Source organism: Gordonia aurantiaca (assembly GCF_039939235.1).
In the GTDB taxonomy this organism is placed as follows: Bacteria; Actinomycetota; Actinomycetes; order Mycobacteriales; family Mycobacteriaceae; genus Gordonia.
In genome coordinates this window covers 1-57,293 of record NZ_JBDUUF010000016.1, presented here as the reverse complement: position 1 = coordinate 57,293, position 57,293 = coordinate 1, and the positions used below count along the sequence as shown (strand labels likewise).

Here is a 57,293-nt window from a genome sequence, read left to right as displayed (position 1 = left end):
GGCAGCGCCAGGTCGATCAGACCACCGTCCACCGGCAGTTTGTCCCCGGCGAAGTCGGTCTCCTCGTCGGCATGGGTGAGTCCGCGCTCGGCGAGCAGTTCCCGCACGGTCGACGCGTTGGTGATCACGACCTCGCGCTTGCCCTCGATGTCGAGCGTCAGCTTCTTGAGGCGGTTCACCTTGATGGTCTGGCCGTCGCCGAAGCCGGAGTCCAGACCGGGATAGACCTTGTCGCCGTCGGCCGGGGCCAGACCCTCGGATTCCAGGAGGCTCTCCACCGACATCGCCATCGTCGAGACCTGCCGGGTGTTGCCGTCGACGTCGATCGTGACGGTCTTGTGCATCGCGACGCCCATCGCACCACCGGCGGCCACGGTCGCGCAGACGGCTCCGACCGCCAGGCGGGCTCGCAGGGAGTCGGTCCCGTTGATCTTGGCGAAGACCGACTTGGGCGAGGTGGAAGGTACGGAAGGCAAGGGCACAACAATCTGGTCGGGTACAGGGCGCCACTGCGACCAGACGTTTCATCCTCTGCGACACGCACACGCACCGCGTCGTGTACCGCCGTCAGCCGGACGAAGCACTCTGGCCGAGCGGGATCACAGTACGATAACGAACCGGCCAGATTATGGCAAAGGGATCGAGTAGACGCGCCGCGCATTGGCCCCTAACAGCGCGGCCATCTCCGCGTCCGAGATGCCGCGGACCGCGGCGAGTGCACGCGCCGTGTACGGCAGGCAGTACGACTGATTCGGCTGGCCACGGTACGGATGCGGCGTCAGGAAGGGCGCGTCGGTCTCGACGAGGATCTTCTCGTCGGGGACCAGTTCGGCCGCGACGCGCAGTTCCTCGGCATTGGCGAAGCTCACAGTTCCCGAGAAGCTCAGGATGAACCCACGGTCGACACATTCGCGGGCAACGTTCCGGTCACCGGAAAAGCAATGCATGATCACGGTGTCGGGGGCGCCCTCGGCGGCCAGGATGTCGAGGAGATCCCGATCTGCCTCGCGGTTGTGGATCATCAGCGGCTTGCCGACCCGCTTGGCCAGGTCGATGTGCCACTTGAAGGTCTCGTGCTGCACCTCGGGCGACGCGCAGTCGTCGGACTTGTTGGGCCAGTAGTAGTCCAGACCCGTCTCCCCGACCGCGACGACGCGCGGATGCCGCGCCATCTCCTCGAGTTCCGCCGCGGTCTCGTCGTTCAGATCCTGCGCGTGCATCGGATGCAGCGCGACGGCCGCATAGACACGGTCGTCCCATTCGGCGGCCTTGACCGCCCAGCGCGCGTCGACCATGTCGTCGGCGACGGTCACCACCTGGTCGACCCCGACGGCCTGCGCGTGGTCACAGATGGCACGCACCGCGTCGGCGTCGCGGCCACCGCACGCCGCGAGATGGGTGTGGGCGTCGACGAGCCCCGGCAGCGGGGCCGGGTCCGGCGGAGGCTCGCGCCGGCGACGCTTCCTGGCCGCCTTGTTGCTGAGGGTCTCCGAGTCGCTCGAGGTCTCGACGGGGACGTCGGTCATGCGAACACCTTCGCACAAGGGGCCGGCGCGGCGTGCGACGGCTACAGGGCGACTGTGCCCTCGATCACCGTCGCGGTGTCACCGCCGATCCAGATGTCCTCACCGTCGTCGTGGACGTGGATGCGCCCGGCGCGACCGATCGCGGCGCCCTGCGCGGCAACGTAGTCGGCCGGCGCCCGGCCGATGGCCCGCAGCCACGTCGCGATGCCGGCGTTGAGGCTGCCGGTGACCGGGTCCTCGGGCACGCCGATACCGGGGACGAAGGCCCGGACCTCGGCGAATGCGCCCCCGGAGTCCACACTGCCGGCGTCGTAGAGCCCCAGCAGGCCGACCTTGAGGTCGCCGAGCGCCGGAACGTCGGGCCGGACCTCGAGGACACGCTCACCCGAACCGACCTGGACGACCATCCATTCCGGACCGTTGTCGACCCACTCCGCGGCGACCACCTCGGCCGGGTCGAGACCCAGCGCCGCGACGACGCGGGCGACGGTGTCGGCGTCGACCGGCCCGGACCGGCGCAGCGGTGGCGCGGCGAACGACAGCCGCGCACCGGATCGCCGGATCCGGACGAGTCCGACGCCGCACTCCTGGACGATGTCCTCCCCCTGCGGCCTGCCGCCGGAGGTCAGCCACGCGTGCGCGGAGCCGAGGGTCGGATGCCCGGCGAACGGCAACTCACCTCCCGGGGTGAAGATGCGCAGCCGGTAGTCGGCCGCCGGATCCGTGGGCGGGAGGACGAAGGTCGTCTCGGAGAGGTTCGTCCATCGGGCGAACGCCGCCATCTGTTCCTCGGTCACCGGCTCCGGGCCACCGGCGTCGAGCACCACCGCCACCGGATTGCCGGCAGTGCCGATCGCGGAGAACACATCGACCTGTGCGAATCGTCGGGTCACGGAATCCATCGTCCCATCCGCCGCTGCCGGCGGGCGGCACCGTCGGATCCGTGACGAATCCCCGCTTCCCACCAGCAGAGACAGAATTGGGCATCCGTCTCGTTTGACTTCATATATGAAACAGGATAGTTTCCCCCTGCGATGCGGATCACATCCTGATCCGTAGTCAGGGACCGTCACTTTTCGTCGACAGGGGGACCAATGGCGTTCGAGCTGCCCGCTTCCCGGGGGCCGTTACGCGACCTCGCCAACGAAGCCGGCTACGTGCTCGGTTTCGCGCTCCAGTCGATCGGCGCGCTGGTCGTGGCCATCCTTCGGCGACGACTGTCGATCGCCGAGACCCTGACGCAGATCGTCTTCATCGGGCGGGTGTCCACCGGGCCGTCGCTGCTGCTGATGATCCCGGTCGGCGTGTTCATCGCCGTGTCCGTCGGTGAGCTCGCCGGCCGCATCGGCGCCGGCGGCTACTCGGGAGCCGTCGTCGCGTTCATCATCGTCGGGCAGGCGTCATCGCTCGTCGCGGCGCTGATGATGGCCGGCGTCGCCGGTTCGGCGATCTGCACCGACCTCGGCAGCCGCAAGATCCGCGAGGAGATCGACGCGATGGAGGTCATGGGCCTCAACGTGATCGAGCGTCTGGTCGCGCCGCGCCTGCTCGCCGCGATCATCGTCTCGCTGGTGCTGTGCGCACTGATCACCGTGACCGGCGTGGGGGCCTGCTACCTCTACCACATCTACGTGCAGCATCTGCCGGCCGGCGCGTTCATGCAGACCTTCAGCCAGTACGGCCGGTTCTCCGACTTCGCCATGGCGCTGGTGAAGGCCACCATGTTCGCGCTGTTGTCCACGATCGTGGCCTGTTTCAAGGGATTACACGCGCGAGGCGGTCCCAGCGGCGTCGCCGACGCGGTCAACGAGGCCGTCGTCATCGCGTTCGCGCTCGTGTTCATCTTCAACACGATCCTGTCCCAGCTCTACACCGTGATGGTGCCGGCCGTGGGGGCGTACTGAACATGGTTGTCTCATTCGACACTTCACTCCGACTCGAACGACGAGTCGGGCAGCAGTGGAAGGACCTCACCGGCGGCATCGTCCGCATCGGCGAGTTCGTCACCTTCATCATGCGGGCGATCGCCGCGATCCCCTTCACACTGGTCCACTACCGCAAGCACGTGCTCAAGCAGATCGCCGAGGTCACCTTCGGCAACAAGTCACTGCTGTCCGGCGGCGGCACGCTCGGCATCGTGCTCGCGATGTCGCTGGCCGCGGCCATGATGCTCGGCGTCGAGACCTACCGCGGCCTGCAGCTCGTGGGGATGACCTCGCTGTCGGGCATGCTGTCGGCGATCGCCAACACCCGTGAACTCGCACCCGTGGTCGTCGGGATCGCGTTGGCCGCCAAGGTCGGAACGGGATTCACCGCCCAGGTGGGCGCCATGCGGATCTCCGACGAGATCGCCGCCCTCGACTCGATGGCGATCCGCTCGATCCCGTTCCTCGCCACCACGCGCATGATCGCGGCGATGGTCTGCATCCTGCCGATCTACATGGTCGGCCTCCTCGCCTCCTACATCTCCACCCGACTCGTCGTGGTGTGGTTCAACGGCGAGTCGTCGGGCACCTACGACTACTTCTTCCACCTCGCGCTCACCCCCGCCGACCTGCTGTACTCGGCGATCAAGGCGATCGTGTTCGCTGCGATCGTGGCGCTCGTCCACTGCTCCTACGGCTACTTCGCCTCCGGCGGGCCGGAGGGCGTCGGGCAGGCGGCCGGCCGCGCGCTGCGCACCTCGATCCTCGCGATCGGCATCTTCGACGTCATCTTCACGTTCGGGCTCTGGGGCCTGGTGCCCAAGATCCCGGGATTGGGGATCTGAGATGACGAGCATGCTCCCGGGGAATCCCGTCTCCCGCGTCAGGTACATCGTCCGCGCGCTCATCGCGATGGCCCTCGTCACCGGGTTCGCGATCTGGATGGTGTCGCGCAGCACCGGTGCGCTCGACCGCGATCCGCACGTGTTCGCCGAGGTCCCGGCGGAGGCCGGCCTCATCACCACCGGCGCACCTGTCCGCTACCACGGCGTCACGGTCGGCGAGATCAGCTCCATCGACGCCGGCACCTCGTCGTCGCGAGTGACCCTCGCAATCGACGGCTCGTCGATCGACGCGATCCCAAGAACGGTGACGATGCGGGTGCTCCCGCGAACGTTCTTCGGAGACATCTACGTCCAGCTGCTCGAGCCGCCGTCCGCATCGGGAACCGAGCCGCTGTCCGACGGCGACGAGATCCGCATCGACACCAGCGCGGAGTCGATGAACCTCTACAGCATCTACACCAAGCTGGCCGACGTGCTGGCCGAGGTGCAGCCGGAGAAGCTCAACATCGCGCTGACCGCGGTGGCCACCGCCATCGGCGACCGCGGCGGCGACATCGGTGTGATGATCGACGACTGGTGGCAGGCATCGCGCACGCTCGAGTCGACGATCAACGAATTCATCGACGCCACACCGAAGTTCCGCGCCGTGGTGGAAAGCCTCAAGCGGGCGACCCCGGCCATCACCGAGTCGCTCGCCCACGCGACGAGTCTCTCCCGGGGCATTGTCGAGAAGCAGTCGCAGCTGGCCGCGTTCTTCACCGACGCCAGCGGATTCGTGGGTGCGGTCGACCCGTTCGTCGCCGCCCAGCGCAACAACATCATCAAGGTCGTCGACTCGACGGGCGTGATCCTGTCGACGGTCGCGGAGAACCCGCAGGGCGTGACGAAGACCGTCACCGAGGCCACGAAGTTCGGTGCCGCAGGTGCGAAGCTGTTCTCCACCGGGCGCTTCGACATCACCGCGGTGCCCACGTTCTCCCAGCCGATGCCCTACACCGGCGCGGACTGCCCGACCTACCAGAACATGCGCGGCTCACAGTGCTTCGGCAAGGGAACCGGAGTGGGCACCGGACCGGTGCGCGCTCCGGGTGAACCGAACCGCAAGCTGGTCGCGCCGCGCCACGCGGCGTTCGCCCCGGCATCGTTCAGCGGTCCCCCGGTCATCGACGGTGCTGCGGAGGCCCCTGTTCTCCGCCGTCTGGAGACCGAACTGCGCGTGGAGCCGGCCGCCGCCCACGAACCCGCGTCTGCCGACAAGCCCAACCCCGCCACCACGCTGATGCTCGGCCCGATGGTGCGCGGACACGAGGTGAAGGTGTCATGACCCCGCTCTCGCTGAAGACCATCCTCAAGGCCGGCTCGTACGTCGTCATCGGCATCATCGCGGCCGTCCTGGTGACCAACACCCTGCGTGTTCCGGTCGAGGGAGCCGCCACGACCTATCACATCCAGTTCACCGATGCCGAGGGTCTCGTCGAAGGCAACCCGGTGAGCATGTCCGGGGTGCGGATCGGCCGCGTGGAGTCGGTGAGCTTCCGGCCGCAGCCCGACGGCACCTCGCTCGCCGACGTCGAGGTGAAGATCTCGAATGACCACCCGTTGCCACTGCACGTCCACGCCGCGATCCGATACGGCGACATGCTCGGCGCCCGCTACATCGCGCTGAGCGACAGCGGCGAGGACGGGCCCACCCGCGACGGCACGCGTATCCCGGTCGAGGGCACGTCGCCGCCGGTGAACCTCACCGCCCTGATGAACGGCTTCGAGCCGCTGTTCTCCGCACTCGACGCGAATCAGGTGAACGAACTCGCCCGCGGCTTCGTCGACACCTTCGAGGGCCGCACCGGCTCGGTGCAGACCCTGCTCAAGCAGATTGCCTCGATGGGTCAGAACCTGGCGGACAACAGCACCGTGTTCGCCAAGCTCATCGCCAACATGAACGTGCTGATGGACACCGTCGACAAGCACAACCCGCAGATCGCCGAGCTGTTCCGCGGACTGAGTGATCTCACCTCCGCAGTCGTCGGCGACAACGGTCAGCTCGCCGCGCTGCTCGACTCCGGCGACCGCGCGGTGGCCGCACTCGCCGACATGATGACCGCGGCCGGCGACGACTTCCGCAAGACTCTGGTGGGACTCGAAAACGTAACCGGCGCATGGATTCCCAACACGCCCGAGTTCACCGCGTTCCTGCGGGAGATGCCGGTGATGGCGGAAAAGATCAACAAGAGCGGACGATACGGGGGATTCATGATGCTCTACCTGTGCAACTTCACACTCAGTGCATTCGGCTACGACGCGAACATCTTCGGTCCGCTCCACTCCCCGGTCTGCATGTGAGGCAAGCGATGTCAGTCATCTGCAGCGCACAGCCCATATCGACCCGACTTCCCGCAGCGACGAGGTAGGAATCCGATCCCGTGTTTCTGGTCAGGCTCATCGACGTCTTCGTCGGAATCTTGGAGTTCGTCTTCAAGTCCGACAAGCGTGCCCAGGGTGCGTCGCCCGCCGTCCTCGGCACCGCGGGCATCATCACGCTGGTCGCGCTGATGCTCATCGCGATCGGCATCCCGCAGCTCACCTACTTCACCAACACCAGCCCGTACAAGGCCGAACTCGCCAACGCCTCCGGGCTCACCACCGCCGACCCGGTACTGGTGGCCGGTGTGCCCGCCGGTCGCATCGAGTCCATCGATCTCGCCGGTGACCGGGTGCGTGTGGGATTCCGGCTCGACAACGACCAGCCGCTCGGCAACCAGACGCGGGCATCGGTGCGGCTGCGCACCGTCCTGGGCAAGCGCTACCTGGAAATCATCCCGGCCGGTTCGGGCAAGGTCGGGCCGGACAACACGATTCCGCTCGACCGCACCACGGTTCCCTACAGCCTCGACGACATCTCCGACGCCGCGGTCACGGCCTCGCGAGACATCGACGAGGCAGCGGTGCGCGCCATGTTCACGACGATGAAGGAGATCCTCCCGCGCAGCTCGACGCTCGACGAGTCGATGCAGGGTGCGACCGGAGCGATGGCTGCGATCACCGGCACCGGCAAGCAACTCGACGAACTGCTCGCGATCTCCAAACGGGTCGCGGAGGTGACCGTGCAACAGAACGATTCCATCGCGAGCGCGATGTCGAGCACGCAGGCGATCGTCCAGACCCTCGTGGTCCGGCGTGTGCTGCTCACCCGCCTCACCGACAACCTGCGGAGTGTGCTCGACCAGATGGCCGCGACGTTCCCGAAGATCCCCATGGGTGAACTCGTCACCAACGTCGAGAAGGTGACGAAGACGCTCAAGGACAACGTCTCCGACATCGACCGGATCCTGATCCAGCTGCCGCCGGCCATCCGCACCATCACCGATGCCACCGGCAATGGAAACTGGACCGACGTCGTGTCACCGAGTGCGGTCATCCCCGACGGGATGCTGTGTGTTCTCGGTGTGATGCAGGGGTGCCGCTGATGACTTTCCGCCAAGTACGTGAGGTCCGCCCGCGCAAGCGCTACGGCGGCAAGATCTTCACCGCGCTGTTGCTCGTGGCCGCGATCGTCGCCGGAGCATGGTACGTATGGGGACGCGATCCCGAGATCCGCACGGTGCACGCCGATTTCGCTTTCGTCAACGGCCTCTACACGGGCTCGAAGGTCACGATCCTCGGGGTGCCGGTCGGCCGGATCACCGAGGTCGAACCCGCCGGGGACCACGTGAAGGTCACCATGACGATGCCGGGACACATCACGCTGCCCGCCGACGTCGAGGCATACGTGCTCAACCCGTCGGTGATCAGCGATCGCCACCTGGAGCTGGGGCCGGCCTACACCGAGGGGCCCCAGCTGCCCGACGGCGCGACGATCCCCAAGGACCGCACCCACTCCCCCATCAGCTTCGACCAGTTGCTCGACAGCATCAGCGTGCTCACCAAGATCATGGGCCCCTCGGCCACACCCGACGGCGAGGGCAACCCCGACGACATGGGCGCGCTGCTCGCGGCGACCGCGAAGACCTGGGAGGGCAACGGCGAGGAACTGGGCTCGGCCCTGTCCGGCCTCGCCTCTGCATCGGGCATCTTCGGCGCCCGCACCGAGGACATCCAGGACCTCATCGACAGCCTCAACACGCTGATGCAGACCTTCCACGCCAAGCAGGTCTCCCTCGACGGTCTCGTGCGGTCGATGGGCAAGCTGAGCGAGCAGTGGGCGCAGGCCAACCAGGACATCAGCGGACCGATCGACGACCTCAAGACGGTCTTCGACGAGATCAACGCCTTCGTGCTCGCGCACGGCAACGACGTCGGGGTCGTCGCGGAGAACCTGAAGGCACTCGGCGACACCCTCGTCGAGAACAAGGCGGGGCTCGCCGAGTTCATGGACCTCGCGCCGCTGATGATGCAGAACCTGTCGAGCACCATCGGTCCGGACCGGCGCGGCCGCATCCGGCTGAACGTGTCCACCACGCTCACCCAGTTCAAGACGCTCAAGCCGCTGTGCGACCGCTTCCCGATGCCGCTGTGCACCGGGGCGGGACTCACCAACCCGATCGCGTTCCCGATCAGCACGTCCGACCCGCTGGGCATCGTCTCGGCCATCACCGGTGGAGCCCTGCCCCCGAAGGGAGGGAACTGATGACTGTGCGTGACAGCAGGCGCGCCAACGGGATTCGCTTCGCCGGGGTCGCGGCGGTGGCCGCGATGGGCCTGACGGCGTGTTCCTACGGACTGCAGGACCTGCCGGTCGGCGCCGGAGGCGGCAACTCCTTCGAGGTCACCGCCGAACTGACGACCGCCGACGGCCTCGTCGCGGGAGCCGATGTGCGCCACGGCCAGCGGGTCATCGGCCGGGTCACCGAGATGCGACTCGTCGAGCGCCACGCCGAGATCACCATGACCCTCGTCGACGACGCCGACCTGCCGGCCAACACTCTCCTCGACGTCGAACTGCCGTCGGCACTGGGCACACCGTTCGTCCGGCTCAGCGAACCGGAGAACCCGGAAGGGCACCTCACCAACGGTGCCCACCTCGGGCTCAAGGAGACCAACGTCGGTCCGCAGATCGAGAGCACCCTCGCCGCGCTCGGCAATGTCCTCGGCGGGAGCGGCGTCAGCCAACTGCAATCGGTGATGACCAGTCTCAACACGGCTTTCGAGAACAAATCGGACAAGGTCGGCGACCTCATCGACACGCTGAACCGACTTCTGTCGCGGTCATCGCGGTTCACCGAGGACTTCAACCTCGCGATGCGGGCCGCCGCGGACGTCAGCGAGATGCTCGTCGCCCAGCAGCAGACCGTCGACGCCTTCCTCGACCAGGTGCCGCAGGCCGTGTCGGTCCTCGCGGCGCAGCGCGAGCAGATCGCGAAGCTCATGAGCCAGACGACGCGCCTGTCCACCAACGTCGCAGCCATCACCGACGGCCGCCAGGAGACGCTCAACGGCATGGTCGGCGACGCCTCCGAACTGGTGAAGGCGCTCGCGGCGTTCAACGACCAGGTCGGACAGACCTTGCAGAACATGAACGCCTTCATGAAGAACTTCAACCGCGCAATCCGGGGAGACTACCTCGTGTTCGACGGCGCGCTCGACGTGCCGGGGGGGATCGACAAGATCCTCACCGGCGGTGTGTTCCTGTCGGGTCAGCCACTGCCCAGCCCGGACGACCTGCGCAAGATCCTGTCCGGCGGACTGGCCCCCGACAAGCCGAGCCCCGACAACGCAGGGCAGAAACAGAAGAAGCAGGAACAGAAGAAGTCCGGCCCTACGACGACGAAGCCCCCGGCCACTCCGTCCACACCCACCCCGGCACCCCGATCAGGAGCCCCGCGATGAGCACCACGCGGACGACGTCGAAACTCGCCGCCGCCCGGACCCGCGTCCTGCGACCGCTGGCCCGCACCGGCATGCTGCAGTTCATCCTCTTCCTGGCGCTGTCGGCGATCGTGATCCCGTACGGCGTCAACTTCATCGCGGGCCCGGAGGGTTTCGGCGACAAGATCGTGCTGAAGGCACGCATGGACGACGCGTTCGGTCTCAGCGCCGGCACCGGCGTCACCCTGCGTGGCGTCGACATCGGCACCGTGCGGTCGGTGGACCTCTCCCCCGACGGCGCGGACATCGAACTGGTCGTGCGCGGGAACACCAAGATCCCCGCCGACTCGTTCATGCAGGTGACGATGGCGTCGATGGCCGGCATCCAGAGCGTCGACATCATCCCGTCGAACAACAACCCGCCGTATCTGAGGTCCGGGGACACGGTCGCAGCTCCCGCGGACAAGCAGCCCAAGCAGATGGACGCGATCATCTCCGACGCGGCGTCGCTGCTGCGCAGCATCGGCGCCGGCAGCCTGACCACCATCGGCAACGAGTTCTACGCCGCGTTCGACCACGACGAGAAGGCACTGGCGAAGCTCGTCTCGAATGGCACCGCGCTGGCCTCGCTGGTCAACCGGAACGCGCCGATCCTCAAGGGGCTCTTCGACGAATGGCTCCAGGTGTTGTCGGCGATGAGCGATACCACCGCGGCCTTCGAGTCAGGTATGCGCAGTGTCGCGACGTTCACCGACCAGCTCGACTCCAAGCAGCCGGTCTTCTACTACCTTCTCGACAAGTCGCCGGAATCCCTGGCCCGGACGCAGGCGCTGTTCGACAAGTACCGCGGCACCTTCGGTGGCGTGATGGCCAATCTCGCAGTGGTCGAACCGATCATCTCCGACCGCCACCAAGCACTGGCCACCGGCCTGCAGTCGATCCCGCAGGGTCTCGTCGACCTCAGGTCGATCGTGAAGAACGGCCGCGCCGACTTCGCGCTCATCGGCACCCAGGGTCCGGTGTGCATGTTCTACGACCAGCCGCGCTACCCGGTCGGGGATCTGGACACCCCGGCGCCGAACCTGGCGCGGTACTGCCCGCCCGGCAACGGTTACGAACAGCGCGGCGCGGTCAACGCCCCGCGACCGAACGACCTCGGCACGAGCACGTGGAAGGACCCCGGCCGTCCGTCCGGTCCGCCCGTCGTCGACGACCCGCTGCTGATCCCGAACGGCCTCGAGCTGTTGCAGTGGTGGCAAGAACTTCTGGAAAGGGCACGAAATGGCAACTGACACAACAACCCGGGACGAGATCGACACAGTCGCAACCGACCTCGAGGACGCGGGCGAATCCACCGCCGCGGCGGCGAAGTCCACCGCCCGCAGCGCGCCGCTGGGCCGGAAACCCTCCCGCGGCCGAGCGCGTCGCGACCGTGAACACCCGGCATCGACGTCGACCGGGCCCCGCCGCACCGCGCTCCTCGCCGGTGTCCTCGCGGTCCTGCTCGCCGTCGCGACCGGCCTGGCCGCATTCTTCGGATACCAGTACGCGACCGACGATGCCGCCGGATCGTCGGCGTCGGACAGCCAGGTCCTCGACATCGCGAAGGACTACGCGGTCAAGCTGTCGAGCTTCGACTACCGGGACCTCGACGCCAACCGCGAGGCCATCACCGCGATGTCCACCAAGGACTTCGCCGAGAAGTACAGCGAGATGGTCCGCGCGCTCACCCAGATCGTCACCGACGGCAAGGGCGAGGCCACCGCCGAGGTCACCCACGCCGCGGTCGAGGGCAACGACGGCACCACCGCGACCGTCCTGCTCTTCGTCGACCAGAAGGCGCGCAACGTCGTCGCGCCGGACGGCAAGACGCAGCCCTACCGGATGGTGGTGACGCTCAAGCACTCCGACGGGCGCTGGCTCGTCGACAACGTCGAAACGAAGTAGCCCACCACCGAAAGCAGCCAGAAAGGAGTGACCGCCATGCCCGCGAGTTACCTACCGGCGATCGAGGAGGTCGAACCGGAACTCACCACGGCGCGCACGCGCATCGAGATCACCACGCGCAAACGCCGGGCGACGAGTCTGCGGAAACCGGCGCGCATCCAGGAGGCGATCGACTTCTGGTCGTTCGCCGGCGCCGCGGCCAACGTCGTCATGCAACTGGGCTGGCCGGAGGTCGCCTACGGCGTGATGGAGTCCAAGGTCGAGTCCGGCGCGCTGATGAAGCACCCGTGGAAACGCGCCCGCACCACCGCGCAGTACCTCGCCGTCGCGATCCTCGGCACCGAGGAGGAGAAGGCGATCTTCCGGGAGGCGGTGAACTCCGCCCACCGGCACGTCAAGTCCGACGCCAACTCGCCGGTGAAGTACAACGCCTTCAACCGCGAGCTGCAGCTGTGGGTCGCCGCATGCCTGTTCGTCGGGATCGAGGACATGCACCTGCTGCTGCACGGGCTGATGACCGAGGAGGAGGCCGAAGAGTTCTACCAGTCGGCGAAGACCTTGGGCACCACGTTGCAGGTCACCGAGGACATGTGGCCGGCCACCCGCAAGGACTTCGACCGCTACTGGAACCTCGCGTGCCAGCGGATCGTCATCGACGACACGACGTGCGACTTCCTCAACGACCTCGTCGACCTGAAGATGATCAACCCGCTGATCCGGCTGCCGTTCGTGAACCTGCTGCGCTTCCTCACCATCGGCTCGCTGCCGCCGATCTTCCGCGATCAGCTCGGCCTCGAGTGGACCGCCGACGACCGGCGCCGGTTCGAGCACCTGTTCACGTTCGTCTCGATCGTCAACAAGTTCCTGCCGAAATGGATCCGGTTCGGCGGCAGCCGATTCCTGATGCGGGACCTGCGTCACCGCATCAAGCACGACCGGGTGATCGTCTGACCGGGAGGCGACGTTCCCACCCCGACCTCGCACAGGTCCTGCACGAGCCGGTGATCTACCTGATGTGGCCGCGGGCCGCGCTGATGCAGCTCGCCCACCCCGGCGTCGCGCCGACCGAGGTCGAAAGCGGTGTGTACGGCATCCGCGGTGCCGGCCGCTGGGCGGGAACGGTGAACTACCTGCGGGTCGCGGCGTGCGGCGACGACGAGCAGCGTCGTGTCCTGGCCCGCGAGGTGAACCGGGTGCACGCGCGGGTCCGCGTCCCGGCCGACGCCCCGGCCGGGGGCCGGCGTCCCGCGTTCGACCCGCGCAACCAGCTGTGGGTCGCGACCACCTGGTTCGTCAGCATCGTCGACACCTACAGCCTGTTCGTCCGCCCGCTCGACGACGACGCGGTCGCCGGGCTGTACGAGCAGTTCCAGCGCATCGGCACGCTGCTTCAGATGTCGCCCGGCGACTGGCCGGCCGATCTGGACCAGCTGCGCGCCTATGTCGCCTACGTGGAAGGCGACTATCCGGCGGCCCTGCCGCGCTCGGCGTCGTCCGACCCGGAGCACGTCACCGCCGGCGACGTGGCGGCGCAGGTGTTCTCCACCTACTCGATGCCCCGGCGATATGTCCGGCTCCTCCCCCGCATCCGGTTGCTCACGTGGGGGATGGCCGGCGAGCGGTTAAGGTCGATCTACGGAATCGAATGGTCCGCCGACCACGAGCACCGGTTCCGACGCACGGTGCGCACGGTCGCCAGGTGGCAGAGTTGTTGCCCGGGCCCGCTTCGACGCCGACACGGACGACGCCAGGCGCGCCGCCGTGCAGACCGGACAATTGCAGACCGAACACCTGCCGAACGAACACCTGCCAACCGATCCACACAGACCGCGGTGACCAACCCCCACACCAACGGACGGAACCAACGATGACCCCCGGACCACTGCACAGGACCCAGCTGGCAGTCGAGGTGGCCGACTACCTGCGCACCCGCATCATGACCGGCGTCCTGCGGCCGGGCGAGTTCGTACGACTCGACGAGACCGCGTCGGCGCTCGGCTGCAGCGTCACCCCCGTGCGCGAGGCCCTCGCGACGCTGCGCGGTGAAGGACTCGTCAAACAGGCACTGCATCGCGGCTTCATCGTCGAGACCCTCACCCGCGGCGACATCGTCGACATCTTCTGGATGCAGGGCGAGCTGTCCGCGCGCCTCGCCACCCATGCCGCCGAGAACCCGGACCTCGAGACCAATCTCGCCGAACTGGCCGCGATCGTCGACGACCTCGAGCTCGCCGTCGAGGCCGGGCGCCCCGACCAGGTGCTGTCCACCGAGTTCGCGTTCCATCGCAAGGTCCACCTCATGGCGCGGAGCCGCAAGCTCGCGTGGTTCCAGTACTCGGCGAGCAAGTACAACCCGCTGCAGCTGTACTCGAACGACCCCGAGTGGGGCCGCGAGGCGATCGCGAGTCACCGGCGGCTCATCGGACTGCTGCGCGCCGGGGACACCGAGGCGATCCACGCCGAGATCGTCGCCGCTTTCGACGACGCCCGCGACCGCCTGATCGCGCAGCTCGAGTCGATCGGGTTCTGGGAGGACGACGAGGAGTCCCCCGCCGCGACCTCAGCATGACGCGCCCGGCGTGACGCGCCCGGCGTGACGCGCCCGGCCCTTCACCGCGCCTTGGCCGGTTCGGGCGGGTAGCGTTGCGAATCGTGTTGGGATTGCCGGATGTGATCACCGTGGCGCTCTTCGACCTGGACGGTGTCCTCACCGAGACCGCCGTGCTCCACCGCAAGGCGTGGAAGAAGACCTTCGACGCGTTCCTGGCCGAGCGGGCCGGGGGCACCGACGCGCCGGGGTTCGTCGAGTTCACCGAGCAGGACTATCTCGATCACGTCGACGGCCGGCCCCGTGAGGACGGTGTTCGCGCGTTCCTCGCCTCGCGCGGTATCACGGATGTCGATGCGCAGACCGTCACCGCGATCGGCGCCAGGAAGAACGACATGTTCCTCGAGAGTCTGGCCGAGGACGGTGGTCAGGCGTACCCGGGTTCGGTGCGATACCTCGAGGCCGCCCGCGACGCCGGGTTGCGCATCGCGGTCGTCACCTCGTCGAAGAATGGAGGACCAGTGCTCGATGCAGCCGACCTGTCGAAGTTCGTCGAGGTCCGCGTCGACGGTATCGACATCGCCGGGCGGGGCCTCGCCGGCAAGCCCGCGCCCGACTCGTATCTGCTCGGCGCCGAGCTGATGGGTGTCCCGCCGGCGCAGGCCGCGGTGTTCGAGGACGCACTCTCGGGTGTGCAGGCCGGTGTCGCAGGCGAGTTCGGCTACGTCGTCGGCATCGACCGGGTCGGCGGCAACCAGGCCGCGGCGATGCGCGCGGCAGGCGCCGACATCGTCGTCAACGATCTCGCGGAGCTGCTGCCGGCATGAGCACCGAACGTAGCCACGGATTCGAGATCCACCCCTGGCAGCTCAAGTGGAGCGGCGGGGTCGACCTCGACATGCTCGGTCGCACCGAGACCCTCTTCGCCCTGTCCAACGGCCACATCGGCCTGCGCGGCACGTTCGAGGAAGGGGAACCGGTCGATCACCCGGGCACCTACCTCAACGGCTTCTACGAGCTACGCGGACTGCCCTACGCCGAGAGCGGCTACGGCTACCCGGAGTCGGGTCAGACCGTCGTGAACGTCACCGACGGCAAGATCATCCGGCTGCTCGTCGAGGACGAGCCGATGGACCTCCGGTACGGCCGTACCGAGGAGCACGAGCGGACCCTGGACTTCCGGACCGGGACGCTGCGCCGGCACACGGTGTGGACCTCGCCGACCGGGCGCACGGTGCGCATCAAGTCCGAACGCCTCGTCTCGTTCACCAAGCGCACCATCGCCGCGATCCGCTACGAGGTGGAACCGATCGGCGAGGACATGAAACTCGTGCTGCAGTCCGACCTGCTCGCGAACGAGCCCGTCCCGCCGCCCGGGAACGACCCGCGTCTGGCGGCCGCGCTCGACGCGCCGCTCGTCTCGGACCTGGCGACCTGCCGCAACTACTGGGGCATGCTGGTGCACCACACCAAGCAGTCCGGTCTGCACATGGCGGCCGGCATGGACCACGAGATCTACTTCCCGGACAAGGCCGACACGTTCATCCGCGCCGACGGCGATCTCGCGCGCCTGACCATCGCGGCCAACGTGCCCGCCGGCAAGAGCCTGACGCTGACCAAGTACATCGGCTACGGATGGTCGGCGCGACGGTCGGTGCCGGCGCTGCGCGCGCAGGTCGACGCCGCGCTCGCGATGGCGATGGAGACCGGCTGGGATTCGCTGAAGGCCGACCAGGTGCGCTACCTGGAGGACTTCTGGCGCGACGCCGACATCGAACTCGACGGCGATCCCGAACTTCAGCAGGCGGTCCGGTTCGCGCTGTTCCACGTGCTGCAGGCCGGTGCCCGCGGACAGTCCCGCGCCATCCCGGCCAAGGGTCTCACCGGCCCCGGCTACGACGGCCACACCTTCTGGGACACCGAGAGTTTCATCCTGCCGATGCTCACCTACACGGTGCCCGCGGCCGCGGGCGAGGAGCTGCGGTGGCGGCACGCCACGATGGACAAGGCGAAGGCCCGCGCCGCCGAGCTCGGTCAGCGCGGCGCGATGTTCCCGTGGCGGTCGATCAACGGCGACGAGTGTTCCGGCTATTGGCCCGCGGGTACCGCCGGTGTGCACGTGTCGGCGGACATCGCCAACGCCACGGCCCGGTATCTGCGCGCCACCAACGACGAGCAGTTCGAGACCGAGTGCGGCGTCGAGCTCCTCGTCGAGACGGCGAGGTTGTTCGCCGGGCTCGGCCATCACGACGTCAACGGGAAGTTCCGGATCGACGGTGTGACCGGCCCCGACGAGTACACCGCGGTGGTCAACAACAACCTGTTCACCAACCTCGCCGCGCAACGGAACCTGCGTGACGCGGTCGAGGCGGTGCAGCGTCGGCCCGATCTCGCCGAGAAGTTCGGGGTGACGACCGCGGAGGCCGCGCACTGGGAGGCGTGCGCCGACGACATGACGATCCCGTACGACGAACGTCTCGGCGTGCACCAGCAGTGCGAGTCGTTCACGCTGCTGGGCGCCTGGGACTTCGAGTCGTCGGTGGGCAAGTATCCGCTGCTGCTGAACTATCCGTACTACGACCTGTATCGCAAGCAGGTCGTGAAGCAGGCGGACCTGGTGTTCGCCACCTACCTCTTCGGCGACTCGTTCACGCCGGAGCAGAAGCTGCGAAACTTCGACTACTACTACCCGATCACGGTCCGCGACTCGTCGCTGTCGGCGTGCTGCGAGGCGGTCACCGCCGCCGAGGTCGGCTACCTGGACCTGGCCTACGACCTGCTGGCCGAGTCCGTGTTCACCGACCTGCACGACCTGCACAACAACGTCAGCAGCGGACTGCACATCGCCGCGCTGGCGGGGGCGTGGATGGACTGTGTGGCCGGCTTCGGCGGCATGCGCGACTTCGGCGGGAACATCACGTTCGCGCCGCGACTGCCGAACCGGTTGACCTACCTGTCCTTCCGCATGATCGTGCGCGGGTCGAAGATCGTCGTCGCGGTGGACAAGGAGCAGGCCACCTACCGGCTGCTGTCCGGTCCGCCGATCGAACTCGCGCACCACGGGGAGAAGTTCACGCTCGGCGAGACGCCGGTGACGATGAAGATCCCCGACATCGAGTACCGGGAGCCGCCGAAGGCGCCGCCCGGCTGCGAGCCCTACCGGCGCGAGATCTGAGGTATTGACCTTCGCACCGTGTCAAGGTCTTGGGTGGGTGACGAGGAGGTGCACCCATGGATCACCGAACACCCACCACCCGATCGCTCGAGGTCGCGCTCGGCGCACCCGACCCGTCGACGCGGCTGCGTGCGGCGATGGCCGCCGGGACGCAGCCGGACCCGGGGCTCGTCGACGCCCTCGTCGCGCGGTTCGGCGTCGAACCGGACTTCTTCGTGCGGGACATGCTGACCTGGGCACTGACCCGGCTGCCGGCCGAGGTCACCGTCCCGCAGCTCGTCGCCGCGCTGGAAGCCGATGTGCCGCAGACGCGGAGCCAGGCCCTGCACACCTTGTCGAAGATCGGGGATCGCGCGGCCTGGCCGTCGATCACCGCGGCACTGCTCCACGACGACGATGCCGAGGTCGCGCGTGCGGCATGGCGGGCCGCGGTGGTCCTCGTCCCGCCGGGTGAGGAGACCGCTCTCGCAACGGAGTTGGCCACCGAGCTCGGTCGTGGCGACTTCGAGGCGCGTCGCAGCCTCGGCCGGGCACTGGCCGCGCTCGACGACCCCGCCCGCGAGGCGCTGATGCGGGCGCGGTCGCATCCCGAGCCCGAGGTGCGCGCGCACGCGGAGGCGACGCTTCGGCTGCTCGACGATCCGGACAGCGACTTCGCGCATGAGCTGGACCTCGCGACGACCACCCGGAACCGGGGCGGCCCATGCTGATCGGCGAGGTGGCGCGGCGTTCGGGTGTGAGCAACCGGATGCTGCGCCACTACGACTCCCTGGGCCTCGTCCGGCCGACCGGCCGCACCACGGGCGGGTACCGCGAATACTCCGACGCCGACCTCGAACGTCTCGTACAGGTGGAAAGCCTTCGGTCGCTGGGTCTTTCGCTGCGCGACGTCGCGCGCGCTCGACGACCCGGCCTTCTCCCCAGAGGAGCTGACCGACCGGCTGATCCGTGAGACGCAGGCCCGGATGGCCGCCGACACGATGTTGCTCGCGCGGCTCCGGCAGATCCGGTCGGCACGGCCGGAAGACTGGCCGACGGTGCTCGACGTGGTCGGACTGCTGCGCGGCGTGCGTTCGGAACACGCCGCGCACCGCCAGCGGGCCGCGTTGCGCGCCAACGAACTCGGGGTGCCGGGAGAGCCACTGGCCGAGGCCCTGCTGGTCGAATCCGACGCGAATGTCGCGGGCGCGCTGCGGTGGGCACTCGCCCAGCTCCCGGATTCGCTCGGCCCCCTGCTCTCCGGAGCGGCAGAGGACGATCCGCTGATCCGGCGCCGGGCGGTCGCCGCACTCGCCCACGTCGACGACGCCCGCGCGGTCCGCACGCTCGAGGAGGCGCTGACCGACACCGATCCCGTCGTGCGACGGACCGCGGCGTCGGCACTGGGCCGTCTGGGCCGCGAACCCGCCGTACCCGCACTCGTCGAACTGATCGCGGCCGGGGACGGCGACGTCGAGGCCGCAGAGATCCTCGCCACGTTCGGCGACGGCCGGCGGATCGTCGGCGTGCTCGTCGACAGGCTCGGCGACGACCCCGACCCCGCGGTCCGGCTGCGGCTGGTGCAAGCACTGGCCGAATTCGCCGCAGACGCGGCGTCGCCGGCACTGGAACGGCTGACCGCCGATCGGGACGAGACGGTCAGCCGAACGGCGCACTACATCCGGGAACGGAGCCGAAAGGGGTGAGGTGCCGGCCTACCTCGGTGCGCACCAGCTCGGCGAGCAGTTCAGCTGCGAACGGACGACCCATTCCTTCTTCGACGGCGGAAGCACCCGCCGAGGCTTGGCCGCGCCCGGGGAGCGGTCGACGCGGCTGTTCACCGTCATCCAGCCGCCCTCGTACCTCTTGCTCACCATCTGCGAACCACCTCGGCACGGGGTCACCTTGGTCACCCGGACCTGCGTGAACGTCACCTGGTAGGACTGCTCGTAACCGGCCGCACCGCCCCGCGCCTTGCGCCACGGCGACGCATTCGCTCGGTGTCGGGGGCCGGAAACCGGCACCACCTGTCCGGGCGCGAGCGCCCGGGCACACGATTCGCGGTCGGTCCAACCATCGACGGGAACCGCATGCGCATCACTGACGTCCGTCAACGACAGCGTTCCCGCCGCGAGCACCGCTCCGACGACGACCGACAGACGACGAAAACCCGACCTCACAACAACCTCCCCGACCGATCCGACCGGCTCGCCCAGCCGGATCACTCACAACGGACAGGGCACGCTAACACGGCATTTGCGACACTGCTGTCCGTGCCGGACGTGCACCGATGTGATCTGCACCGGTTGTGATCGGCCCGACCCGCAATCGACACGCGATTGGCTGAGGCGCACCGCCGGTCGGTACTCTGTGGATCACTATGGCACCCGATCTGACCAGCCCTGATCTGTCCGGTACGGCCGCTTCCGGCACCTCCCACGGTGCGGGCCGCCCGTACTACGTCACCACCGCGATCGCCTATCCCAACGGCGCACCGCACATCGGGCACGCCTACGAGTACATCTCGGCCGACGCCCTGGCCCGGTTCAAGCGCCTCGACGGCTTCGACGTCCGGTTCCTCACCGGCACCGACGTGCACGGGCAGAAGATGCAGCAGACCGCGGTGGCCGAGGGCATCCCGACCGCGGAGCTCGCCGACCGCAACTCCGACCGCTTCCAGGCCCTGCAGGAACGTCTCGGCTCGAGCTTCGACCGCTTCATCCGCACCTCCGACGAAGACCACAAGCGGGCCTCGCAGGAACTGTGGCGCCGGATGACCGAGCGCGGCGACATCTACCTCGACAAGTACTCCGGCTGGTACGACGTCCGCGACGAGGCCTTCTATGCCGAGTCCGACACCGTCGTGAACGAGGCCGGCGAGCGCATCGCCAAAGACACCGGCCACGTGCTCACCTGGACCGAGGAGGAGACCTACTTCTTCCGGCTCTCGGCCTACCAGGACAAACTCCTCGAGCTGTACGAGTCGCGGCCGGACTTCATCGGCCCGGACGTCCGGCGCAACGAGGTCATCAGCTTCGTCAAGGGCGGCCTCACCGACCTGTCGGTCTCACGCACCACCTTCGACTGGGGTGTCCCGGTCCCCGACCACCCCGAACACGTCATGTACGTGTGGGTCGACGCGCTCACCAATTACCTCACCGGCGCCGGGTTCCCCGACGACCCACAGACCCTCGAGCGGTACTGGCCGGCCGACCTGCACATCATCGGCAAGGACATCATCCGGTTCCACTGCGTGTACTGGCCCGCCTTCCTGATGAGCGCCGGCATCGAACTGCCCAAGCGGGTGTTCGCGCACGGCTTCCTGTTCAACAAGGGCGAGAAGATGTCGAAGTCGGTCGGCAACGTCGTCGACCCGGAGAACCTCATCGACGAGTTCGGCCTCGACCCGGTGCGCTACTTCTTCCTGCGCGAGGTCTCCTACGGCCAGGACGGCTCGTACTCGGCCGAGGCGATCGTCTCGCGGATCAACTCCGACCTGTCCAACGAGTTCGGCAACCTCGCCCAGCGCACCCTGTCGATGATCGGCAAGTACTTCGACGGCGCGGTCCCGCAACCGGGTGAGCTCACCGACGTCGACAAGACGCTGCTCGAGCGGGCCGACGGGCTGCTGCCGCAGGTCCGGGCACACTTCGACAACCAGGCGATCCATCTCGGGCTCGAGGCGCTGTGGTCGACCCTCGCCGAGACCAACCGGTACATCTCGTCGCAGGAGCCGTGGAAGCTCGCCAAGACCGACCTCGAGCGCACCGGCACCGTCCTCTACATCTGCGCCGAGGTCGTGCGCATCGTCGCGTTGCTGGCCCAGCCGGTGATGCCGGAGTCGACCGGCAAGATCCTCGATCTGCTCGCCGTCGGCGACGATCGTCTGTTCACCGCGGTCACCACGCGGCTGGCGCCCGGTACCCCGCTGCCCAAACCGTCCCCGGTGTTCCCGCGCTACGAGAACTGACCGACCCCGCCGCACATGGCCGCGCCTGCGCTCGACGTCCTCCGGGTTCTGCATGCCGAGACCCGCGGCCGGGGGCTCCCGCCACCGGCGGCGCTGATCGGTGACTGGCTCGGCGCCGACGCCGTCATCGCGCCCTCGGTCGAGGTGGTGCCCGGGTGCGCACCGCCCGACCGCCCGGACCGGTACTGGTTCGGCTACCTCGGATTCCCGGTGCGGTCGCACGAGTCGGCGCTGCCGCACACCGCGGGCGGCCTGACCGACGGCGTTCTCGTCCTGCGCGACGGCGAGTGGTCCGTCCGCGGCAGTGGCATCCCGGACTGGGCCCGCGCGGCGCTCGACGCGCCGCCGGGTGTCGCCGGGGAACCCACGTCCACCGAATGGTCGGCGCCGCACCGGGACCCGCACCTGGTGGCCGTCGAGCAGTGCCTCGAGGCGATCCGGGCGGGAGAGGTGTACCAGGCATGCGTGTGCACCCGCTTCACCGGGGCGCTCACCGGGACGCCGGTGGATTTCTTCGCCGACCTGGCCGGAGCCACCGTGCCTGCGAAAGCCGCTTTCCTCCAAGGGGATTGGGGTGCGGTGGCAAGTCTGTCGCCGGAGACCTTCCTGCGTCGCACCGGCAACATCATCTCGTCATCGCCGATCAAGGGCACGCTGCCGGCACACGCGGATCCCGATGCGCTGTCGGCGTCGGCGAAGGACATCGCCGAGAACATCATGATCGTCGACCTCGTGCGCAATGACCTCGGGCGCATCGCGGCGACCGGCAGCGTCCGCGTGCCCGAGCTGCTGTCGGTGGTCCCGGCACCCGGTGTGTGGCACCTCGTGTCGACGGTCGAGGCGATCCTGCACCCGCGCACCGGGAACGACGCCGTGCTCGCCGCGACGTTCCCGCCCGCCTCGGTGACCGGCACCCCGAAACTGCGCGCGATGGAGCTGCTCGCCGACTGGGAGGCCGACGCGCGCGGCGTGTACTGCGGCGCGATCGGCGTCGCCGGGCCGGACGGAGCGCTCGACCTCAACGTCGCGATCCGCACGGTCGAGATCTCGCCCGACGGATCCCTCGGACTCGGCGTCGGCGGCGGCATCACCATCGACTCAAACCCGCTCTCCGAGTGGCAGGAGTGTCTCGACAAGGCCGCCAGCATCGTCGACACCAGCACCGATCGGGCGGTCGATCACCGGAGATGATCGGGCATTTCGGTAACATCTCCCTCATGACCATCTCCGTCCAGGCGACCACCGACCTCACGGAGCTCGCCCGGGAGATCAACCGCGACCGCGAGGCGATCATGTCCGGCGCGACGCCACCGCCCCGGTTCGCGGGCGAGGTGGTCGAGTCCTGGAACCGGGTGCAGGCCACCGACCATCCGTCGACCGTCGACGACCATCACCGTGTGTTGATCAGCCGCGAGGAACTCGAGTCGCGGCGCACCGCCAACCCGGTCCGGCACGCCATGGACACGATCAAGCGGGTGTTCGCCGCCTCGGCCGACGACCCGATGATGGCGCTGGGCATCTTCGACACCGACGGCGTGATGCTGTGGCGCGGCGGTTCGCGCACGGTGCTCCCCGAGGCGGACCGGCTCGGACTCGTCGAGGGCAGTCGGTGGGACGAGGATTCGGCGGCGACGACAGCGGTGGGGCTCGCGATCCGCAACCGGCACAGCTGCCGCATCTTCGGCGCCGAGCACTATTCGCGATCGCTGCACGGGCTGTTCTGCACCGCCGCCCCGGTGCACGACCCGCGCACCGGAGAGATGGTCGCGGTCGCCGGACTCGCCGGGCCTGCCATGCACATGCAGCCCGCGGCGTCGACGCTCACCACCGCGCTCGCGGCCCTCGCCGAGCACGAGGTGACCCTCGCCCACCAGCGAACGCTGGCCGAGCTCCGCTATCACAGCTGCGCTCAGCTGGCCGGTCTCCACGGCCCCGGCCTGCTCGTCGACGACGACGGCTGGGTCGCCGAGGGCCGCGGCTGCACCCCGCCGGTGCGCGTCGCCGCGCCCACGCAGGACATGCGCCAGTTCGTGCCGGGGCTCGGCATGTGCGTCGTCGAACGGCTCGGCATGGGATGGCTGGTGCGTCCGGCCGGCCCTGCGGGCCCGGTCGTCGCCGAACTCGACCTCGACGGCGAACCGGCGGTCACGGTCACCGGCGACGGCGATCCGTGGCGCACCGTGCTGACGCCGCGCCACGCCCAGATCCTCCTGTTGCTCTCCGACGCCGGCGAACACGGTCTGACGTCACAGCAGTTGAGCATGATGCTCTTCGGCGACGACAACCACACCGTGAGCGTCCGCGCGGAACTGTCCCGGCTGCGCCGGGTGGTCGGCGCGCTGGTCGCCAGCCGCCCGTACCGGCTGGCGCCGCGCGTCGAGTTGCGGGTCAATCCCGAGCAGCGCTCCGCCTTCGAAGGACCGTCTGGTAGACGTCGCGCCGTGACGCACTAGTCCCGTCGGTCACCGCCGCGCACGCCTCCTTCAACCGCATCCCGCCGGCGACGAGCGCCTCGGCGCGGTCGGCCAGGTCGTCGAGGTCTGCTTCGGCGGCGACCGCTCCCGCGACGACAACGGTGATCTCGCCCCGCACCCCGCCGGCGGCCCACTCGGCGAGTTCGGCGAGCGTCCCACGCCGGACCTCCTCGTAGGTCTTGGTCATCTCACGGCACACCGCGGCACGCCGGTCGGGTCCGAGGATCTCGGCCGCGGCGGTGAGCGTGTCGGCCAGCCGATGCGGCGATTCGAAGAACACCGCGGTGCGGGGCTGGGTCGCCAGTTCGCGGAGCCATTCGGCGCGGGCACCGGTCTTGCGGGGCGCGAATCCCTCGAAGCAGAACCGCTCCGACGGCAGCGCGGACACCGCGAGTGCCGTCGTCACCGCCGACGGGCCGGGCAGCGCGGTCACCGGCAGGCCGGCCTCCGCGCACGCCACGACGATCCGGTAGCCGGGATCGGAGACCGACGGCATGCCGGCGTCGGTGATCAGCAGCACCGTCTCGCCGCCGGCTATCGCCTCCACCAGCCCGGGGGTGCGGGCGGCCTCGACCTGGTCGTAGTAGCTCACCAGACGGCCACCGATCTCGACGCCGAGCGCCGCGGCGAGCGACCGGGCCCGGCGGGTGTCCTCGGCCGCGACGATGTCGGCGGTCTGCAACGCCGCCCGCAACCGCGGGGACGCGTCGTCGACCTGCCCCATCGGTGTGGCGGCCAGCACGAGCCGACCGGTGGTCGGATCGGTTGCGGGGGTCGGCTGGGCGACGGGGTCGTGGTCGGTCTCGGCGGAGTTCATCGTCAGTCAGCTTACGAGGGCCCACTAGGATCGAGCGGGTGACCATCACCGCCGAGCGTGCCACCCGTGTGCCCGCCGGGGTGGAGGCCCCGTCACCGATCCCGCCGCGCCTTGGGCCCGAGGTGCCCGCGCCGCTGTTCGGAGCGCCGGACCGACGCCGCGGACTCCTGGTCGGGCTCGTCATCACCCTGATCGCCGGGATCACCCGCTTTTGGAATCTGGGCCACCCCACCGATCAGGGCACCCCGGTCTTCGACGAGAAGCACTACGTCCCGCAGGGCTGGCAGGTGCTGACCGGCGGCAACTGGATCGAGGACAACCCCGCCTACGGCCTCGTCGTGCACCCGCCGGTCGGCAAATGGATGCTCGCCGCGAGCGAGGCGGTGTTCGGGTACGGACCGCTCGGCTGGCGTGTCGCCCCGGCGATCTCGGGTGTCCTCATCGTCATGCTCGTCTACTGCGCGGTGCGCCGCGTCACCCGGTCCACGCTCGTCGGCGCGATCGCCGGCGTGTTCGCCATCTGCGACGGCGTGCTCTTCGTGCAGTCCCGCATGGGCATGCTCGACATCTTCCAGACACTCTTCGTCGTCGCGGCGTTCGCCGCGCTCATCGCCGATCGCGACCAGGTCCGCGAACGCATGTACCGCGCCTACCTCGAGGGCCGCATCGGCGACAGCAGATTCGGCCCGCGACTCGGGTTCCGCTGGTACCGCTTCACCGCCGGCGTGATGCTGGGTCTCAACTGCGGCACCAAGTGGTCGGGCCTGTACTACGTCGTCTTCTTCACGCTGCTCGCGGTCGGTTTCGACGTCGCCGCCCGCCGTGCGTATCACGTGCAGCGCCCGTGGGTCGGCACGCTGGTTCGCGACGTGATCCCGGCGGGGGCGAGTCTCGCGGTGATGCCCGTCGTCATCTATTTCCTGTGCTACATCCCGTGGTTCAACAGCGAGACCGCGGTCTACCGGTACGAGGAGGGCAACGCCATCGGCACCGGCGGGCCCTGGTCGTGGATCCCCGGTGCGTGGCGCTCGTTCTGGTACTACGAGTCCGGCATTCTCGAGTTCCACTCGGGCCTGACGAACTCGGCCGGAAACCACCATCCATGGGAGTCGAAGCCGTGGACGTGGCCCATGAGCCTCCGGCCGATGCTCTACGCGATCGAGAACGGCCCCGACCAGTGCGGCGCCGGCGAGTGCGTGCGGGCGCAGATGCTGATCGGCTCCCCCGCGCTGTGGTGGCTGTCGCTGCCGATGCTCCTGTGGGGACTGTGGTCGTGGGTCGTGCGCCGCGACTGGCGCTACGCCGCGGTCCTCACCGGATACCTCGCGGGCATCCTGCCCTGGTTCCTCGCCCTCGACCGGCAGATGTACTTCTTCTACGCCACCGTGCTGGCACCCTTCCTGGTGATGGGTCTGGCGCTGTGCTGCGGCGACCTGCTCCGGTCGGCGGCCGCACAGGCCAGACGACGCCCCGAACGACGCGCGCTGGCGCTCATCGTGATCAGCGTCTACGCGGCCCTCGTGGTCACCAACTTCGTGTGGCTGTGGCCTATCCTCACCGCGTCCCCGATCTCACCGGGACTCTGGCGCCAACAGATCTGGCTGCCGAGCTGGGGCTGAACCTCAGGCCGGCGAGCCGTCGCGGTCCGGGGCGTCGTCCGCCACGCTCACCGGTACCTCATCCGCCTGATCCCCGTTCGCCTGTTCGATGATCTCCGGTTCGATCTTCTCGAGGTGCCGGATCGCGTCCGGGTCGATTGCCTCGAGCTCACCGGTCGCGATCGCCGCGGCCTGGTCCCGGACATGCTCGTCGACCCGTGCCGTCAGCACGGTCCGCGAGACGATGAGCGGATCGTGCCGCAGGTCGAGGTAAAGCGACAGGCACATGCCGATCATGACCAGCACGAACGGCAGCGCAGCGATGATGGCCATCGTCTTGATGCCCTCCAGCGCGTCGTCACCGCTGATCGCCAGCAGCAGTGCGGCCACCACACCGGTCAGCACACCCCAGAACACGGTGAGCAGCCGGGAGGGTTCCTCCGCGCCGCGCTGCGACAGCGTGCCCATCACCAGCGACGCGGAGTCGGCGCCGGAGACGAAGAAGATCGCCACGAGCACCATCACCAGAGCCGATGCGAAACCGAACCACGGCAGGTTCGCGAGCACGTCGAACAGGGTGTCCTCACTGGCGTCGTTCGCGGCGTCGAAGTCCAGCACGCCGGTCATCTGCTCGCGGATGGCGGTTCCGCCGAACACGCAGAACCAGACCAGCGACACCGTCGTCGGGACGACCATGACGCCGACGACGAACTCGCGGATCGTGCGGCCACGGCTGATCTTGGCCAAGAACAGCCCGACGAACGGGGTCCACGACACCCACCACGCCCAGTAGAAGATGGTCCAGTCGGCGAGCCAGTCCTGCGCCGCCTCCCCGGCCACGGTGGCATCCGAACGCGCCGCGTAGGTCGTCAGATCGGTGGCGTAGGCGCCGAGCGTGGTCGGCAGCAGGTTGAGGATGAAGATGGTCGGGCCGACGACGAACACGAACACCGCGAGCACCACGGCCAGCACCATGTTGATGTTCGACAACCACTGGATACCGCGGGCGATGCCCGACACCGCCGACGCCACGAACGCGGCGGTCAGGATCGCGATGATCCCGACCAGCAGCAGCTTGGTGGGTTCGTTGACCCACCCGACCTTGTCGAGCCCGGAACCGATCTGCAGCGCGCCGAGGCCCAGAGAGGCGACGGTGCCGAACAACGTCGCGAAGATCGCGAGGATGTCGATCACCTTGCCCGCCGGGCCGTTCGACACCCGCGCGCCGAACAGTCGCTCGAAAACCGAGCTGATCAGCTGCGTGCGTCCGAGCCGAAAGGTGCTGTACGCCAGCGCCAGTCCGACCACCGCATACATCGCCCAGGGATGAAATCCCCAGTGGAACATGGTCGTTGCCATCGCCGCGCGGATGTCGTCGGCACCGATCTCCGGCGGCGGGCTCACGAAGTGGAAGAGCGGTTCGTAGGCGCCGAAGAACATCAGGCCGATACCCATTCCGGCGCTGAACATCATCGCAATCCAACTGATCGTGCGGTACTCGGGCTTCTCCCCGTCACGTCCGAGCGGGATGCGTCCGTACTTGGACACCGCGAGCCACACGGCGAATATCACGAAACCCGTTGCGGCCAGGATGAACAGCCATCCCAGGTTGGTGGTGATCCACCCGAGTGCATCGGCACTGGTCGAATTGAGGCTGTCGGAGTCCGCGATTCCCCAGAGGACGAAGGCGATGACGATGAGCGCAGTGATCGAGAACACCGCCGGATCGAGTCGTGCCCGATCAGGCCGCCTCCCCAGACTGCGCCCACGCCCGGTGGCAGACCCACGATCAGAAGGCACGATCTGTTCACTTGTCATGGGTCCACCAAAGCAATGTCGGTGGGGACAATTCAAGTCCTGCCCAGCGCCCGCCTCACCAGTTCGACGGCCGTCTCGTCGTCGAGCCCCAGCTCACGGGTGGTCTCGACATAGCGCTTGGCGGCCGCGAAACCCGCATCATAAGCGTCGTTACGGCCGGCCTTGATGAACGATCCCTGACGACCGCGGGTCTCGATGACCCCGGCCGCCTCGAGTTCGCGATAGCTGCGCGCGACGGTGTTGGCCGCCAGGTCGAGGTGCGACGCGAGCGCCCGCACGGTCGGCAGCCGTTCGCCGGCGAGCAGGGTGCCGTCGGCGATGAGGTCGATGATGCGCAGCCGCACCTGTTCATAGGGCGGCCGGTCGGAGTCCGGGTCGATCCGCAGATGCGACAACAACGAGCTCATCCTGTGCTTACCTCACAACAGATCTCGTGCCAGCGGGCACGACATGCATCGGGGTCCGCCGCGCCCCGAGCCGAGTTCGCGGCCCTCGATCTCGATGACCTCGATCCCCGAATCGCGGAGTCGCCGATTGGTTTCCACGGTTCGGTTGTAGGAGACCACGACGCCCGGCGCCAGGGCCAGCGTGTTGTTCCCATCGTCCCACTGTTCGCGTTCGGCCGTGACAGGATCGAGTCCGGTGTCGATGACCCGCAACTTCTCGATGCCCATCGCCTCCGCCGCGGCCTCGACGAAGGGCCGTTCGTTGCCGACGTGAACGGTGTCGGTGTCGACATCGTGTTCCAGCGTGAACGCGGTCATGTGGTCACGGATGTTGGGGTACATCACCACCGCATCGACGTCGACCATCGTGCATACGGTGTCGAGATGCATGAACGCGCGCCGCTGCTCGATCGGCACGGCCAGCACGGTGTGGGCGAGATGGTCGTCGAAAAGGCTGCGCGCCAACGCCTCTGCGCCCGCGGGTGTGGTCCGCTCGCCCACCCCTACCGCGACGACGCCGGGCGCGAGGAGCAGCACGTCGCCGCCCTCGACCGGGGCCACCTGCGACTCGTAGGCGCGGCGGGCACCGGTGAACCGCGGGTGGTGCGCGTAGATCAGGTCGGTGAGCGAGGTCTCGCGGGCCCGGGCGGGCAGGGCGAGAGACGTGATCGCGAACCGCGACCCGATCCAGAACGAGCTGTCGCGGGTGAACAGCAGGTTGGGCAGCGGCTCGATCGCGAACTCCGGCCCGTGGTGCATGCGCCGCACGAGCGAGGATCGTTCCGCGGACGGGGTGATCGGCAGTTCGTCGAAGGTCATTCCCGCGGTGAGGACGTGCGCCAGTTCGGCCGGCGGGAGGCCTCTCAGGTGCTTGGCGAGGTCCTCGGCGAGGTGCGCGCCGAGACGGCGCGGACTGACCGCGGCGGCGATGCCCTGGATGCGGGCGGCGCCGCTGTGCGCGATCGTCTCGGTCAGCAGGTCGCCGAGCAGGTAGACGTCGACGCCGCGGTCGCGCAGCACCTGGGCGAACGCGTCGTGTTCCTCCTGCGCGCGATCCACCCACGGGATGCCGTCGAAGAGCAGCTGATCGCTGTTGCGCGGGGTCAGGCGGCGCAGTTCATCGCCCGGACGGTGCAGCATCACCGCACGCAGCGTTCCGACCTCCGAGTTCGCGCCGAGCTGGTAGTCCCACTCATCGGGCTGCACTTCACGCGTCATCGCTCAACCGTAATTCGTTCCGGCGCCCTCGCACATCACCTCACGCCGAGGTGTCGCTCTCAGCCTCCACGTCGGCGCTCGCCCGGTGAGCGATCACCGAGGGCGTCGTCGGTGGACGCCTCGGGCTCCGCCGGCGTCAGGATGGGTCCGTGCCCGACGATCGCCGGCGCGGTCTCGCGGGCGAACAGCCACGCGACGAGCGCGACGCCCGCCACCACGCCGGTCAGGATGAACGCGGGACCGAAACCCACCCGGTCGGCGACGAAGCCGACGATGACGGGCCCGGTGACCGCCCCCAGGTCCGACGACATGCCGAACGCGGCGAGTGCCGATCCGCCCTGCTGCCGGTTGCCGAGGACGTCGGCGAGTGCGGCCTGGTGCGTCGGGGCGAAGAGCCCGGAGCCGACGCCGGCGAGCACCGAGAGGCCGAGCGCGACAGCGACGTTGGGAGAGAAGCCGAGTGCGACGGTGGCGATGACGGTGATGGTGAGACCGGGCAGCATGATCGGCCGGCGGCCGAACCGGTCGGACAGGCGGCCGGCGATCAGGATGGCGAGGACGTTGCCGCCGGCGTATACGGCCAGCACGATTCCGGCCATGCCCGCCCCGGCGTCGAGGCCCTCGGTGATGAACAGCGGGACGACGGCGACCCGCACGCCCATCGACGCCCACCCCTGCGTGAAGTTGGACAACAGGATCGCGCGGTATCCGCTGTCGCGCAGCGCGGTCCGGAATCCGATGAGCCCCGCGGTCGGCTCCTCGGCCTGGTCCGGCGCGATCACCTCGCGCAGCTGGGTGGCGACGACCGCGGATGCCAGCAGGAGCGCGGCGGCGTACACCACGAACGGCACCCGCAGGCCGAAACCGACCAGCGCGGCGCCGATCAGCGGGCCGGTGATGGAGCCGACGAGGAAGCCCGCCGAGAACAGCCCCGACACACGGCCGCGGATGTCGGCGGGCGCCATCCGGATGAGCAGCGCCATCGCGGAGATGCTGAACATCGTCGACCCGATGCCGCCTGCCGCGCGGAAGACCAGCAATTGCCAGTACGAGTGCGCGAAGGCACAGGCCAAGGTGCTGGCGGCGACGATGAGCAGTCCGGTGAGGTAGATCCGTCGCTCGCCGAAGAGCGTCACCAGCCGACCGCTGGTGGGCGCGAACAACAGCCGCATGACGGCGAATGCCGAGACCACCGCGGTGGCCGCGGTGAACGACACGTTGAACGTCCGCGCGAACGACGGTAGGGCCGGCGCGATGAAGCCGTAGCCGAGTGCGATGACGACGTTCGCCGACAGCAGCACCCAGATGCCGCGTGGGATTCTCCTCATGGCGTCTCGGGGAGTTCGTCGAGGGCCTTGGCGGTCAGCTCGCGGCCCAGTTCGATCATCTCGGTCGCCTTGTGGAAGTCGAGGGTGCGCACCGCGCGCCGCGGTACCCGGATCAGGATGTCGGGCGGATACCCCGCGACCTGATAGCGCGTCAGCGCATCCGACATGATGTCGAGCGAGCGGCTCAGCACCTCCACGCGACCCATCCGATACCTGTCCTCACCAGTCTTCTCCTCACCGGTCCTCTCAGGGCCGGTCCGCCCCGGACCCACCGCACCGGAATCGACGACGACCGCACCGTCGGTGTCCCCGGCCACCGCGGCGACCTCGGCGGCGCCTTCGGCCCCGCCGCCGGCGGACCGCTCACTGTCGGTTGCGGCGCCGCCGGATGCCGTGCTGTCGGATGCCGTGCTGTTGGACGGGCTGTCGGACCCGTCCAGGCCGAACCGCTCGCGGACCGAGCGCACGTTGTCGAGGATGGGCTCGACGTTGCGGCGCAGCAGGCCCTTGGTCTTGGGCTGTCGACTCGCGCCGGTCTCGGGTCCGCCGTCGGAACCGAGGATCACCCCGATGGTCACGTCGCTGGGGACACCCGAGGTCGGCGCGACGGGCAGCGGGTCGAGGATGCCGCCGTCGGCGAGCAGACGGCCGTGGTGCTCGTGCGGGCTGATGACGCCGGGGATCGCGATCGAGGCGCGCAGGGCGTCGACGAGCTCACCGTGCTGGAACCACACCGCCCGACCGGTGGTGAGGTCGGTGGCGACCGCGGTGAACGGCGTCGCGAGATCCTCGATCCTGGTGTCGCCGACGATCTCTCGCACACGCGAGAGGATGCGTTCGGCGCCGATCACGCCGGGCTTGGAGAGCGACACGTCGAGCAGACGCACGACGTCGAGCTGGGTGAGTCCGGAAATCCACTCGACATAGTCGTCGAGCCGGTCCGCGCAATAGAGGCCGCCGACGAGCGCACCCATCGACGACCCGGCGACCGTGACGATCTCGAAGCCACGCGCCCGGAGTTCCTGGATCACGCCGATGTGGGCGTAGCCGCGAGCCCCACCACTTCCCAGTGCCAGCGCCACTCGCGACGGTCGAGCCATGCGCCAACCCTACCGCCGGGCTCCGACCCGACCGGTCGGCGCCCGCGACCCGCCCCTGGGACCCAGGCCTCAGTCGTCGTCGGTGATCAGGCGCCGCGGTCCCGGACCGAGCTTGTTGAGTTCGTCCTCCGGGTTGAGGAGGTGGCACTCGCCGAGCGACAGGCAGCCGCAGCCCACGCAGGAGCCGATGAGGTCGCGCATCTTCTCCAGCAACTCGATGCGGTGGTTGATGTCGTCGATCCACCGTTTCGACGCGGCCTCCCACATGGCCTTCGACGGGGACTCGTGGTGGCCGAGTTCGGCGAGCACCTCGCCGATGACCGACAGCGGGATGCCCGCGACCTGGGAGGCGCGGATGAACGCCACGCGCCGCAGCATGGCGCGGTGATACCGGCGCTGGTTGCCGGCGGTCCGGCGACTGAAGATCAGCCCCTGGTCCTCATAGAACCGGACCGCCGACGGCGCGATACCCGCGCGCTGCGCGAGCTCGCCGACCGAGAGCTCGAGTCTCTTCAGGCTCATGCCTCGATGGTAGGCACCGTCAGAGAACTCGGCTGATCACTTGCGCACCACCAGCACCGGGCATTCGGCCTGGTGGATGACCTTCTGGCTGGTCGAGCCCAACAGCAGGCCGCGGAACCCGCCGCGACCGCGGCTGCCGACGACGAGGAGCTGTGCGTCCTTCGCGGCGTCGAGCAGCGCCTTCGCGGGCTCCTCCGGCAGCACGCGTCGCTCGACGCGGACGTCCGGGTAGTCCTGCGAGTAGCCGGCGAGCCGCTCGGCCAGCACCTCGACCGATTCCTGGGTCATCCGTTCGACCTCTTCACGGCTGATGCCGTAGCCGTGCAGCGCGTCGGCGTCCAGCGGCGTCCAGGTGTGGACGGCGACGAGCGGCGCGTTGCGCAGGGAGGCCTGTCGGAACGCCTCGGCCACCGCGGCGTCGCTGATCGGCGAACCGTCGACACCGACGATGATCGGGCCGGTGTCGGATCCGTCGCCGGCGACGATCGCCACGCGACCGTGCGCGTGCGCGGCGACGTTGATGCTCACCGAGCCGAGGAACAGACCCTTGACGCTGCCGAGATGACGCGTGCCGACGGCGATCATCGCGGCGTCCTTGCCGAGTTCGAGCAGCACTCGGGCGGCGTCCCCGTCGACGATCGACGTGGTCACCGAGACGTTCGGCGCCGCCTGCTTGGCCACATCCGCCGCCGCGTGCACGGCATCTGACGCGTCCTGGCGGATCGCGTCGATGACCTCCTGCGGGATGATCAGACCCGGCGCGTAGTCACTGGTGCTCGCGTCGTAGGCGCTGACGATCTTGAGGTCGACGTTCTCCGCGGCGGCGGCCTTCGCGGCCCAGCGGACCGCGCGCGTGGCAGCTTCCGAACCGTCCACTCCGACGAGTATCGCGTTCATGTCCCTCGCTCATCTCCTTTGACGACGGGGCTCGGTCGGAACCCTCGATTCCATCCTGCTCCCCGTGCGGAGCAGCGGCAATGAGTATTTGGTCCTTCTCGTCGGTGGCGCCGACGGCCCGAATACGGCGTGTACCGTGGACTCACCATGACCTCGAGGCACCCGTCACCCCAACCGCGGAACGGCGGCAACGATTTTCGCGAGATGGCGACCCACGTCGCCATCACCGTGGTGTTCGGTCTCGCCCTGGTCGTCGTCGCCCTCTTCTCGTCGTCCCCGCTGGACACCGCGCTCATCGTCGCCGCGCCGGTCGTCGTCCTCGTCGGTGCGGTGTCGATGCTCGTGCGGACCTACCGCGTCTACAAGCGCAACGGGCGATGGCAACTGTGGCAGGGCGGTTCGTGGTTTCTGCTCTGCTATTTCGTGGTGATCCTGTTCGCCTCGGCGCCCGCTCTGGTCGAGTAGGATCGAACACCCACACGACAGGTGAGGGAGCGACCGTGTCCTTCGATGCCACTCGCGGCGACCACCTCGCCCCCGGCACCGTCCTGGCCGGCCATCGCATCGAACGGGTCCTCCGCCGGCGCGCACCGGCCACGCTGTACCGCGCGGTCCCCGTGGCACCCGGTACCCCGCAGCCCGCCCCGATGGTCCTGACGGTCGTCGACCGCGCGCGCTCGGTCGAGCCGGCATTCCGTGACTGGTTCTTCCGCTCCACCGAATCGGCCGGGGCGACGACCCATCCCGCACTCGCCCGCATCATCGGACACGGTTTCGCCGACGGCCATCTGTGGGCGGCCACGGAGCCGGTGCCGACCATCGACGCCGCCGGACTGCTGCACCGCCATCGCGACGGCATCGACGTGGATCTCGCGGTCGGGATCGTCCGGGTGGTCGGTGAGGCCCTCGACGCGGCACATCGCCGACGGCTCGTCCACGGCGGGCTCACCATGTCGGACATCCTTCTGCACACCGGCACCGAACCGCGCGTCGACGATGTCTCGTCACCCGGTGTGGTCACGGTGTGCGGATTCGGCCTCGCGCCACCGCCGGACGGCGAGCACACACCTCGCCCCGACACCGATGTCGCCGGACTCGCACGGGTTCTCGTCGAGATGCTGACCGGAACCGGTTCCGTTGCCCGCCATCGTGTTTCGGAGGCCGTGTCCCCGGCGTTCGGAGCAGTGCTGTCGCGTGCGCTCGATCCCCGCCCCGATCATCGCCACCGGACGTGTTCCGAGTTCGTCCGGGCCGCCGACCTCGCCCTGCATCTCACCCGGCCCGACGGCGAGCCGGCCACCGAGGTCATGTCGACGACGAGACCCGCTGCTGTACAGCAGGATTCTCCGACGCCGAAGGTCTTCCAGCCGGTCGGCAACCCGGGTCGGTCCACCGAGATCGTCGCCGCACGGCGGCCATCGGCGCGGCCCCCGGTGTCCCGGTCGGGTTCGTCCCATCGTTCACACCGTGGTTCGGGACGCGGCCGGCTCGTCCCTCTGCTGGTCGCCGCCGTCGTGGTGGCCGTCTGCGTGGGCGCGGTCGTGCTCGTCGGGGCCCGCAATTCGCCCGCGCCGTGGCCGGAGCCGGTCGCGCCGATCGCCGATGCCTTTCCCCGATTGCTCCCCGACTCCCCCGACGGCGCCGGCTGGCGCGATGCGTCGTGCCGGGCCGTCTCCCACGAGGGCGTGGTCGGCATCTCGTGCACCGACGTCGAGGATCTCACCTACGTGGTCTGGGACACGGCTGCGCCGGGCGCCCGGGAGACGGTGACCGCCTCGCTGAAGGGATATCCGGGCGATGCGATCAAGTGGCGGGACGGACCGGCGTCGGCGAGTCGCGACAGCGTGGCGGACGGCTGGCTGGTGACGAATTTCGTTGCGCCCGTCCACCAGCAGTTCACGGTCGTCACGAGGTGGCCCGGTCACTCGGGCCGGGAGATCCTCGACGCCTGGTGGCGCACCGCACCCCTCGGCTGAGTTTTCACGCCCATGGGGGTGGTCCCGCGGTGCCCGTCAGCGGCCCCGCAGGGCGTCGATGCGTTCGGCGACCTCGAGCGCGGTCGCCGGCCGGCTGCCCGCCAGCGCGAGACAGTCGGCGACCAGCGTGCGCTCTTCGTCGGAGAGTTTCTCCGAGAGCCTCGGTGGGGTCGACAGCGCCGCGCGGATCGCCAACAGCGGCTGGGCGTCGGGCACCTCGCCGTAGACGCCCTCGTCGGACAGTGCGCGGTGCAGGCAGGCTCCCACCGACCAGATGTCGGTGGCACGCGACGGCAGGTCACCGGCGAGCAGCGCCGGGTCCATGTACTGCACCGCACCGGGCTGGGCGAAGCTGGTGATCGGCTCGTCGGCGGCGAGTACCCGGGCGAGGCCGAGATCAGAGATCTTCCCGCCGGCCTCGGTGACCATGATGCTCGACGGCGTGATGTTCGCGTGTGCGATGCCGGCCTCATGCAACGCATGGACCCCGCGCGCGGCGTCGGCGATCGCCGCGAGACGCTCGTCGCGGCCGAGCGGGCGCGTCGGCGACGCCAGCGACCCGAGTGGGAAGTACTCCATCGCATACATGAACCGGCCCTGCAGGATCGCGTCGTACAGCGCCGCCAGATACGGCGAGGCGACGGCCGCGAACGCGCGCAACTCGCGCACCCCGCGGCGGTAGGCGTCGTCGCTGCACACGCCGCTGAACACCTTGAGCACCACGCGATCTGTGGCCAGCCCGAGACGGACCGGGGGCACGGCGAGGTAGAAGGTCCCGTTGCCGCCGACCCCGAGCTTGCCGAGCACGGTGAAATCCGCCAGCTGACGCGGGATCTCGAGTGTGGCCATGTCAGTGCCTCTCTGGTGATGAGGTGGTGGGTGAAACGGTCTGTGCGTCGGGCGGTTCCTGCCGTGCGGCGTCGCCGGACGGGTACAGGGCGGCCACCCGGTCGCCGAGGGACTCCTCGCTGGTCCGGGTGTGGTCGACCACGGTCACCGCCGCGGTCCCACCGGATGCGGTCCCGGCGGTGGCGTCCCCGTCGGCGGCGGCGACGATGAAGGCCCCGCCCTCCGTGCGATGCCGGCGCGGATCGACGACGGACACCTCGACACCACGTGCGGCAACGGGCTTGAGGTCGTTGCCCAACCGGCGCCGCGATCCGCCGGACACGACGGTCAGCGTGCGTGAACCGAACAGGGCGAGCCCCGCGGCGAGGACGATCGCGGTGCGCCCGCCGCGGCTGTCCGCTGCCACGCAGGTGACGATGCTGCGACTCGGCGCGGACCCCGGCGCCGCGTCCTCGTCGACGATCGCCACCGGCGCGGCCCGCAGCCGTTCACCGAGGGCGCGGTCGGCGCTGTCGACGACGATCACGTCGGCGTTCACGTTCTCCGCCATCGCGTCGAGGTCGGAGGCGGGATCGGCGCTGAACCGACACAGCACGGACACGGCTCCGGCGCCGGTGAGCGATGCCCCCAGGAGGTTCAACCGCTCGATCGCCGAGGCGATGGCGGCGAAGTCGGGTACGACCGGTATCCCCACCTCGAGGCGCTGCGACCGTTTGTCCGGCGAGGTCAGCACGCCGGCGAGGACGACGTCGAAGCCGATGGTGCAGTCGAGCATCCGGCGATGCCGCGCGCGCAGGTCGTCGACCGAGCCGGCGGGGTCGCGGAACACCACCAGCACGCGGGGCGCGGCGGCGGCCGACAATGCCCGACGCTCGGCGGCGGCGATGTCGCTCGCGACCACGCTGTCCGGATAGACCAGACGCAGAAGCGGTTCGGTGAGGACCGTGGTCACCAGGGCCATCACCACCATCATCGCGAAGAGGTCGTCGCTGAGGACGCCGAGATCCCTTCCGGCGGAGAGGATCACGAGCTCGGTGAGTCCACGGGTGTTCATCAGCACGGCGATCGCCGCGGACTGCCGGGTGGGGATGGCGCCGGCCCGCGCCCCGGCGTAGGCGCCGAGGAACTTGCCCGCGACGGCAACCAGCAGGACGAGGCCGAGCTGCCACAGCCCGGACAGCCCGATCGACGCCAGGTCGACGCCGAGGCCGGTCACCACGAAGAACATCGGCAGCAGGAGGAGAACGCTGACCTGCTCGAGGCGTTCGAGTATCTCGCGGTGGAGGTGCTCGGCGCCGACCTTGGGCATCACCGCGCCGAACATGAAGGCGCCGAGGATCTGATGGATCCCGATGACGTCGGTGACCGCCGACGACAGGAACACACCGACGAGGACGACGGCGAGGATGTCCGGGGTGAGCCGGCCCGCGGCGTCGCGCCACTCGATCAGTTTGGCCAGCAGCGGCCGCACGAGGCCGAACATCACCGCCGCGTAGACCAGGGTGAGCCCGACGATCTTCGCGACCTCCATCGGGCTCCCGCCCGAGATGATCGCGATGATGAACGCCAACAGCGTCCAGGCGAGGATGTCGTCGACGGCGGCGGCCGCGAGGCTGAACACGCCTGGCACGGTGCGCATCATCCCCCGGTCGGCCAGGATGCGGGCGAGCACCGGGAACGCCGTGATCGACATCGCGACACCGGTGAACAGGACCATGCCGAGGCGTTCGATCTGCAGCCCGTCGACGGTGTCGTGCGACGGATACAGCAGGAAGCCCAGTCCCGCTCCGAGACCGAACGGCACGACGATCGAGGTCGCCGAGATGGTCGCGGCGGCGCGTTCGCGGCCGCGGGTCAGCCGCATGTCGAGTTCGAGGCCGACGATGAACATGAACAGCACGAGGCCGATCTGCGCCAGACCGCCGAGCAGCGGCCGGACCTCCTCCGGGAACAGCCATTCGTCGGGGCTGCCGGGCAGTAGGCCGAACAGGCTCGGGCCCAACGCGATACCCGCGGCGATCTCGCCGACCACCGCGGGCTGGCGCACGGCGCGCGCGATCATCCCGCCGAGGCGGGCCGCGGCGATGATGACCGCGACATCCAGGAGGAGGAACACGATGGTGTGCTTGTCCATCCGACGACCCCGGCCTTCAGATCCTGGCGTGGTGGGATTCGAAGATGAAGTGGCGGCCACCGATCCGGACGTGGGAGCCAGGCACGAGGACGTGCGGCCGATGCGGGAGGAGTCGGATCTCCCGACTGGTGCTGGGATCGGTCACGAAGGTCCCGTTGGCCGAACCGAGGTCGACCAACTGGACGGTCCATTCGACGAGTCGGATCTCGACGTGACGTCGCGACAGTTGCCCGGTCTCGTCCTTGACACGGATCGGCCTCGGACCGCTCGACCGTCCGCCACCCGACGCCCCGGGTTCGCGGCCGATGACGAGATCCTCGTCGAGCAGGAACGTGAACCCGTTGTCGAGCAGGAGCCAGCCCAGCGGCGGTCGCTCGCCCTCGACGAGGAACGTGGTGAGCTGATCCATCCGGATGCCGCAGACACCGCAGATCCACGACTGCGGATGATTCAGGTGACCACGCGCACAGCGGATTCCGTGCACCTTGGCACGCGACGCCTCGACCCGGACGACCTCGGTCACCGGCTTGGAATGTTGCTCTCTCGGCAGCGGCGGACGCGGTTCGAGCGGTTCGGCGAACGGATCCGGCGTGCCCGGAGGCGCTTTCGACGGTCCCCCGGCAGGCGTGACCGGCGGCAGCGGGTGGTGCGCGACGGGCGTGCCGACCGGCCCCCCGCCGGGGTCTCCGCCCAGGGGCGTCGACGTGAACGGAAGGGGTCCGCCCACCGGGTCGGGTTCGGGTGTCACCTCGGGTTCGGGCGTCAGTGCGGGGTCCGGCCTCATCCGCTCGGTGGTCTCCCCCGGCCCGGGTTCGGCGGGAACGGGAACCGGCGGCTTCTCGTCGACCGGCATCTCCTCCATCGGCTCGAGCGTGACGTCTGCTCCGGCCGCGTCGTGCTCGTCGCCGGTGAACTGCTCCGAAGGCGGCGCGGTGGACGGCCCGGGGTCGGGGGCGGGCACCGGCTCCGGCTCGGATGTCACCGACCCGGATGCCACCGACCCGGTTTCCGGGACGACGGGCTCGCGCACCGGCCGCGCGGCCTTGCGCACCGCCTCGGGAAGCGGGTGGAACTCGGTGCCGCGCATGCCCAGCGGAGTGTGCAGGAGTGCGCCGGCGGCGGGCACGACGCCGTCGACGAGATCGAAGCGCTCCTCCCCCACCTCGGCCGGGACGGTGCCGTCCAGATACAGGCCGAGTCCCTCGTACGGCCACGGGATGGCCTTGTCGTACGGTGCGTCGACTCCGGGTTCGATGCGGTGGCCGTCGGTCTCGCCGTAGATCCCGCCCGAGAGGAACACCGCGATGCCGACGTTGTCGGGGGCCGCGAAACCGATGTCGATCGGCTCGTCGGCGGTCGCCACCAACCGTGCCAGAGCACGGACCAGGTGCCGTCCGCGACGCGGCGCCGAATCCGGCACGGCCACCGCGGATTCGATGTCGAGGAGGTCGGTGACGAAGGCTGCCGGCACCGAGTCGGCGACCACGGCGAGGAACGCGGGTTTGCGGATGACGATCCCGGCGCCGGGGACCAGGGTCACCGTCGGGGTCACGCTCGGGATGTCGCCCGGTCCGGTCACAGGAACCGCCCTCCTCGGAATCGCCAGTGCGGGAAGATCGCCCGCAGCGGGCCGTTGACGACGATCCACACCAGCAGCCACGTCGTCACGAACTGGACGGTGAACACGCACGGCGACGGCCGCAGCGACTCGGGGAGCAGACCTGTGCCGTCGACGACCAGCCAGGCAACGACACCCTCGTTGATCGCGGTGACCAGCCCGAACAGTGTCGGCCAGTCCTTCTCCCACCGGAACTGTTGCAGGAAGTGGTAGACGAACTCCCAGGCCACACCGAGCACGATGACGGTGGACAGCACCGTGTAGGCGACGCGGAAGACCTCCGCGAGCGACGGACTGCCGGACGAGATCAACCACAGGAACGGGATGAGGACCAGCGTCCACACCCCGCCGAGGACGCCGAGTACGAACACCCGGGTCTGGATGCGGCCCCACAGGGTCGGCAGCACGTCAGTCGACCCCCTTGTTGTTGACCCAACGCCACCACTGGGCGGTCGATCGCCACGGCGTGAGTTTCTTGCAGAAGCCCTGTCGGGCCAGGTCGTCGACGATCTCGAGGGCGGCGATCTGGAGACCGAGAAAGGTGTCGACGCCCGGGAAGTAACCGCCGAGCGTGGCACTCCCCGACGCGTAGATCTTGCCGTCGCCGTTGCGGGTCCCGCGCAACTCGAAGTCGCGCTCGACGTCCATGCGTCCGATCGGGTTGAGTCCGGCGCCGGAGTGGTCGAGCAGGTCGCGCAACAACCGGTGTTCGCGCACGTCGGCCTCGAGGCCGGTGCAGTCGATGACGTAGTCGGCGTACAGCTCGAAGGTGCCGTCGGGCCGGTGGTCCTGCCGGATCGGCGCGTGCGGGTCGACGCGCACCGTCGTCACCACGCCCTGGCCGCCGGGGCCGGGCACCAGACGCTCCGCGGAGCCGACCGCCACTCGGTACCAGCCCTCGCGCCGGCCCCGCCCGAGCTGCTCCTGCCAGTTGTCGCGCACCGGCGTGTTGGTGCCGCCCATCTGCTTGTACGCCTCGGCGCGGGCATGGCCCTCGAGTTTGCGCATGCGCGCCTTGAGCTGGCCACCCCACACCGACTTCGGGTAGTTGAACCCCTGGTAGGCCCACCCGTCCTTGCCCTTGCGCCGCATCCAGATGTGCGGACCGTGTGGCTTGTCGACGTAGGTGCGGAACAGATGGACGATCTGCGTCTGCAGGCCGTGGGCGTCCCGGTCGTCGATCAGGCGTTGCAGCACGCGGGAGGCCACGATCCCGGACCCGCGGATCATGACCGTCCCGGGCCTGCGCTGCAGCGACTGGTAGACGTGCTCGTGCGACTCGTAGGCGTTGACCACCTTGCCGGCGTCTCGGTGGGTCTCCCGGAACGCCTGGAGGTCCGGGAGCAGTTTGATCCCGGGGTAACCGATCGCGACGTGCACCCACCTGCTGCGGAACGCGACCCGCTTGGTCGGCGAACTCCCCTGCGGCGGGGTGAGGATCGTGAAGTACCCACCGCCGTTGCGGCGTCGGATCATGCGCACCTGCCCGCGGTGCAGGCACTGCAGGTAGCCGATCCGGTGGCACTCCTTCTCCATCGACTCGAATGCCTGCCCGGCGCGCGGCGTGTAGTAGTTCGCGATGATCGGTTCGACGAGGACGTTCCACAGCGGTTTGAGCGTCTTGTCCTGCCACGCCTCGCGGACCGCGTAAGAGGGGAAGCCCCAGATGTTGTCCGGGGTCGACGCGGAGTCCGACCGCAGCCGCTCGCTGCGCGGGATCTGCGAGACCCGCGTGAGGTACTCGTAGCTGTGCCACGGCACGTCCTGCGGACCCAGGACCGCGATCTGGTCCAGCGGGACGCCGCAGATCCGCAGGTAGTCGACGGTCACGAACGAGCCGATGCCCGATCCGACGGTCACGAACGGGACGTCGACGACCGGGATGCCGGCCGCGGCGACCATCGCGTCGGTCCAGACGTCGGTCTCGACGAGGTCGGGCGTGAGATCACCCGGACCCCGGCCGGCCGCCGGCGGACGCGGCGTCGCGGGCGGGCGCATCGCGGGAGCGCCGAGCGGGCCGGGGACCGGGCCCCGGGGAGGCCGACCTCCGGGCACCGGACCGGCCGGTTGCGGGGGCACCCGGGTCGGACCCGGGAACGGCTGGTTCACCCGCGCCCTCGCACCGGCTGCCGAGACGATCCTCCGCCGCTCATCGCACGGGACATCGATTCTCCTGGAGATCTGTGGACGCCTGGGTGAGGCCTGCGGACACGGGGTGGTGCCGTAACGATAACCCCGATCGAGGGGGTGATCACTGCGAAACCAGCCGATCGAATTACCCCCGTAGCCGGCTGGTCAGCGTACTGCCGGAGTCGCCGTGAACGCCCAGCTCAGACACGATCGTTACATTGACTGTTGACAAATAGCGCCGCTGCTGAATACGTTCGTGTCATCCGCTGCGGCCGCTTTCACGCGGCTCGGCCTCATCTCTGCGAAGGACGCGACGATGACCAAAGCCCTGACGAACCCGAACGCCGCCGAGTCCGCCGACCCCTCGGGCGAGCGTTACGTCCCCGAACACGACAAGACCGGCGACGGCCACGACTACGCCCAGGTGCTCGACGACCTGTCCGCGGCCTCGGTGCACCGCAACTTCGATCCGTACGTCGACATCGACTGGGACGCACCGCACATGGCGGTCACCCCGAATGATCCGCGCTGGATCCTGTCCTACGACGTCGACCCCATCGGCCGCCACCCCTGGTACCAGCAACTGCCGCAGGACAAGCAGATCGAGATCGGCATGTGGCGCCAGGCCAATGTCGCCAAGGTCGGCCTGCAGTTCGAGTCGGTCCTTATCCGCGGGCTGATGCAGTACAGCTTCAAGCTGCCCAACGGGGCACGCGAATTCCGGTACACCACGCACGAATCCAAGGAGGAGTGCAACCACACCCTGATGTTCCAGGAGTTCGTGAACCGGGTCGGCATGGACGTCCCCGGCGCGAAGGTCGGCTACCGCGTGATCTCGCCGCTGGTGCCGCTCATCTCGACGGTGTTCCCGGTGGTGTTCTTCTTCGGCGTGCTCGGCGGCGAGGAGCCGATCGACCACATCCAGAAGGACTTCCTGCGCACCCGCGCCCGTCTCCATCCGACGATGGCGGCGGTCATGCAGCTGCACGTCGCCGAGGAGGCCCGCCACATCTCGTTCGCTCATCACTTCATCCGCGAGCAGGTGCCGCAGCGCAACGCCTTCCAGCGTTTCGCGCTGTCGATCATGCTGCCGATCACGATGCGCACCCTGTGCAGCGCCATCGTGGTGCCCCCGCGGGAGTTCCAGCGACGGTTCGACGTCCCGCGCGAGGTCATGAAGGACATCTTCTGGCGCTCGCCCGAGTCGAAGCGCTTCCTGCGCAACGTCTTCGGCGACGTCCGCATGCTCGCCGAGCAGAGCGGCCTGATGAACCCGGTCGCCCGGCTGGTGTGGCGCGCGCTCGGAATCCACGGCCGTTCCTCGCGCTTCCGCAGCGAGCCCACCTACACCGCCGCCTGAGTCGCGGCCCCACAGAGGTAGACAGCAACCCCCATGCCACACGTCGTCACCCAGGCGTGCTGCGGCGACGCGTCGTGCGTCTACGCATGCCCGGTCAACTGCATCCATCCCACTCCGGACGAGCCGGACTTCGGCACCTCGGAGATGCTCTACATCGACCCGGCGACCTGCGTCGACTGCGGCGCCTGCGTCAGCGCCTGCCCGGTCGGCGCGATCGTCCCCGGCCACCGCCTGCCCACCGGCCAGGAGCGGTTCGCCGAGGTCAACGCGTCGCAGTACCGCGAGACGGTCGACGGCTCGGCGGCCCGGTTCCCCGTCGATCCGGCACGCCGCCTGCCGCTGGCCCCCATCGACCGCCCGCGGCAGCTCGCCGTCGACGGCCCGGTGTCGATCGGCATCGTCGGGTCCGGCCCGTCGGCCATGTACGCCGCCGACGAGTTGCTGCGTCACCCGCAGGTCTCGGTCACCATGTACGAGCGGCTCGACCGCCCGTTCGGCCTCGCCAGGTACGGCGTCGCGCCGGATCATCTGAACACCCGCAAGGTGATGCGGCTGTTCGACGACATCGCCCGCAATCCCCGTCTCGAGATCCTCCTCGACACCGAGGTGGGACGCGACATCTCGCTCGACGACCTGCGCGCGCGTCACTCGGCGCTCATCTGGGCCGGCGGCGCCCCCACCGACAAGCGGTTGCCGATCCCGGGTGTCGACAAGGCCGGCGTGACGAGCGCGACCGCCTTCGTCGGCTGGTACAACGGCCATCCCGACTTCGCCGACCTGTCGGTCGACCTGTCCACCGAACGCGCGGTGGTCGTCGGCAACGGCAACGTCGCGCTCGACGTCGCACGCATCCTCGTCGCCGATCCCGAAACCCTTGCCGCGACGTCCATCTCGCGTCCGGCCCTGGCCGCGCTTCGCACCTCGTCGGTGCAGGAGGTCGTCGTCCTGGGACGCCGCGGGCCCGTGCACGCGGCCTTCACCCTCCCGGAGCTGATCGGGCTCGTCGACTCCGGCGTCCCGGTGGTGGTGGATCCCGCGGACCTGGAATCGACCCGGATCGACTCCGCGGCCGACAACACGATCAAGACGAAGCTGGACATCCTCTCCGAGTGTGCGTCCCGGCCCGCGCCCGAGGGCCGGCGAATCCGGCTGGCGTTCTTCGGCTCCCCGCTCGAGATCGTCGGCGGGGAACGCGCGACGGGCGTCCTGGTGGGCCGCAACCGCCTGACCGTCGACGCGACCGGCGCCGCGTCGGGCATCGAACCCACCGGGCAGACGAGCGTTCTCGACGCCGGGCTGGTGCTCACGTCCGTCGGCTACCGCGGGGTCGCGGTGCCCGGCCTGCCGTTCGACGACGACACGGGCGTGATCCCGCACCGTGCCGGACGTGTGCTCGACGGTGACGAGCCGGTGCCCGGCGTCTACGTGACGGGCTGGATCAAGCGCGGGCCGACCGGGTTCATCGGCACCAACAAGACCGACTCCGCCGAGACCGTGGCCTCGCTGCTCGCCGACCTCGAAGCGGGCCTGCTGCCGACGGCGGCGCCGCGGCGGCGGACGCTCCTCGGGCGCCGGTAGCGATCCGCCGAACCCTGCCGGGCGGGTGCGACGAGCGAGCGTGTCCGGGACGCCACGCGGCGGGGGCCGCGCCCGCTACATTGTCGAGTCATGGGTCCCGCATACGAACGCACGACCACCCGCGCCGATCTCAGTGATCTCACCGCCGCCGTGGCGGCCGCGCTCCGGGAGCATGCGGAGGCCCGTCATCTCGTCCTGACCGACGACCTGCCGGCGTGGAGCACGCGATCCATCAACCTGCCGGCGTCGTCGTGGCCGGCCCGGCTGTTCAGGCGGCGCAGCAATCCCGCCGACCCCGATTCCGAGCACCAGACGCTGGTCGTGCTGCATCCGACCCACCTGATCGTCGTGGTCTCCGGTGCCCGGCGGGGCATCTCGGCGATGTCGGCCGCGCTCGCCGTCGCCTCGATCGACCAGCCCGAGACCGCCGACGGGTTCTCGGTGACCGGTTTCGTCGGCGACGAGGGCCGGCCTGCGAGCTTCTACCTCGGCGTCGGGGAACCCGCGGGCGACGAATGCCGTGAGGCGGTGCGTGCGGCGATCGTCGCCGCGAAGAACCCGTGACCGTCCCGACCATCGGACGGCCGTCGGGTCCCGCTGTCGGATTCGTCCTCGCGCTCGTCTCGTCGGCCTGTTTCGCGATCTCGGGGGTACTGGCGCGGGCCATGATCGAGTCCGGCTGGTCGGCCGGCGCGACGGTCACCGTGCGGATCGCCGTCGGCGCCGCGGTCCTGGCCATCCCGGGCTTTCTGGCGTTCCGCGACCGGCAGCCCCCGATCCCGGCGAGCCCCGCCGCCCGGTCCTGGGGCGTCGTCGCCGCCTACGGGCTGCTCGCCGTGGCGGGCTGTCAGCTCGCCTACTTCTACGCGGTCACCTATCTGCAGGTCGGCGTGGCGCTGCTCATCGAATACACCGCTCCGGTCGCCGTCCTGGTGTGGATGTGGTTGCGGCACGCCCAACGGCCGACCCGGGTGACGGTCCTCGGTGCGGCACTGGCGATCGCCGGTCTCGCGCTGGTCCTCGACCTGACCGGTGACGTGCCGATCAGCGTGGTCGGCGTGATGTGGGCGCTGGCGGCGATGGTCGGGGCGGCGACGTACTTTGTGATCTCGGCCGACGAACGCACCGGTCTGCCGCCGCTCGCCCTCGCCGCCGGCGGACTGCTGGTCGGGGCCGTCGTCCTGGGCCTGGCCGGGCTCGTCGGAGCACTGCCGATGACCGCGGGCACGGCGGATGTGGACATCGGGACGCTGTCGCTGCCCTGGTGGGTTCCGCTGCTCCTGCTGGGAGTCGTGTCCGCGGCGATGGCCTACGGCTTCGGCATCGCCGCCGGACGTCTCCTGGGCGCGCGGGTGATGTCCTTCGTCGCACTGTCGGAGGTGTTGTTCGCGGTGCTGTTCGCCTGGATCGCACTCGACGAGCTGCCGGCCCCGATCCAGCTGATCGGCGGGCTGCTGATCGTGGCCGGAGTGGTGTTCGTGCGGCTGGGCGAGGCGGGTTGAGCGAGGTCGGCGGAACTCGGCGACCGCTCGCGCGCGTACCCGATCGCACGCCTCCCGCCTGCCGGGAACCGACATGTCGCATGCCGCTTGCGGTGGTAGTAGTCTCGTCCCCCATGTGGGTGGGAGACCGCGCGTGACCGGAATGTTCTCGCGGTTCGATTACATCGACGCGGCCCTGACGACCGGGGCGCGCTTCCTCGAGCTCGTCGACGGCGTCGAGGACACCGAGACCCGTCTTCCGCACACCCCCGGCTGGACGCTCGTCGACTGCCTGGGACACGTGGCCCTCGCGCCGACGCGGTTCCTCGCGCTCGCCCGCGGCGAGGGCGAGTGGTGCCGGGACGCCCTCGACGTTCCCGACTTCAACGCCAAGCAGATCGCGAACCTGCCGACCCGCGACGTCCGGGTGCTGGCCGATCGATTGCGCGACGACCTCGACACGCTCGTCGACGCGGTCTCGCACTTCAACGCACGGGTTCCCCAGATGCGTTTCGACGGCGACCGGCTCATCCGCGCGGACGCCGCGCTGGGAATCCTCATCGGCGAGTTCGTCGTCCACGGCCACGACATCGCCCGCGCGGTGGGCGCACAGTGGTGGGTGGAACCCGATGTGGTGCTGATGATCATCCGCGGCCGGCAGCAGATCCTGCCGAGCTGGGTCGACTCCGCCGGCGCGGCCGGCCACGATGCCACCTACGACATCCGGCTCCGGGGATGCTCGGAGCGCTACATCTACGAGTTCACCGACGGCGACCTGGTCATCAACCCGCCCGAACCGCGGCGTCCCGACGTCCACATCAGCGTCGACGCGACCACCGCGCTGCTGGCCGGATACGGCCGGATCTCGCCGGCCTGGGCGGCGCTGACCGGACGGGCCTTCGCATGGGGAAGCAAGCCGTGGCTTGCGCCACGGCTTGCTTCGAGGTTCCTGCCCGCCTGAGCGGGTTGTTCAGTTGTTCTGCGGGCCGGCTGTTCCGGGATTCGGCCGGTCCCGGGGATCAGCGACCGGCAGGCGATCCCGCGGGGCGTCGGACCCGACGGGTCTGCACGCGGCCACCGGCACGATGCTGCTCGCCGGAGCGCCCGTGACCGGTCGCGCGGCTCTCCGAGGTGCGGCCGCCGGCCCGACGCGCGGCGCCTGCACCGTCGCCGCGGGCGGCGGTGTGGGCCTGTGCGCGGGTTCCCCGGCTCTCGCCGCGTCCGGCGCCGTTCTCGGTGCGGGCGGACCCGCCGCGCTCACCGCGGCCGCGTCCGGAACGTCCGCCGCGTCGACCGCCCTGCGAGCGCCCGCCCTGGGAACGGGCGTTCCCGTTCTGACCGCGTCCGCGAGCGCTCTCGGCGGCGGCCCGCTCGGCGGCGGAGACGCGCGGTGCGCGCTCGCCGACGAGGTCGTCGACCTCGGCGGAGGTGGCGTCGACCTTGACCGGGGTGACCTTGATCTTGGCCTTGCGCAGCAGCTGCGCGACCTCGCGACGCTGCTCGGGCAGGCACACGGTGACGACGTCGCCGGAGCTGCCGGCGCGCGCGGTGCGGCCGGAGCGGTGCAGGTAGGCCTTGTGCTCGGCCGGCGGATCGACGTGCACGACGAGCTCGATGCCGTCGACGTGGACGCCGCGGGCGGCGACGTCGGTGGCCACGAGTACGCGCACGTCGCCCTGGCCGAATGCGGCGAGGTTGCGGTCGCGCTGGGCCTGGCTGAGGTTGCCGTGCAGGTCGGCCGCGGGGATGCCCTGCTCGGTGAGCTTCTTGGCGAGCTTCTTCGCCTGGTGCTTGGTGCGCATGAAGAGCACGCGGCGGCCGGTGCCCGAGGCGAGTGCGGCGACCAGGTCGGCCTTGCCGGCCGAGGACACCTCGAAGACGTGGTGGGTCATGGCTGCGACGGGCGACTCGGCGGAGTCCACCGAGTGCATCACCGGGTTGTCGAGAAAACGCTTGGCGAGCTTGTCGACGCCGTTGTCGAGGGTCGCGGAGAAGAGCATGCGCTGGCCGTCGGACGGGGTGGCGGCGAGGATCTTGGTGACGACCGGCAGGAAGCCGAGGTCGGCCATGTGGTCGGCCTCGTCGATGACGGTGATCTCCACCTCGTCGAGGCGGACGATGCCCTGACGCATGAGGTCCTCGAGGCGGCCCGGGCAGGCGACGACGATGTCGACGCCGCGACGGAAGGCCTGCTCCTGGCGGGCCTGCTTGACGCCGCCGAACACGGTGGTGACGGTGAGGCCCACGGCCGAGGCGAGCGGCTCGACGACGGCGGCGATCTGGGTCGCCAGTTCACGCGTCGGCGCCAGGATGAGCCCGGTGGGCTTGCCGACGTAGCGCTCGACCTCCATCTCGGCGAGTCCCGCGACGAGCGGGATGGAGAAGGCGAGGGTCTTGCCCGAGCCGGTCTTGCCGCGGCCGAGGACGTCCTTGCCCTCGAGGGTGTCGGGCAGGGTGTCGGCCTGGATCGGGAAGGCGTTCGCCTTGCCCTGCGATTCCATGACCTTCACGAGTTTGCGTGGCACACCGAGGGATTCGAAGGTCACCTGGGGTGCGGCGGAAGCGGTGGGAGTGGTGTCGACGTTCGTGTCGACGGTGTCGATGACAGCAGTCATTGTCTGGGCAGGGTTCTTCCTGTGCGTGGCACGCGAGTCAGGACGACAGTTCCACTGCCGATGGTCGGTGCCGGATGGCGAACACGCGGGTGTCGCGGGCTCGTTCGCCGTACGAAGTCAATGGCAGGTCGTGGACATCCGATGTGTCCGACGTCGGCATCCCCGTGGGGCACCGACCTGCGAGAGAGGCGTTCTACGACGCGTTGACGCATGCCGTCATGGCTGCATCACTGCAGTCGACACTACGCGCCGGTAACGAAAGAAGCGAATCGTTGTGACCGACGTCGCGTCGGACCCCGGCTGTGGACACACCGCAACCCGGTACGGTGCAACGCCGATACCCTTCGACGGTCCCGCGACCCGCGCACTCCCGTACCCAGCCACAGAGGACCGCCTTGACGACACCTGCAGCCCCGCACCGGCCCAAGAAGTACGCCCTGATCAGCGGCGTCGCGCTCGTCGTGATCGCCGTGATCGTCGGGGTGGTGTTCGCGGTGCGGGCAGCGACCGGCGACACGCCCCGGTGGTCGGACCCGTCTGCGGGCACCCTGCCCGACCTGTCCTCCGCGCCCGAGGACCCGCGGTGGACGTTCGACCTCGGCCAGGGCTTCTGGTTTCCCCGGTTCATCGGGGGCAACGAGAACGTGGTCGCCCTGGGGGCCAGGCGCCACGACGCCCCGGCCGCGGTCGCCTTCCTCGACGCCGGGACCGGAGAGCGCCTCGCGCAGGTGGACTCGCCGGACGACCGCACCGAATTCCGGTCGTGCGCGATCGCCGAGTCCGACGCGTCCGCGGCATGTCTCGCCGAAGGGCTGACCGATGACGGCCAGGCGGTGGTCTTCGCCGATCTCGGCAATGGATCGATCCGTCGCTCGGTCCCCACCGCCGACCGCGCCATCGTCGTCGCACACCGGGACAGGTTCTTCGTCGTCCCGGAGCGGTCTGCACGGTCGCGGATCGAGGTCTACGACCGCGAGGGCGGGCTCGCCGCAGCGCTTCCCTACGGCGAGGTGTATCCGCGCTCAGGCCTCGTGGTGTCCCGGGAGGAGGCCGGCCGCGACACCGAACGTCTGGTCGTCCGCAGCATGACCACGTTGGCCGAGGTCTTCCGTCAGGAGCCGAGGAAGGTCGGCCACACCGGCGCGAATCCGTTCCCGGGTGGTTTCGCCGTCGACACCGACAGCGGCGTCGACTATTTCGATTCCGACGGGAATCCGACGACGACCGTGCGCGGCGCCCGACTCGAACGGGCCGCGCCCGGTGGCGTGCTCAGCACACGGCTCGGACCGGCCGGGGAGTCGATCCTTCCGATACTCACCGACCGCGACACCACCGGCAACGAGAAGCCACTCTTCGTCGCCTCACCCATGAGCGGAAAGACACTGTGGCGCTGGATGTTCGACAATCCGGTCGTCGTCTTCTCCGACGGCGGCACGGTGGTGATCAAGCGCGGCGGAGACGAGACGGAGGGTGTCTTCGACGTGTCCACCGGAGCCATCCTCGCCGACCACCTGAACGATGCCGACCTCCTCGGCTCGGACGGTCGGCGCGTCCTCGTCTCCGCTCCGACAGCAGGCGGCCACCAGCTCGAGGCCATCGACGGCGCCGAGACACTGTGGGAATACGGCCCGTACGCCTCCGATCCGGTCGTCATCGCCGGAAAGGTCTACGCCGACACCGAACGGCTTCTCTGACGGAATACGTGCCGCCGGCTCAGAACGCCTCGCTGATCATCACCGCGACGGTGCCCGGCTCGAGCGCGTCGAAGACATGCTCGACGTCGCCGGGATACGCGATGTAGTCGCCGGGCCCCAGCGTCTCTGGGGCGTCGGTCGGCCCCAGCCGGGCACGCCCGGTGCTGACGACGACGTGTTCGACGACGCCGCGCGCATGCGGCTTGGACACGCGCGGCTTCCCGGGTTCGGCGCGCACGACGTAGATGTCCCGGCGCGACCCGGGCGCGGCGGTCGAGAGAAGGGTGGCCGAATAGTCGGCGTCGGCCGCCGGGATGACCGGGCCGTCGCCGAAGCGGATCACCTCGACCGTGGGCGCCGGAGAGTCCAGCAGTGCGGAGAACTGGACCCCGAGAGCCGTCGAGAGCGCCCACAGCGTCTCGACGCTGGGGTTGCCCTCCCCGGACTCGAGCTGCGACAGCGTCGACTTGCCGATGCCCGCGCGCCTCGCCAGTTCCGTGAGCGAGAGTCCGGCGCGGGCGCGTTCACGCTTGAGCGACGCCGCCACCAGCTGCTTCGGGTCCACCCCGGCCACATTGTTCATCGAACCGTCCAATCGTCCATCTTGACGAACATCCGTCACATGTTCACTATAGTAGTCATGCGTTCGGCATGGAGAACACTCGACGCGGCGACCCTGCGCGCCGTGGTCGTCATGTGCCTCTCGGTCCTCGTCATCGGCGCCTCGTACGGGGTCGCCGCACACGGTGCCGGACTGGCGTCGTGGCAGATCGTCCTCATCGCCACGGTCGTGCTCGCCGGGTCCTCGGAGTCCGTCTTCGTCGGCGTGATCGCCGCGGGCGGCGCACCGGTCGTCGGCGCTCTGGCCGGACTTCTGGTGAACACCAGGAACTTCGGTTACGGCCTGTCCGTGGGGAAGTATCTGCGCGGACCGTCGGAGACCCTGCTCGGCGCCCACCTCATCAACGACGAGACCGCCGCCATGACCGCGACAGAGCCCGACCCTCGCCGCGCTCGCGCGGCTTTCCTGTTGTGCGGATTGGGAATCCTCGTCTGCTGGCCGGCCGGGGCAGGACTCGGGGCGTTCCTCGGGAGCGTCGTCGCCGGCCCCGAGGCCCTGGGCCTCGACGCCGCCTTCCCGGCCCTCCTCGCGGCCCTGGCCATCCCGGCGCTGCGGTCGGGTGCGACCTGGGCCGCGGCAGTGGCCGGCGGCGCGATCGCCATCGCGTCGACGCCGTTCCTGCCCGCCGGACTCCCCGTCGTGGGCGCCCTGGCGGGCTTCGCCGGGGTCGAGGTCATGCGGCGGTTCATCCACGGCCGGGCGCCCTCGGCGGCCGGGCCGAGTTCGCCGACCGTCGAGACCAGGCGCGATCACGAGGTCCGCCGATGAGCACCGGCCTGTCCCTGGGCATCGGTGTGGCGCTGCTCGCGGTCGGCACCTACGCCATCCGGCTCGCCGGCCCGATCCTGCGCAACCGCATCTCGGTGTCGGCCGAGACCGAGGCGCTGATGGACCGCGCCGCGGTGGTCCTGCTGGTGGCGGTCGCGCTCACCGGAGCGTTGTTCGTCGAACACGACTTCGCGGGCTGGGCGCGTCCCGCCGGAGTGGCGGTCGGCGTCGTCGCCGCGCTGCTACGGGCGCCGCTGGCGGTGGTCATCGTGCTCGCCGCCGCGACCGCCGCGGGACTCCGCGCGCTCGGAATCGCCTGAGTTCGCTGCGGTTCCACCACTGTTCCGTACACACGCCTCCGGATCGCCGGGCGGATCTGCCGAACGGTGGCGGGGCTGCCGGTCAGCGCACCACTGCAGGGTTCGCGCAACTGTCCGGCACGTCCACCAGCGAGCACGGAACCGGAGGCCTCGTGGGCCGGTATCCCCTCGGCACTCCCCCGGCGCGGGTGATGTCGCGATACGCGGCGACGGCGTCGGTCGGCCGGCGTGTGAGCGCCGGATCACGCCCGACGTCGACGGTGTACAGGCCGAAGCGCGAGTCGTAGTCGCCCCATTCGTAGTTGTCGGTGAGGCTCCAGTAGTTGTACGACCGGAGGTCGACGCCGTCCTGGCGGGCGCGCTGCAGCCAGTACACCGTGTCGCGCAGATGGTCGGCGCGACGGTAGCCGTCGGGTCGTTTGCCGTGCGGATCGGTGGCCAACCCGTTCTCGACGACCCGGACCGGCTTACCCGGGAACTCGCGCGCCACCCGCCGGAGGACGTAGTAGATCGATTCGGGCGCCTGGGAACTCTTCCAGAACTCCCCGGTGGCGCCGTGTGCGACCGACGCATCAGTGACGGAGAACGAGTAGTAGTGGTCGACGCCGACGAAGTCGAGGGTGTCGCGCATCCGTTGCGGGAACACCGATTCCAGCCAGTCCTGGACACCGGCGATCGGATAGTAGGCGAAGTTCGACGACACCTCCGCACCCGGCTGCACGCGGTGTATGTGACGGTAAATCGACCGATGGGCCGAGACGATCCCGTCGGCCATCCGGCCGACGTTCTGCGGCGTCAGTCCGCCGTACTGCAGCTCGCGCCGGACGTATTCGGTCGGCTCGTTGAACGTGATCCACAGCGGGTCCGCCCAAGCGTACCGGTCGACGACCCGCTTGGAGAAGGCGACCATGTCGTCGGCCATCCCCGGTCGGTTCCAACCGCCGAGATCCACCGCCCACCCCGGGTGCACCCAGTGGTTCAGGGTAATCATCGGGCGCATCCCCGCGTCGACGACCTTCCTGATCACCCGATCGTAGGACGCCCAGCCCGCCGGGTCGTCGTGTCCCCGGCGCGGTTCCACCCGCGACCACTCCACCGAGGTGCGGTAGATCCCGACCCCCAGTGACGCCGCACGGTCGATGTCCTCGGCGTACCGGTGGTAGAAGTCGATGGTGTCGCCGACCGGCTCGCCGACCTTGCCCTGTCTGCCGTATCGCAACCAGTTGGAGTCGCGGTTGTGCCCCTCGGACTGGAAACCCGACTGCGCGACACCGAATTCGAAGTCCGGCCCCAGTGCGGGGACGTCGGCTCCGGCAGCGGGCGCGCCGACGTCACCCGAGAATCCGGCCGCCACGACCACCGCGACCGCGATGATGCTGCGCCGCAATCGGCCTCGATGATGACGCGCGGACCGCACGATCAGAACGGGCTGCCGGTGAACGGGGCCGCCCGATCACATGGAACGGCGCGCGGGTGTTCGGGGTCGAGCGCGTTCAGCACGAAGTACGCGGTGCGTCGCGAACCCGCCATGCCCGCGTGCTCGGTGTAGTCGACCGAGCACCCGTCCTGCACGACGATGTTCTTCACGTTGGAGCCGCCGGGCGGCAGGCCGTTCCAGTACGGCACCACGAGTTCGTCGTACCGCGTGGCGATGTTGGTGTACCGGATACCGGGCAGGTAGTAGCCGCCGTCGGCGATCTTGCGCAGGAACGCCGCGCCGGGATCGAGGTCGAAGCAGGCCTGACACAGCGGGACCTGTTCCGGCCGCACACCGAGCCCGCGCACGAACGGACCGATCTGGTCGGCTGCGGCGACGGTGCTTCCGCGCCACACCGGCGCGAGCGAGATGTACTTGTCGACGCTGTCCCTGCCGCCGAGGTACTTCACGTAGTAGGCGGGCACCACCGTTCCCTGGGAGTGCCCGATGATGTCGACCTTCTCCGCACCGGTCGCCCGCTTCACCTTGTCGATGAACGTGCCGAGTTCGCGGGCGCTCTCGGACATCAGCCCCATCCCGCCGATCGCCGTGATCGGCCACGGCGCGCCCTTGATCGCGCCGTAGGTGGGCGCGAAGACGCAGTATCCCTCGTTCTTCAGCAGCGGGACGTAGGTGCCCCAGTTGGTCTGCTGCGACCCGCCGGTCCCGTGCACGAGGATCACCGGATTGGGATGCTCTGCCGACGGCTTGCAGTTCCAGTCATTCGAGCCGGGCAGCGAGCCGCCCGGGTTGGTCAGTTCGCCGGGGATGCCGGACAAGAAGTTGTAGGTGACCGGCAGTGTGTCCGCCCGGACCGGCGCCGCGGTGGCGACCAGCACTCCGGCCAGCGCCGCCACGACCAGCCCCAACAGCAGCTTCGAGGACCTCATGGGTGCCGAAGCTAACAAACGCCTCACCCCGAGGTAGGGCGTTTGACCGAACCGGGCGCCTCCGGATCGCCGTGACGATGACGCAGATCCCGGATGGTGGCCGCCACAGAGGCGATCAGCAGGAGGAAACCGACGACGAGGGCGATGATCTCCACGTAGTCGAGGATGTTGTCGTAATGGCCGAGGTCGTACTTCTCGTCGGTGACGTGGATGGCGACCACGACCAGCCAGGCGAGGAAGGCCGCCATCAGCGCGCGCCGCTGGAACATGAGGCTGCGGCGACGATGCTCGTACTCCCCCAGATCGCCGATCGCGTCCAGGACGATCGACTCCATGTGGGCGTGTGCCGCCGTGCCCGACGGGAGCTTGGCGAGGATGTCGACCTTCTGCGCGAGCTTCTGGTGCCGGTCGTTGGCGTCGAGCCGGCTGAAGGTCCCGCCGACCCCTGCGATGAGCAGAGATCCGGCGAATGTCAGCAGCGCGGCTGTCATGTGGGGAACCTACAACGACGAGGTGGCCGTGTGCAGGGAAAACGCCCGCCTCGCGGGGGCGGACCGGGCCTATTGCACCGCCGGCCGGCGGGTCTCGGAGGACACCGATCGCGCCGCGAGCTCCAGAATGCGTTCGGCGCGGCGGAATTCCAGCGAGTAGGTGCTCGCCTGCGGTTGCACGGTGTTGCTCGCCAGCCGCAACAGGATCGCCGCGAGCGACGACGCGGTGCGGGGCGGGATCACCAGAAGGCGGACGATGGCCACCGGCGTGCTGAGCGTCATCATCGGCGGCGTCGCAGGCGAATCAGGCGAATCGAGACCGGGCAGACGCCGGAAGCTCTGCCAGGTCACGTCGATCCCGGTGACGTCTCCGAACTGGGCCCGCGCCGAGGCGAGCAGGCCCGGGAGCTCGTCGGCGAGTTGAACGGTATATGGGTACCAGGCACCGCCGATGGCGGCGGCCGGGTCCACGCCGAAACGGACGCGAGTGGGGCCGAGGAGCGGTGGGGTGCTCATCGGGCGGCCTCGACGCCGTGGGAGAAGACGAGGGTTTCGGTGATCACAGCATCCGCCTGACGTCATCATCAGACGGAGCCCGGTACGTCTGACACCGGTGAGGCCGACAGAGATCTGCCGGTTGTTCTGCCCGGATGCCTCCAGCCTACGTCAGTCGGACCCGGTGTCCCGTCAGAAGCAACTCGTGGTCTGGACCGCCGCGACCTGGCGGGGGAACTGCAGCACTCCGCTCGACGGCGCTCGGCGGACTCCCGACGAGAAACCGCGCACCTGCTCGACGCCGTATTTTCCCCAGGTTCCGTCGCCCTTGAGGTGGTCCTGGCACTTCTGCAGCGTCACCGAGCCCGAAACCCAGTAGGATGTACCGGGCTTGAGTCCCGCGAAGGTCGTGCATCCCGCGGAGTCTGCGTTGTGGGTGAACACCGGACGCGGACCGTTGAACAGCCCACCGGTCGTCGCGTGGAGGACGATCGGCCCTCGGTAGGCACCGCCTTCCTGATTGATCACGCACACCTTCGCGCTCGGCCTCGGCGCGGCCTCGGCTGTGCTCGACGTCGCCGTCACCGCACCCATGGTCACGATCGACGCAATGGCGCTCAGTCCCGCGATCCAACGCTTCGTCACAGTGGTCCCCCCGACCTGTCTCGACATCCTTCCGAATCCGCCATAGCGGACTACAACTTTGGTATCACGTATCCACCCCTCGGTCCCAGTCGCCCGTTACCTTCTTCGTAGTCCCGCACCGCGGGGCCACGGTCGCCAAGTTCGGTATGACTTCTTGCCCCTGTCTCTCTAATGATCCGGGGGGTGGTGTCGCCGAACCTGGTGACGTCGATGGA

General features: G+C 69.2%; 53 protein-coding genes and 1 pseudogene (1 of these 54 running past the window's edge). 30 read left to right on the top strand and 24 right to left on the bottom strand.

What is annotated here, in order from left to right:
• The 3 genes from ABFT43_RS21475 to ABFT43_RS21465 all read right to left on the bottom strand — a co-directional run.
• Positions 1-476, bottom strand: partial view of a transglycosylase family protein gene (locus ABFT43_RS21475; protein ID WP_347962292.1) — the 5' end (the start) only. 670 nt of this gene lie to the left of the window's left edge; only the first 476 of its 1,146 coding nucleotides appear in the window; the start codon lies at positions 474-476; the stop codon falls past the left edge of the window.
• Between the two features lie 150 nt (positions 477-626).
• Positions 627-1,526 carry a TatD family hydrolase gene (locus ABFT43_RS21470; protein WP_347962291.1) on the bottom strand — a complete coding sequence of 300 codons (900 nt, stop codon included), beginning with the start codon at positions 1,524-1,526 and terminating at the stop codon, positions 627-629.
• A gap of 41 nt (positions 1,527-1,567) precedes the next feature.
• Entirely contained in the window at positions 1,568-2,419 is an 852-nt protein-coding gene (locus ABFT43_RS21465) for a PhzF family phenazine biosynthesis protein (RefSeq protein WP_347962290.1), read from the bottom strand.
• A 201-nt stretch (positions 2,420-2,620) separates the two neighbouring features.
• Here ABFT43_RS21465 and ABFT43_RS21460 point away from each other — a divergent pair, with 201 nt between their 5' ends.
• From ABFT43_RS21460 to ABFT43_RS21385, 16 genes and pseudogenes are all read left to right on the top strand, one after another.
• Positions 2,621-3,430, top strand: coding sequence for an MlaE family ABC transporter permease (locus tag ABFT43_RS21460; RefSeq protein ID WP_347962289.1), 810 nt, complete (start codon positions 2,621-2,623; stop codon positions 3,428-3,430).
• A gap of 2 nt (positions 3,431-3,432) precedes the next feature.
• Positions 3,433-4,296, top strand: coding sequence for an MlaE family ABC transporter permease (locus tag ABFT43_RS21455; protein ID WP_347962288.1), 864 nt, complete (start codon positions 3,433-3,435; stop codon positions 4,294-4,296).
• Between the two features lies 1 nt (position 4,297).
• Entirely contained in the window at positions 4,298-5,620 is a 1,323-nt protein-coding gene (locus ABFT43_RS21450; RefSeq protein ID WP_347962287.1) for an MCE family protein, read from the top strand.
• On the top strand, positions 5,617-6,636 hold the full coding sequence (locus tag ABFT43_RS21445; protein WP_347962286.1) for an MlaD family protein: 1,020 nt from the start codon (positions 5,617-5,619) through the stop codon (positions 6,634-6,636). The genes ABFT43_RS21450 and ABFT43_RS21445 overlap by 4 nt, the downstream gene beginning before the upstream one ends.
• A gap of 80 nt (positions 6,637-6,716) precedes the next feature.
• The gene (locus ABFT43_RS21440) at positions 6,717-7,760 is read left to right on the top strand and encodes an MlaD family protein (RefSeq protein WP_347962285.1); all 1,044 of its coding nucleotides are present in this window, start codon (positions 6,717-6,719) and stop codon (positions 7,758-7,760) included.
• Positions 7,760-8,920, top strand: coding sequence for an MCE family protein (locus ABFT43_RS21435; protein ID WP_347962284.1), 1,161 nt, complete (start codon positions 7,760-7,762; stop codon positions 8,918-8,920). Before ABFT43_RS21440 ends, ABFT43_RS21435 begins: the two co-directional genes overlap by 1 nt.
• Positions 8,920-10,119, top strand: a complete 1,200-nt coding sequence (locus ABFT43_RS21430) for an MCE family protein (protein WP_347962283.1) — start codon at positions 8,920-8,922, stop codon at positions 10,117-10,119. Before ABFT43_RS21435 ends, ABFT43_RS21430 begins: the two co-directional genes overlap by 1 nt.
• Positions 10,116-11,390 carry an MlaD family protein gene (locus ABFT43_RS21425; protein WP_347962282.1) on the top strand — a complete coding sequence of 425 codons (1,275 nt, stop codon included), beginning with the start codon at positions 10,116-10,118 and terminating at the stop codon, positions 11,388-11,390. The genes ABFT43_RS21430 and ABFT43_RS21425 overlap by 4 nt, the downstream gene beginning before the upstream one ends.
• Entirely contained in the window at positions 11,380-12,045 is a 666-nt protein-coding gene (locus ABFT43_RS21420) for a hypothetical protein (RefSeq protein ID WP_347962281.1), read from the top strand. The genes ABFT43_RS21425 and ABFT43_RS21420 overlap by 11 nt, the downstream gene beginning before the upstream one ends.
• A 36-nt stretch (positions 12,046-12,081) precedes the next feature.
• Entirely contained in the window at positions 12,082-12,996 is a 915-nt protein-coding gene (locus ABFT43_RS21415; RefSeq protein WP_347962280.1) for an oxygenase MpaB family protein, read from the top strand.
• Positions 12,918-13,916: an oxygenase MpaB family protein gene (locus ABFT43_RS21410; protein WP_347962279.1), complete on the top strand. Its 999-nt coding sequence runs from the start codon at positions 12,918-12,920 to the stop codon at positions 13,914-13,916. Before ABFT43_RS21415 ends, ABFT43_RS21410 begins: the two co-directional genes overlap by 79 nt.
• A complete protein-coding gene (locus ABFT43_RS21405; RefSeq protein ID WP_347962278.1) occupies positions 13,913-14,614 on the top strand; it encodes a GntR family transcriptional regulator in 702 nt (233 codons plus the stop codon). Before ABFT43_RS21410 ends, ABFT43_RS21405 begins: the two co-directional genes overlap by 4 nt.
• An 83-nt stretch (positions 14,615-14,697) precedes the next feature.
• On the top strand, positions 14,698-15,420 hold the full coding sequence (locus ABFT43_RS21400) for a beta-phosphoglucomutase family hydrolase (RefSeq protein WP_347962277.1): 723 nt from the start codon (positions 14,698-14,700) through the stop codon (positions 15,418-15,420).
• Positions 15,417-17,768, top strand: coding sequence for a glycoside hydrolase family 65 protein (locus ABFT43_RS21395; protein ID WP_347962276.1), 2,352 nt, complete (start codon positions 15,417-15,419; stop codon positions 17,766-17,768). Before ABFT43_RS21400 ends, ABFT43_RS21395 begins: the two co-directional genes overlap by 4 nt.
• Before the next feature lie 56 nt (positions 17,769-17,824).
• A complete protein-coding gene (locus ABFT43_RS21390) occupies positions 17,825-18,478 on the top strand; it encodes a HEAT repeat domain-containing protein (RefSeq protein ID WP_347962275.1) in 654 nt (217 codons plus the stop codon).
• A pseudogene (locus ABFT43_RS21385) lies at positions 18,472-19,453 on the top strand (HEAT repeat domain-containing protein). The gene ABFT43_RS21390 and the pseudogene ABFT43_RS21385 overlap by 7 nt, the downstream one beginning before the upstream one ends.
• A gap of 9 nt (positions 19,454-19,462) precedes the next feature.
• On the opposite strand, the gene ABFT43_RS21380 reads toward ABFT43_RS21385, so the two are convergent.
• The gene (locus ABFT43_RS21380) at positions 19,463-19,927 is read right to left on the bottom strand and encodes a hypothetical protein (RefSeq protein ID WP_347962274.1); all 465 of its coding nucleotides are present in this window, start codon (positions 19,925-19,927) and stop codon (positions 19,463-19,465) included.
• A 200-nt stretch (positions 19,928-20,127) separates the two neighbouring features.
• On the opposite strand from ABFT43_RS21380, the gene metG reads away from it, so the two are divergent.
• Genes metG through ABFT43_RS21365 form a run of 3 tightly spaced genes read left to right on the top strand, consistent with a single transcriptional unit; the run spans position 20,128 to position 24,170 of the window.
• The gene (gene metG, locus ABFT43_RS21375; RefSeq protein WP_347962273.1) at positions 20,128-21,717 is read left to right on the top strand and encodes a methionine--tRNA ligase; all 1,590 of its coding nucleotides are present in this window, start codon (positions 20,128-20,130) and stop codon (positions 21,715-21,717) included.
• Positions 21,718-21,732: 15 nt separating this feature from the next.
• Positions 21,733-22,908, top strand: coding sequence for an aminodeoxychorismate synthase component I (locus tag ABFT43_RS21370; protein WP_347962272.1), 1,176 nt, complete (start codon positions 21,733-21,735; stop codon positions 22,906-22,908).
• Between the two features lie 26 nt (positions 22,909-22,934).
• Positions 22,935-24,170: a sigma-54-dependent transcriptional regulator family protein gene (locus ABFT43_RS21365; protein WP_347962271.1), complete on the top strand. Its 1,236-nt coding sequence runs from the start codon at positions 22,935-22,937 to the stop codon at positions 24,168-24,170.
• Here the strand turns inward: ABFT43_RS21365 and rsmI are convergent.
• Positions 24,106-25,008 carry a 16S rRNA (cytidine(1402)-2'-O)-methyltransferase gene (gene rsmI, locus ABFT43_RS21360; protein ID WP_347962270.1) on the bottom strand — a complete coding sequence of 301 codons (903 nt, stop codon included), beginning with the start codon at positions 25,006-25,008 and terminating at the stop codon, positions 24,106-24,108. The genes ABFT43_RS21365 and rsmI overlap by 65 nt on opposite strands.
• 38 nt (positions 25,009-25,046) lie before the next feature.
• On the opposite strand from rsmI, the gene ABFT43_RS21355 reads away from it, so the two are divergent.
• Positions 25,047-26,627, top strand: coding sequence for a dolichyl-phosphate-mannose--protein mannosyltransferase (locus ABFT43_RS21355; protein ID WP_457590210.1), 1,581 nt, complete (start codon positions 25,047-25,049; stop codon positions 26,625-26,627).
• 3 nt (positions 26,628-26,630) lie between these two features.
• Here the strand turns inward: ABFT43_RS21355 and ABFT43_RS21350 are convergent, their stop codons facing one another.
• The 7 genes from ABFT43_RS21350 to ABFT43_RS21320 all read right to left on the bottom strand — a co-directional run bounded on the left by ABFT43_RS21350 (position 26,631) and on the right by ABFT43_RS21320 (position 33,935).
• Positions 26,631-28,424 (bottom strand): BCCT family transporter, encoded by a 1,794-nt coding sequence (locus ABFT43_RS21350; RefSeq protein WP_347962269.1) that lies wholly within the window; start codon positions 28,422-28,424, stop codon positions 26,631-26,633.
• Positions 28,425-28,456: 32 nt separating this feature from the next.
• Positions 28,457-28,831, bottom strand: a complete 375-nt coding sequence (locus ABFT43_RS21345; protein ID WP_347962268.1) for a GntR family transcriptional regulator — start codon at positions 28,829-28,831, stop codon at positions 28,457-28,459.
• Between the two features lie 12 nt (positions 28,832-28,843).
• Positions 28,844-30,088, bottom strand: coding sequence for an arginine deiminase (locus tag ABFT43_RS21340; RefSeq protein ID WP_347962267.1), 1,245 nt, complete (start codon positions 30,086-30,088; stop codon positions 28,844-28,846).
• 59 nt (positions 30,089-30,147) lie between these two features.
• Positions 30,148-31,416, bottom strand: coding sequence for an MFS transporter (locus ABFT43_RS21335; RefSeq protein ID WP_347962266.1), 1,269 nt, complete (start codon positions 31,414-31,416; stop codon positions 30,148-30,150).
• Positions 31,413-32,516: a patatin-like phospholipase family protein gene (locus tag ABFT43_RS21330; protein ID WP_347962265.1), complete on the bottom strand. Its 1,104-nt coding sequence runs from the start codon at positions 32,514-32,516 to the stop codon at positions 31,413-31,415. The genes ABFT43_RS21335 and ABFT43_RS21330 overlap by 4 nt, the downstream gene beginning before the upstream one ends.
• A gap of 69 nt (positions 32,517-32,585) precedes the next feature.
• Entirely contained in the window at positions 32,586-33,038 is a 453-nt protein-coding gene (gene soxR / locus ABFT43_RS21325; RefSeq protein WP_347962264.1) for a redox-sensitive transcriptional activator SoxR, read from the bottom strand.
• A gap of 36 nt (positions 33,039-33,074) precedes the next feature.
• Positions 33,075-33,935: a universal stress protein gene (locus ABFT43_RS21320; protein ID WP_347962263.1), complete on the bottom strand. Its 861-nt coding sequence runs from the start codon at positions 33,933-33,935 to the stop codon at positions 33,075-33,077.
• A gap of 204 nt (positions 33,936-34,139) precedes the next feature.
• Here ABFT43_RS21320 and ABFT43_RS21315 point away from each other — a divergent pair, with 204 nt between their 5' ends.
• Both ABFT43_RS21315 and ABFT43_RS21310 read left to right on the top strand, forming a co-directional pair.
• On the top strand, positions 34,140-34,400 hold the full coding sequence (locus ABFT43_RS21315; RefSeq protein WP_347962262.1) for a hypothetical protein: 261 nt from the start codon (positions 34,140-34,142) through the stop codon (positions 34,398-34,400).
• A 35-nt stretch (positions 34,401-34,435) separates the two neighbouring features.
• A complete protein-coding gene (locus ABFT43_RS21310; protein ID WP_347962261.1) occupies positions 34,436-35,911 on the top strand; it encodes a serine/threonine-protein kinase in 1,476 nt (491 codons plus the stop codon).
• A gap of 36 nt (positions 35,912-35,947) precedes the next feature.
• Here ABFT43_RS21310 and ABFT43_RS21305 read toward each other — a convergent pair whose 3' ends face one another.
• From ABFT43_RS21305 to ABFT43_RS21285, 5 genes are read right to left on the bottom strand one after another with little or no spacing between them, the layout of a single operon-like run.
• Entirely contained in the window at positions 35,948-36,760 is an 813-nt protein-coding gene (locus ABFT43_RS21305) for a protein kinase domain-containing protein (RefSeq protein ID WP_347962260.1), read from the bottom strand.
• Position 36,761: 1 nt separating this feature from the next.
• Entirely contained in the window at positions 36,762-38,894 is a 2,133-nt protein-coding gene (locus ABFT43_RS21300) for a cation:proton antiporter (RefSeq protein WP_347962259.1), read from the bottom strand.
• Between the two features lie 16 nt (positions 38,895-38,910).
• Positions 38,911-40,473, bottom strand: coding sequence for an FHA domain-containing protein (locus ABFT43_RS21295; protein WP_347962258.1), 1,563 nt, complete (start codon positions 40,471-40,473; stop codon positions 38,911-38,913).
• Complete coding sequence (locus tag ABFT43_RS21290) at positions 40,470-40,919, bottom strand: hypothetical protein (protein WP_347962257.1); 450 nt, start codon at positions 40,917-40,919, stop codon at positions 40,470-40,472. Before ABFT43_RS21290 ends, ABFT43_RS21295 begins: the two co-directional genes overlap by 4 nt.
• Position 40,920: 1 nt before the next feature.
• A complete protein-coding gene (locus ABFT43_RS21285) occupies positions 40,921-42,510 on the bottom strand; it encodes an FAD/NAD(P)-binding protein (protein ID WP_347962256.1) in 1,590 nt (529 codons plus the stop codon).
• Positions 42,511-42,958: 448 nt separating this feature from the next.
• On the opposite strand from ABFT43_RS21285, the gene ABFT43_RS21280 reads away from it, so the two are divergent.
• The 5 genes from ABFT43_RS21280 (at position 42,959) to ABFT43_RS21260 (ending at position 48,022) form a co-directional block, all read left to right on the top strand.
• Positions 42,959-44,002 carry an AurF N-oxygenase family protein gene (locus ABFT43_RS21280; RefSeq protein WP_347962255.1) on the top strand — a complete coding sequence of 348 codons (1,044 nt, stop codon included), beginning with the start codon at positions 42,959-42,961 and terminating at the stop codon, positions 44,000-44,002.
• Positions 44,003-44,035: 33 nt separating this feature from the next.
• Positions 44,036-45,580 carry a 4Fe-4S binding protein gene (locus tag ABFT43_RS21275; protein ID WP_006900421.1) on the top strand — a complete coding sequence of 515 codons (1,545 nt, stop codon included), beginning with the start codon at positions 44,036-44,038 and terminating at the stop codon, positions 45,578-45,580.
• A 90-nt stretch (positions 45,581-45,670) separates the two neighbouring features.
• Positions 45,671-46,144 carry a hypothetical protein gene (locus ABFT43_RS21270; protein ID WP_347962254.1) on the top strand — a complete coding sequence of 158 codons (474 nt, stop codon included), beginning with the start codon at positions 45,671-45,673 and terminating at the stop codon, positions 46,142-46,144.
• Complete coding sequence (locus ABFT43_RS21265) at positions 46,141-47,082, top strand: EamA family transporter (RefSeq protein ID WP_006900419.1); 942 nt, start codon at positions 46,141-46,143, stop codon at positions 47,080-47,082. The genes ABFT43_RS21270 and ABFT43_RS21265 overlap by 4 nt, the downstream gene beginning before the upstream one ends.
• 133 nt (positions 47,083-47,215) lie before the next feature.
• The gene (locus ABFT43_RS21260) at positions 47,216-48,022 is read left to right on the top strand and encodes a maleylpyruvate isomerase family mycothiol-dependent enzyme (RefSeq protein ID WP_109237161.1); all 807 of its coding nucleotides are present in this window, start codon (positions 47,216-47,218) and stop codon (positions 48,020-48,022) included.
• A gap of 58 nt (positions 48,023-48,080) precedes the next feature.
• Here the strand turns inward: ABFT43_RS21260 and ABFT43_RS21255 are convergent, their stop codons facing one another.
• Positions 48,081-49,676 carry a DEAD/DEAH box helicase gene (locus ABFT43_RS21255; RefSeq protein WP_347962253.1) on the bottom strand — a complete coding sequence of 532 codons (1,596 nt, stop codon included), beginning with the start codon at positions 49,674-49,676 and terminating at the stop codon, positions 48,081-48,083.
• Between the two features lie 395 nt (positions 49,677-50,071).
• On the opposite strand from ABFT43_RS21255, the gene ABFT43_RS21250 reads away from it, so the two are divergent.
• The gene (locus tag ABFT43_RS21250) at positions 50,072-51,370 is read left to right on the top strand and encodes a hypothetical protein (protein ID WP_109237163.1); all 1,299 of its coding nucleotides are present in this window, start codon (positions 50,072-50,074) and stop codon (positions 51,368-51,370) included.
• A gap of 19 nt (positions 51,371-51,389) precedes the next feature.
• On the opposite strand, the gene ABFT43_RS21245 is transcribed toward ABFT43_RS21250, so the two are convergent.
• A complete protein-coding gene (locus ABFT43_RS21245) occupies positions 51,390-51,953 on the bottom strand; it encodes a helix-turn-helix domain-containing protein (protein WP_109237164.1) in 564 nt (187 codons plus the stop codon).
• A 57-nt stretch (positions 51,954-52,010) separates the two neighbouring features.
• Here ABFT43_RS21245 and ABFT43_RS21240 point away from each other — a divergent pair, with 57 nt between their 5' ends.
• Together ABFT43_RS21240 and ABFT43_RS21235 are read left to right on the top strand one after the other, a co-directional pair.
• Positions 52,011-52,760 carry an AzlC family ABC transporter permease gene (locus ABFT43_RS21240; RefSeq protein WP_347962252.1) on the top strand — a complete coding sequence of 250 codons (750 nt, stop codon included), beginning with the start codon at positions 52,011-52,013 and terminating at the stop codon, positions 52,758-52,760.
• Positions 52,757-53,080, top strand: a complete 324-nt coding sequence (locus ABFT43_RS21235) for an AzlD domain-containing protein (RefSeq protein WP_006902526.1) — start codon at positions 52,757-52,759, stop codon at positions 53,078-53,080. The genes ABFT43_RS21240 and ABFT43_RS21235 overlap by 4 nt, the downstream gene beginning before the upstream one ends.
• Positions 53,081-53,162: 82 nt before the next feature.
• On the opposite strand, the gene ABFT43_RS21230 is transcribed toward ABFT43_RS21235, so the two are convergent.
• The 5 genes from ABFT43_RS21230 to ABFT43_RS21210 all read right to left on the bottom strand — a co-directional run bounded on the left by ABFT43_RS21230 (position 53,163) and on the right by ABFT43_RS21210 (position 57,078).
• Positions 53,163-54,467 (bottom strand): family 1 glycosylhydrolase, encoded by a 1,305-nt coding sequence (locus tag ABFT43_RS21230; RefSeq protein ID WP_457590209.1) that lies wholly within the window; start codon positions 54,465-54,467, stop codon positions 53,163-53,165.
• Positions 54,468-54,499: 32 nt separating this feature from the next.
• The gene (locus tag ABFT43_RS21225; RefSeq protein WP_109237166.1) at positions 54,500-55,447 is read right to left on the bottom strand and encodes an esterase/lipase family protein; all 948 of its coding nucleotides are present in this window, start codon (positions 55,445-55,447) and stop codon (positions 54,500-54,502) included.
• 23 nt (positions 55,448-55,470) lie between these two features.
• Positions 55,471-55,938 carry a hypothetical protein gene (locus ABFT43_RS21220; protein ID WP_347962251.1) on the bottom strand — a complete coding sequence of 156 codons (468 nt, stop codon included), beginning with the start codon at positions 55,936-55,938 and terminating at the stop codon, positions 55,471-55,473.
• A 69-nt stretch (positions 55,939-56,007) separates the two neighbouring features.
• Positions 56,008-56,454, bottom strand: coding sequence for a DUF5994 family protein (locus ABFT43_RS21215; RefSeq protein ID WP_109237168.1), 447 nt, complete (start codon positions 56,452-56,454; stop codon positions 56,008-56,010).
• 171 nt (positions 56,455-56,625) lie between these two features.
• Positions 56,626-57,078, bottom strand: a complete 453-nt coding sequence (locus ABFT43_RS21210; protein ID WP_131735095.1) for a hypothetical protein — start codon at positions 57,076-57,078, stop codon at positions 56,626-56,628.
• Positions 57,079-57,293: the final 215 nt, after the last annotated feature.

Excerpts from the sequence above, each read along its gene's own strand:
- ABFT43_RS21275 (WP_006900421.1), top strand. The coding sequence starts at position 44,036 with ATGCCACACGTCGTCACCCAGGCGTGCTGCGGCGACGCGTCGTGCGTC.
- ABFT43_RS21215 (WP_109237168.1), bottom strand. The coding sequence starts at position 56,454 with ATGAGCACCCCACCGCTCCTCGGCCCCACTCGCGTCCGTTTCGGCGTG.
- ABFT43_RS21225 (WP_109237166.1), bottom strand. The coding sequence starts at position 55,447 with ATGAGGTCCTCGAAGCTGCTGTTGGGGCTGGTCGTGGCGGCGCTGGCC.
- ABFT43_RS21350 (WP_347962269.1), bottom strand. The coding sequence starts at position 28,424 with ATGACAAGTGAACAGATCGTGCCTTCTGATCGTGGGTCTGCCACCGGG.
- ABFT43_RS21470 (WP_347962291.1), bottom strand. The coding sequence starts at position 1,526 with ATGACCGACGTCCCCGTCGAGACCTCGAGCGACTCGGAGACCCTCAGC.
- ABFT43_RS21315 (WP_347962262.1), top strand. The coding sequence starts at position 34,140 with ATGGCGACCCACGTCGCCATCACCGTGGTGTTCGGTCTCGCCCTGGTC.
- ABFT43_RS21345 (WP_347962268.1), bottom strand. The coding sequence starts at position 28,831 with ATGAGCTCGTTGTTGTCGCATCTGCGGATCGACCCGGACTCCGACCGG.
- ABFT43_RS21415 (WP_347962280.1), top strand. The coding sequence starts at position 12,082 with ATGCCCGCGAGTTACCTACCGGCGATCGAGGAGGTCGAACCGGAACTC.
- soxR (WP_347962264.1), bottom strand. The coding sequence starts at position 33,038 with ATGAGCCTGAAGAGACTCGAGCTCTCGGTCGGCGAGCTCGCGCAGCGC.
- ABFT43_RS21305 (WP_347962260.1), bottom strand. The coding sequence starts at position 36,760 with ATGGCCACACTCGAGATCCCGCGTCAGCTGGCGGATTTCACCGTGCTC.
- ABFT43_RS21405 (WP_347962278.1), top strand. The coding sequence starts at position 13,913 with ATGACCCCCGGACCACTGCACAGGACCCAGCTGGCAGTCGAGGTGGCC.
- ABFT43_RS21235 (WP_006902526.1), top strand. The coding sequence starts at position 52,757 with ATGAGCACCGGCCTGTCCCTGGGCATCGGTGTGGCGCTGCTCGCGGTC.
- metG (WP_347962273.1), top strand. The coding sequence starts at position 20,128 with ATGGCACCCGATCTGACCAGCCCTGATCTGTCCGGTACGGCCGCTTCC.
- ABFT43_RS21300 (WP_347962259.1), bottom strand. The coding sequence starts at position 38,894 with ATGGACAAGCACACCATCGTGTTCCTCCTCCTGGATGTCGCGGTCATC.
- ABFT43_RS21460 (WP_347962289.1), top strand. The coding sequence starts at position 2,621 with ATGGCGTTCGAGCTGCCCGCTTCCCGGGGGCCGTTACGCGACCTCGCC.
- ABFT43_RS21370 (WP_347962272.1), top strand. The coding sequence starts at position 21,733 with ATGGCCGCGCCTGCGCTCGACGTCCTCCGGGTTCTGCATGCCGAGACC.
- ABFT43_RS21340 (WP_347962267.1), bottom strand. The coding sequence starts at position 30,088 with ATGACGCGTGAAGTGCAGCCCGATGAGTGGGACTACCAGCTCGGCGCG.
- ABFT43_RS21280 (WP_347962255.1), top strand. The coding sequence starts at position 42,959 with ATGACCAAAGCCCTGACGAACCCGAACGCCGCCGAGTCCGCCGACCCC.
- ABFT43_RS21240 (WP_347962252.1), top strand. The coding sequence starts at position 52,011 with ATGCGTTCGGCATGGAGAACACTCGACGCGGCGACCCTGCGCGCCGTG.
- ABFT43_RS21330 (WP_347962265.1), bottom strand. The coding sequence starts at position 32,516 with ATGGCTCGACCGTCGCGAGTGGCGCTGGCACTGGGAAGTGGTGGGGCT.
- ABFT43_RS21420 (WP_347962281.1), top strand. The coding sequence starts at position 11,380 with ATGGCAACTGACACAACAACCCGGGACGAGATCGACACAGTCGCAACC.
- ABFT43_RS21445 (WP_347962286.1), top strand. The coding sequence starts at position 5,617 with ATGACCCCGCTCTCGCTGAAGACCATCCTCAAGGCCGGCTCGTACGTC.
- ABFT43_RS21425 (WP_347962282.1), top strand. The coding sequence starts at position 10,116 with ATGAGCACCACGCGGACGACGTCGAAACTCGCCGCCGCCCGGACCCGC.
- ABFT43_RS21245 (WP_109237164.1), bottom strand. The coding sequence starts at position 51,953 with ATGAACAATGTGGCCGGGGTGGACCCGAAGCAGCTGGTGGCGGCGTCG.
- ABFT43_RS21285 (WP_347962256.1), bottom strand. The coding sequence starts at position 42,510 with ATGCGCCCGCCCGCGACGCCGCGTCCGCCGGCGGCCGGCCGGGGTCCG.
- rsmI (WP_347962270.1), bottom strand. The coding sequence starts at position 25,008 with ATGAACTCCGCCGAGACCGACCACGACCCCGTCGCCCAGCCGACCCCC.
- ABFT43_RS21430 (WP_347962283.1), top strand. The coding sequence starts at position 8,920 with ATGACTGTGCGTGACAGCAGGCGCGCCAACGGGATTCGCTTCGCCGGG.
- ABFT43_RS21410 (WP_347962279.1), top strand. The coding sequence starts at position 12,918 with ATGGATCCGGTTCGGCGGCAGCCGATTCCTGATGCGGGACCTGCGTCA.
- ABFT43_RS21450 (WP_347962287.1), top strand. The coding sequence starts at position 4,298 with ATGACGAGCATGCTCCCGGGGAATCCCGTCTCCCGCGTCAGGTACATC.
- ABFT43_RS21270 (WP_347962254.1), top strand. The coding sequence starts at position 45,671 with ATGGGTCCCGCATACGAACGCACGACCACCCGCGCCGATCTCAGTGAT.
- ABFT43_RS21395 (WP_347962276.1), top strand. The coding sequence starts at position 15,417 with ATGAGCACCGAACGTAGCCACGGATTCGAGATCCACCCCTGGCAGCTC.
- ABFT43_RS21435 (WP_347962284.1), top strand. The coding sequence starts at position 7,760 with ATGACTTTCCGCCAAGTACGTGAGGTCCGCCCGCGCAAGCGCTACGGC.
- ABFT43_RS21335 (WP_347962266.1), bottom strand. The coding sequence starts at position 31,416 with ATGAGGAGAATCCCACGCGGCATCTGGGTGCTGCTGTCGGCGAACGTC.
- ABFT43_RS21220 (WP_347962251.1), bottom strand. The coding sequence starts at position 55,938 with ATGACAGCCGCGCTGCTGACATTCGCCGGATCTCTGCTCATCGCAGGG.
- ABFT43_RS21365 (WP_347962271.1), top strand. The coding sequence starts at position 22,935 with ATGACCATCTCCGTCCAGGCGACCACCGACCTCACGGAGCTCGCCCGG.
- ABFT43_RS21255 (WP_347962253.1), bottom strand. The coding sequence starts at position 49,676 with ATGACTGCTGTCATCGACACCGTCGACACGAACGTCGACACCACTCCC.
- ABFT43_RS21320 (WP_347962263.1), bottom strand. The coding sequence starts at position 33,935 with ATGAACGCGATACTCGTCGGAGTGGACGGTTCGGAAGCTGCCACGCGC.
- ABFT43_RS21455 (WP_347962288.1), top strand. The coding sequence starts at position 3,433 with ATGGTTGTCTCATTCGACACTTCACTCCGACTCGAACGACGAGTCGGG.
- ABFT43_RS21390 (WP_347962275.1), top strand. The coding sequence starts at position 17,825 with ATGGATCACCGAACACCCACCACCCGATCGCTCGAGGTCGCGCTCGGC.